Here is a 57,194-nt window from a genome sequence, read left to right on the forward strand (position 1 = left end):
GATACTTTTTCGGGTACTGTAAACCTCATAGATATTAATGGCTGTATTATCACCATCCGATTGGTTATCCAGATCGTAAATAAAGTTATCACGGATCGTAAATAAATTTTTAGAGTTGATCTGCCAATCGATCCGGGCGAAACCCGCATGGGTGTTTTTAAATTTATCAAACTGGCCAAACTGCGGGGAATTAGCAACACCATATTTGCTCCTTGCTATGGATGAAAAGTTATCCAACGTGGCCTGGGTTACATTGTTTCGTTTTTCATCGTCTGCAGATTGTATGTTGGCAATGTACAATGGCCGGGAATCGGCCTGGTGATCCCAGGCAATAAAGAACTGTGCTTTATCCTTAACGATAGGGCCGCCAAGCGAAAATCCATATTGATAAGTAGAAAAGGCCTGGTTCCGTTTTATCCCGTTTAATCCGTAAGGGCTTGAAAGCCAGTTTGCACGGGCATAAGTGAACGCGCTTCCAGAAAGTACGTTGGTTCCTGATTTTGTTACCGTACTGATGGTTCCCCCGCCAGCGTTACCATAGGTTACATCGTAGGCATTGGTAACCACCTGGAATTCCCGCACGGCTTCCAGCGATATAGAATAGGCACCGGTTGGCTGGCCGCCTGAAATAGTTCCGCGCGCGGCCATCCCATCAATGGTATAATTGGTTGCTGATCCCAGCTGACCATTCAGACTGCTGCCAGAACTAAGTGGTGACAAGTCTGCCAGTGTTGTAAAATTACGTCCGTTCACCGGTAGCTTTGCAATATCCTTAGCGGTAACGGCTGTGGAAGAGCCTATATTTTCAATCTTGTTGCGTGATGTAGCCGATTTAATTTCAACTACATTTAGCTCCTGAACTTTGTCTTCCATCACAAACGAAACCTGGAGCAAATCGCCCTGGTTAAGTGAAAAGCCAGTTTGTTGTTGTGTAGCCATACCTACAACTGCTACGGTAATGCTGTAGGGTGTACCCAATGGAAGTTCTTTTAAAAGAAACGTCCCTTTTGAAGTTGATTTGGCTTTAATGGTAAAGCCTGTTGATTCATTTTTTACGGTTATGGTTGCATCGGGTAAGGGGGTACCGCCAGGACCGGATATCTTACCGGAAATACCGGCCAAATTAGTTTGTGCCATACCTGCCGTGACAAACAGGAAACAGGCTATGCCCAGAAGGCATATTTTTTTCAGAATACTTTTGTATAAGATTAACATTTCATGAGTTTTAGTTAATCGCAAAAGTGTTTGTATTATATTAACAAGGTGTTTGAGGAATATTAACCTTATAACATTTTTGTTACATAGTTGCCAAATCGTTACTATAGTCCGGTGGCAACATTAAAAATCTTAAAATTTAGCTGTCATTATTAACTATTTCGCATCGAAAGCATCACCCTTTAATTTATACAAGCTTTGATTGTACAGGATGGCATGAGCTACTTCAGGTTACTTGTTTTAGGGGGCAAGGAGTTCGTGTTTTGGAATGCAGTATCTCAAAAAAAATCAGGCTTTTAGAACTTAATCTAAAAGCCTGATTATCAAGTGGAGAATATCGGAGTCGAACCGATGACCTTCCCGAATATCATTCGGGACGCTCTATCCAGCAATTAATATTTCAATATATTTTCTGCTTTTCTTTCTCTTGATCTCCGTTTCCCGGCCTATTGCTGCGGCACGGGTAGGATAGGTTTCCTGATGCTTCAATACCCAATCGCTGGCTTTCTTGGTTGATTTTGAGCCAGAATTATTATGTCTGAAGAGCCTGTTTTGTAAATCTCCTGTGTGACCAACATAATATTGATCTAAAGCTGACGAATAAAGAATATAGACATAGAATTCCATAAAAAAAAGCCCACTTTGGAGTGGGCCTGTGTGGTGGAGAATATCGGAGTCGAACCGATGACCTCTTGCATGCCATGCAAGCGCTCTAGCCAGCTGAGCTAATCCCCCGGATTGGGCTGCAAATATATTATATTAAGTAATAAAATGAAACCTAAAATGATTATTTTATTTTATGGTCAAAGTCACTTTAATTCGGGAAGGTGTATCACTTTGGTTAAATCTCAACAGAACCTCTTAAAATAAGTAAAGCCCCTGATGGGCAGGGGCCTTTACTAACCAATTATAAACCTAAATTATGAGAAGACTTTTTTATCGTTTTTGTTATGGTGTAAAAGTAACACTATGTTTTCAGATTCACCAATTTTATTTTGTAATTTTTTTGTAACATTTATCAAATACTCATCTATTTCGTATTTGATTATCAAAAATACTAATAAAACTTTAATAATGTGATAAATTTTTAATTTTTTTATAACTGTTTGTATTAGTAGCAAGTTGACAGGTAAATTATTTAATAAACTAATTGAGTTTTATATAAAAAATTAAATTTTAGTAGATTTTTTTGTTAAAAAAATGTTAAAAATCATAGTTAATAGAAAATATGTTCGTTTTTAACAGAATTTTTCATTAAAAAATCAATAAATTATTAAAAAATTCATTTTAATAAGCCTGTTTTTCAAAAAAGTAATTATAAATCCATTCTTTTTATCAAAATATAAAACTCCATAAATTCCATCTTATTGTTTATTGTGAAAGAAAAATTACTTTAAACAGGCATCATTTTAAAAATGCTTTGTCACTTTTGCAGCGGATTTTATATTTTATTGATAATGACAGCTACTGAGGCACCTAAAGAACATCCGCATTTAACACCGCTTACTTTATGGATCATGACCATAGCTACCGGGTTGGTGGTAGCCAATATCTATTATAATCAACCTTTGCTTGTCGATATTGCGCACACTTTTGGTATAACGGATAAAAAGGCCCAGCAATTATCCCTGTTTACTCAAATTGGCTATGCCTGCGGCTTATTATTTATTGTACCCCTGGCTGATATGGTAAAACGTAAGCAATTGATATTATTAGATTTTATCCTGATTATTTTCGCTTTACTGGTTAGCGCACGTGCTTCATCTATATTGATATTAACTATAGCTGGTTTTCTGCTGGGCCTGTCGTCTATAATACCGCAGCTATTAATTCCAATGGCCGCTCACCTGGCCAAACCGCATGAACGGGGAAAAAAACTGGGAGTTGTGATGAGCGGGTTGTTGATCGGCATATTGCTTTCGCGTTGGCTAAGCGGCGTTATTGGTCAGCATTTTGGCTGGCGGAGCATGTATTATATAGCTACCGGTTTAATGGCAGCTATGTGGCTGATGATATTTTTCTTTTTACCCGAGGTGGAGCCTGATTATAAAGGCAGCTATAAAAAGCTGATGACCTCGCTCATCCATTTAATAAAAACACAACCTAAATTGCGTATGGCTTCTTTCAGAGGGGCCTTGTGCTTTGCCGGTTTTAGCGCTTTTTGGACTACCCTGGTGTTTTTATTAAAACAGCCCCAGTTTAACGAAGGGAGCGCGGCAGCAGGAGCCTTCGGGCTTGTGGGAGCCTTTGGAGCATTGGCAGCAGGATTGATGGGGCGACTGAGCGATAAAATGAATCCTTATAAATTATCGGGCTATACTTTATTGCTGGTTCTGATATCTTATATCATTTTTTACTTTTCAAGCAGCAGTATTGCCGGGCTCATTATCGGCGTAATTGTTTTGGATATGGGGGTGCAAGCCACGCATATCTCCAACCAGTCTATCATTTTTGCATTGATCCCTGAGGCCCGTAACCGGCTCAATACGGTATACATGGTGTCTTATTTCGTGGGCGGTGCGTCTGGGACGTTCCTGGCCAGCTTGCTCTGGAACAACTATGGATGGGCAGGGGTATGTGCTATTGGCGGTGGCTTAGCGCTTATCGCGTTAATAGCGCACTTCGTTAACTATAAGGAAAACGTCCGGAATTAGTATTACTGTACGTATTTGTTCGGTTAGCGTACGCTTTTTAAGGTGTGTACCAGGCAGCTGTACTAAAAAAAACAGAAATTTTTAAAGATATGAAAGTGGCTTAAATACAGCTGTTTACACAGTATTGTAAATTTTTTTAGAGATTCTGATGACTTTTTTGAGCTGCGATCAAGTTTTTGGCACTGATTTGGAATACTAGTTATTAAACGTAACTGTTATGAAAGCTATAAAGAAAACCATTAAGGAAGAAGAGAAAGAATGGGAGAATCCGGTAGAGCCTACAAAAACATCAGATGAACGTGATGAAGAACAGATACTAAGGCAATACAAGGAAGCTAAACGCCGGAAAGATAATCTGACCGAAGATGACGATACAAAGAAAAACTAAAGATATTTAAAACACGAAAAACTAAAACTATGAAGACCACTAAAAAACCGTCAATCAGTAAGTTAATAACCAATTTTGATAATCAGTTGAAAAGGATCATCATGAACGATCTGAAAGCTATTAAAGCTAAAACACCGTTATTGCCAACTGCTGCTTAATTGCGCACAAACTAATACTAACCTACAACACCAACACATCTATGAAAAATCATAAAACACCATCGGCAAGTAAATTAATTGCACGCTTTGAGAATCAGTTGTTAGATATTTTATTAGAGGATTTTAGAAATTTCAGAGCGAAAAATAGCTTCAAACAAAGCAATCAACAGACAGCCACACAACAAAGATTGTCAGCTGCCTGATCCATATATACATATACCTATGAAAAGATAGAGCCCTGCGAAAACAGGGCTTTATTTGTTTTGAGCATATTTGATGATCAGCGCTGCCGTTTTTTCCGATGCGCCAGGTTGGCCCATCCGCTTATCCAGTTCGTCATAATCAGTCAATACTGTTTGCCTATGGTCTTTATTATTGACCAGCAGGTCAACCTCTGCGCTGATCTTTGCTGGGGTACAATCTTCCTGGATCAATTCCTTTACCACGCCTTTATTCATAATGAGATTAACCAGCGATATAAATTCTAATTTAACTAGCATGCGTGCTACGGCAATGGTGAGTGCATTGCCTTTGTAAACAACCACCTGCGGTACATGAAACAAAGCTGTTTCCAGTGTGGCTGTGCCCGATGCTACAACGGCCGCATGTGCGTGGCTCAGTAAGTTATAGGTGGCATCAAATAATACCGGTATATTTTTCCCATTTAAAAACTGATCATAATAATCCTGTTTAAATGATGGGGCGCCGGCTATTACAAATTGATGATCCGGAAAGCGTTCCACAACACCCAACATTTCGGGAAGCAGGTTGCTGATCTCCTGTTTACGGCTGCCGGGTAACAGGGCAATAATTTTTTTACCGGCAAGCTGGTGCTGTTGCAAAAAATCAGGATCGGCTTTAAAAGCTACTTTGGCATCCAGCAGCGGGTTACCTACGTAGTCCACATCCATACCCCAGCTTTTGTAAAAATCCACTTCAAAAGGCAGGATGCAGAAGAGATGATTCACCACCTTTTTGATCTTTAATACCCGTTTCTGGTTCCATGCCCAAACCTTGGGCGAGATATAGTAATTTACTTTTAAACCGATAGTTTGTGCGTAGGCGGCAATCTTGAGGTTAAAGCCGGGTATATCAATGAGGATAAGCACATCGGGTTGCCATTCATGAATATCCTGCTTGCACTGTTTGATGTTTTTGAGGATAGCCCTTAAATTCACGATCACTTCCACAAAGCCCATGTAGGCCATTTCGCGGTAATGTTTTACCTGGGTACCACCTTCGGCCAGCATCAGATCGCCGCCAAAAAAACGGAACTCCGCATCCGGGTCGAGCGCTTTTAAGGCCTTCATTAAATTGGCCCCATGCATATCGCCCGAGGCTTCGCCGGCTACCAGGTAATATTTCATCGTATGGGCTGTAATTTAAATACAAATATCGCGAGCATAAATATAAAGGTGACCGCGGCTATACCGATCACCGTTTTATCCAGCTTTTTTTTAGCGTACCACCTGATGATTAAAAGATTCAAACCAATAGCCACCAGGTAGGGTGTACCTGGTTTATTAAACAATAAAAAATTGCCTTTTAACAGGAACAGAAAAATGAACAGACTTATGGCAGGTAATATAGCCCCGTAAATTGTACCTGCTGTTACCGTATTGTGCTTAAACATTGAACTTCCAGTTATTTAAATAAGGGATGGCATGGTGTGCGGTCATATCAAATTGAACGGGCACTACTGATACATAATTATGCTCCAGCGCCCAAACATCGGTATCCTCGCCGCCATCATTTAATTGAAAAACACCGGTTAACCAATAATATGGCCGTTTATGTGGATCAACTCTTTCGTCAAATTCCTCCGCCCATTTGGCAGCTGCCTGGCGGCATACTTTGATGCCCTTTAAATGCGGGGTATTCGGGAAATTCACATTCAGCAGTGTGGCCTGTGGTAAACCATGAGCCAAAACCTGTAAAGCTAGTTCCTTAACATATTTGATGCAGTGGCTAAAATCGGCTTGCAGCGTATAATCATCTAAAGAAAAACCGATGGAGGGGATACCCTCAATGGCTCCTTCAACAGCGGCCGACATGGTACCGGAGTATAATACATTGATAGAGTTATTTAAACCATGATTGATGCCGGATACGCACAGATCGGGCTTTTGGCCTTTAAATATTTTATTTACAGCCAGCTTTACGCAATCAACCGGGGTGCCCGAGCATCGGTACATTTCAATACCTTCGTAAAGGTCAACCTTATCTAAACGTAAGGGTTTACCTATGGTAATGGCATGACCCATGCCTGATTGCGGACTATCCGGCGCAACCACAACTACCCGTCCGATGTCGCCCATGGCTTCCATCAGCACTTTTATACCGGGAGCGGTAATGCCGTCATCGTTTACAACAAGTATGGTTGGTTTCGCTTTATTCATGCTGCGAAATTACTGATATTTTGGGGGATGTGGGGGAAGAAAAGAATTGGATTCTGGAAGAGAATTACCCATCACGTCATTGCGAGGTACGAAGCAATCTCTACATAGGCAGGTCAACAACGCATGCTTTCTCTGTACAGTATAGAGATTGCTTCGTACCTCGCAATGACGCTTTTTTTAATATTTAATAATGGACTTACTCCTCTGTCAGAATAGTAAACACAAAATCAAGCGGTTCAAAATGACGGATGAGTTCATCAACAAATGTTTGTCCCCATTTTACATACATCAAACCAAAATTCTCGGTGCGTTCCTGCAGGCTGTCTTTTGGGAAAAGCTCGGCTTTCACTGTCGATAGCTGTTCCAACCTTACATCGTAGTTGCGTTTTTCGGCACGGATCAGTTTCTTTTCGAGGTTATCAACTGCGTGTTTCAAGCGGGCCTGTACAGCAGCGGCTGAGGACGACAGTGTTGGATCGATCTTATAGGAGCGCAGTTTTATCTTTTCAAAAACGGCGGTAAGTTCGCGCCATTCTCCTTCAAGGGAAAGGTTATGGTCGCTGTGTTTTTTTATCCATTCGGTTTGCAGGGCATCTGTTTGCTTAAACAGGGCAGCCACATTCAGATCCATGCGCTCAATTTTGGCGGCTTGTTCTTTACGAACCACTAATGCCGAATTGCGTAAAATCAGGATAGGAAAATCGACTTTATAAAAATCAAAATTTGATTTAAGCTCCAGCCAGTATACTACTTCGGCGCCGCCGCCTATGTAGGCGATGTTGGGCAAAATGCACTCCTGATAAAGCGGGCGCATCACCACATTTGGACTAAAACGCTCCGGCGATGTGGCAATTTCCTGCTTTAGCTCAGCCTCGGTAAAGCGGATCTCGGTATTCATCACCTGGTAGCTGTCCTGCTCAAAAACGATACGTTCGCGCAGCTGGTCTTTCAGGTAGAAAAAGTTGATCTCGCGTGGATTAACCTGTATGTGCACACCCAATTTTTGCAATTGCTCGTTGGTGGCAGTTATATTTTTAAAGCTGTTTTGATTGATGATATCCTGCTCCATGATGGGAGCAAACTGCTGCTTAAACTCGTGATCGTCGGCATCAATGATCACCAGGCCGTACTGACCAAACAGCGCGTTTACCAGGTAGCGGGTAGCATCGGCCAGTTTATCAAAACGGGTATAGGCTGTTTCTACAATTTCGGCCAGCTCCTTGGAATGACCTTCCATGCCCAAAACGCCCTTGTATTGGTTAAGCGCCTGACGCATGGTATCCGGGTTAATGCGCCCGGTAGCGCCCGAAGCTTCATACCACCAGTGTACCTTTTTGCCGCCAATGTTGGTGTAGTTGATCTCGGCAAAGTCATGATCTTCACTGGCCATCCAGTAAACAGGTACAAAGTTTTTATCGGGGTGGGCCGCTTTTAGCTGTTGGGCTAATTTTATCGCGGTAGCAATTTTATAAAGGAAATATAGGGGCCCCGCAAAAATATTAAGCTGGTGACCGGTTGTTATGGTATAGGTACTATCCTCTTTCAGCAGATCGAGGTTGTGTTTTACGATAGAAGGATAAGGCTCGTTATGATTGTATTGCTTTGACAGTACACGGTGCAAAATCTCACGATCGGCAACAACTTTTTTATTTTTCAACAGCTCGGCAAAGCCGGCCATATCCGGGCGGTAACTGTAAAAAGGTTTCAGATCTGCCCGGTTCTCGAGGTAATCAATAACCGTAGGCGAAAAAAATCCGGTGTTTTTATAACTTGTACAGGAGGCTTCCATCTTTGATTTTGGAGTTCGGATGTTCAATTTCGGATTTAAAATTGAAATACGAAACATCAGCAAACAATTTAATGCTGGTGCCGAATTTAGATTTTAAATCTTAAAATCCTTCAATAAAGGAATATCCAGTAGCATTATTTTACAATTTGTCCATAAAGGTCAAAGTCTTCGGCACTGTTAACCTTCACATTTACAAAGCTTCCAACGGTAGCGTAGTCAATGCTGGCATCAATCAATACTTCGTTATCTACCTCGGGCGAATCAAATTCGGTACGACCAACAAAGTAATCACCATCTTTTTTATCGATCAATACTTTAAAGGTATGGCCAACTTTTTCCTGGTTCTTATCAAACGAGATACCCTGTTGAATTTCCATAATGGCATCGGCACGATCCTGTTTTACTTCGGCAGGAACATCATCCACTAAAGAGAAGGCATGCGTTTTTTCTTCGTGCGAGTAGGTGAAACAGCCTAAGCGGTCAAATTTTGTTTCTTCAACCCATTGCATCATTTCTTCAAAATCGCGCTCGGTTTCGCCAGGATAGCCGGTTATTAACGTGGTACGCATCGCAATGCCGGGTACCTTGTCGCGGATCTCGTTGACTACGTCGATTGTTTTTTGTTTGGTAAGTCCGCGGCGCATCGATTTCAGCATATTATCGCTGATGTGCTGCAGTGGCATATCCATGTATTTACAAATATTGTCGCGCTCGTTCATCACATCCAGTATCTCCATCGGGAAACCGGAAGGATAAGCATATTGCAGCCTGATCCATTCTACACCATTCACATCGCTCAAGCGGCGCAATAACTCATCCAGGTTCCGTTTGCCGTATAGATCAAGACCGTAATAGGTAAGGTCCTGGGCTATCAGTATCAATTCCTTAGTGCCATTTTTAACCAGGGCCTGGGCGTCTTTAACCAATTGGTCGATAGGTGTGCTCAGGTGTTTACCACGCATCAGCGGGATAGCGCAGAATGAGCAGGGGCGGTTACAGCCTTCGGCAATTTTAAAATAAGCAAAATGTGATGGAGTGGTTAACAAACGCTCGCCTATCAGTTCGTGTTTATAATCAGCACCAACAGAATGTAACAAGTTTTGCAGATCGTTGGTGCCAAAATAAGCATCAACATTAGTGATCTCGGCTTCCAGTTCGGGTTTGTACCGCTCGCTCAGGCAGCCTGTCACAATTACTTTCCCTACTTTGCCTTGTTCTTTCAGCTCGCTGTATTGCAAAATGGTATCGATAGATTCCTGCTTGGCATTATCAATAAAGCCGCAGGTATTGATCACCACGATATCGTTTTTACCAACCTTATCGGCCTCATGAACTACATCAAACTGATTGCCTTTAAGCTGGCCCATCAATATCTCCGAGTCGTATATGTTTTTGGAGCAGCCCAAAGTAACCACGTTTACACGTTGTTTAACAGGTTTAGCTACTGGCTTTGAAATTTCTTTTGTTTTCATAACACACAAATCATTGCAATAACCATAATGTCATTGCTAGGAACGAAGCAATCGCGAACCATGTATAAAGAATGCAAGGGAAGAGATTGCTTCGTCGTTCCTCCTCGCAATGACATATTTTATATTATTGTTTGAATAAGGAATCGACGAACGCCTGCCTGTCAAACAGCTGTAAGTGTTCTATACCTTCACCCACACCTATATATTTTACCGGGATCTTGAACTGATCTGATATCCCGATCACCACACCGCCTTTTGCTGTACCATCAAGCTTGGTTAAGGCCAGGGCATTAACCGCAGTAGCTTCGGTAAATTGTTTGCATTGCTCTATGGCATTTTGCCCGGTTGAGGCATCCAGCACCAATAATATCTCATGTGGGGCACCTGGAATTACCTTTTGCATCACATTTTTGATCTTGGTCAACTCGTTCATTAAGCCTACTTTATTATGCAAACGACCGGCGGTATCAATAATAGCTACGTCATCGCCATTGGCAACGGCGGATGTCAAGGTATCATATGCCACAGAAGCGGGATCAGAACCCATGGGTTGAGCCACTACTTTAACGCCAACGCGTTCGCCCCAAAGTTTGATCTGGTCGACAGCGGCTGCACGGAAGGTATCGGCAGCGCCTAAAACAACCTGGTTACCCGCTTGCTTTAATTTATGGGCCAGCTTGCCGATGGTTGTTGTCTTACCCACACCGTTTACACCAACCACCATAATTACATAAGGCTTGTGGTTGCCGTACTCCAGGTTGCGGAAATCGTTGCTGTTATTTTCGGCTAGCAGTTGCTGTATCTCATCTTTCAGCAGGGTGTTCAGTTCGCTGGTGCCTACATATTTATCACGGGCCACGCGGGCCTGTATACGTTCAATTATTTTAAGGGTGGTGCTTACACCCACGTCTGATGTTACCAGTACTTCTTCCAGCTCATCCAAAACGTCATCATCAACGGTTGATTTACCGGCAATTACCTTGGTGATCTTTGAAAAAAAGTTATCCTTGGTTTTTTCTAAACTGGTATCAAGCGCCTGCTGCTCCTGCTGCGTATTTTCCTTTTTCTTAAAAAAATCAAATAATCCCATAGTTTTCTTTGATGTGCAGATTTTAGATGTGCAGGTATGCAGATTTCAAATATGCAGATTACGAATGTGCAAATTTCAGATTTCAGATGTGCAGATTAAAATTATCGAATTAATTTCTCATCATTTGCACATCTGCACATTTGAAATCTGCACATCAACAAAAAAAGCCCTCTCGTAAAAACAAGACGGCTTCTATATTTTGATCGGCAGTTATTACAGTGTTTTACCTGCAATTGCATCCTTAACAAAATCGTTAGGGACAATTTGTGTTTTAAATGAATAAGCACCAGTTTTTGGTGATTTATTCATGGTGATCACTTTTGAATATTCTTTGCCTTTACCTGCTACTTTCAGTGTTGCAACTACTTTCTTTGCCATGTTGTTTAATTATTGAGTTAGTGAATTATTGAATTGCTGATTTCAGTTTAAAACTTAATCAACCATCAATTGAATCAACTAATTATTTAATCTCTTTGTGAACGGTTACTTTACGTAAAACCGGGTTGAATTTTTTCAATTCTAACCTTTCAGTTGTATTTTTTTTGTTTTTAGTGGTAATATAGCGAGACATGCCTGGCATACCGCTTGTTTTGTGTTCAGTACACTCTAAAATTACCTGAACCCTGTTGCCTTTTTTTGCCATTTTCTTTTTATGTTGTACGTGTCACCTCACGGCTTACGCAATTTTTCAAATTATATTCTGCACGCTTTCCATTTCACGCATAGCGTAAAACCTCAAACGTACGCCCTACTAAATGTATCCTTTTTTTACAAATTTATTGATACAAGCAGTTATACCATTTTTAGTGATGGTTTTAACAGCTGATGTAGATACCTTTAAGGTAATCCATTTATCTTCTTCAGGGATATAAAACTTTTTAAGTTTTAAGTTAGGATGAAACCTGCGTTTTGTTTTAACGTTTGAGTTAGAAACGTTATTACCTACAATAGATCCTTTTCCTGTTAGATCACAAATTCTTGACATGACAAATATTTTTAATTATCAACCCTTTATTCAAAAAGAGTTTGCAAATATCAGACTTTTAAATCAAATATTCAAGGGTGTTTTTAAAATATTTCAAATTCTTTTTAAAAGCGGTCATTCGCTTTGATGTCAGATCGTTACCAACTATGAAATTACTTCTTAAATTTTTTTAATAAGTGGCATTTTTTAATTTACACTTAACACATAAATTACTAATTTACGCCCTCCATTAAACCATTATGAAGATTACATCATTTGACGAGTATAAGCAGGTTTATCAGCAAAGTGTTGAGCAGCCTGAGCAGTTCTGGGCCGGTATTGCCGATAATTTTTACTGGCACAAGAAGTGGGATAAGGTGCTGGACTGGAACTTTAAAGAACCAAACGTAAAATGGTTCCAGGGTGCTAAACTCAACATTACCGAAAACTGCCTTGACCGCCACCTGGAAACCCTGGGCGATAAACCCGCTATTATATGGGAACCAAATGATCCGCAGGAAGATCATCGTATATTAACTTATCGCCAGCTGCACGATAAGGTTTGCCAGTTTGCCAATGTGCTAAAAAACAATGGCGCAAAAAAAGGCGACCGTATTTGTATTTATATGCCGATGGTGCCCGAGCTGGCCATCGCCGTTTTAGCTTGCGCCCGTATCGGCGCTATTCACTCTGTGGTATTTGGTGGCTTTTCGGCCCAATCTATAGCCGACAGGATCAATGATGCCGAATGTAATATTGTGATAACCGCCGATGGTGGTTTCCGTGGTAATAAAGATATCCCCTTAAAAAATGTGATAGATGATGCCCTGGTACAGTGCAAATCGGTTAAAAAAGTAATCGTATTAACCCGCAGTCGTACACCCGTGTCGATGATCAAAGGCCGCGACGTTTGGTGGGAAGATGAGGTGAAAAAAGTAGAAACCCAGGGTAACCCGCAATGCCCGGTTGAAATAATGGATGCCGAGGATATGTTGTTTATCCTGTATACTTCGGGCTCAACCGGTAAACCTAAGGGTGTAGTACATACCTGCGGTGGTTATATGGTGTATGCCGGTTATACTTTTGCCAATGTGTTCCAGTATAATCAAGGTGAGGTATATTTTTGTACTGCCGATATCGGCTGGATCACCGGGCACTCTTATATCGCTTATGGTCCGCTATCGCAAGGCGCTACCACATTAATGTTCGAGGGGGTACCTACCTACCCGGATGCCGGTAGGTTCTGGGAAATAGTTGATAAGTATAAAGTAAACATATTATATACCGCGCCAACAGCCATCCGCTCGTTGATGAGCTTTGGCGAAGAGCCGTTGAAAGGTAAAGATCTGAGCTCATTAACCAAACTGGGATCGGTAGGTGAGCCGATCAATGAAGAAGCCTGGCATTGGTTTGATGAAAAGATTGGTCATGGTAACTGTCCTATAGCTGATACCTGGTGGCAAACCGAAACAGGTGGTTTAATGATATCGCCTATCTGTAATGTAACGCCAACCAAACCGGGTTATGCTACTTTACCGCTGCCTGGCATACAACCTGTTTTAGTTGACGAGAATGGTAAAGAGATAGAAGGTAACGGCGTAAGCGGTAACCTGTGTATCAAATTCCCATGGCCTGGCATGTTGCGCACTACTTATGGCGATCATGAGCGTTGCCGCACCACTTATTTTGCTACTTACGAAAACCTGTATTTTACCGGCGACGGCTGTCTGCGCGATGATGATGGTTACTACCGTATAACCGGTCGTGTGGATGACGTATTGAACGTATCCGGTCACCGTATTGGTACTGCCGAGGTGGAGAATGCCATCAACATGCACAGCAGTGTGGTGGAATCGGCAGTGGTGGGTTATCCGCATGATATTAAAGGACAGGGAGTTTATGCCTTTGTGGTGTGCCCAGATCAGCATGGTGACGAAGAACTTAACCGCAAGGATATCATCATGACCGTAGCGCGTATCATCGGCGCCATTGCCAAACCCGATAAGATCCAGTTTGTAACCGGGCTGCCTAAAACCCGCTCAGGCAAGATCATGCGCCGTATTTTGCGCAAGATAGCCGAAGGCGATACTTCTAATTTAGGCGATACCTCTACCTTGCTTGATCCGGCTGTGGTTGATGAGATAAAAGCAGGAGCATTGTAGGTTAAGAAGCAAGAAATAAGAATCAGGAATCAAGAAAAAACAAATGCAAATGATAAGAAGATGGGAAATAAGGAAGATAAGTTCCCAATCCTTTTTTCTTATCGTTTGCATTTTTATCCTTCTATCTGTAGCTGGTTTAGCATTTACAGCAAAACCTTCCGGGAAATACCGGCTCGATTTTTTTACCAAACATAACCAGTTTTATCTTTGCGATTCGGCTTATAAAAGTAATACGGGCTCCGATACTTTCTGGACACCGGAAGCTTACCGCGACAGATTAGGAGTTGATTACGATATCCTGGGTATCGGGATAGAAAGCTACGGCCATGTAAAAGCCGATCTGGAAATATTGGATAGCGCCGATCCTCAAACGAATTTTAGCCAGTATGATCATGTGGTTGAAGCCGGCATCACCATTCAATCGGGTTTGTTGCAGGTGCTTAATTTCCCGGATTATAAATCGTACCTCAAACTCATCATCAAACCTGGCAAATATCGCGTAAGGGTTTATTCGTCTGGTTTAAACAATGTGGATCCCGAGGCCGACGAAGGGCAGGATCATTATAAAATAACGATGTGGCCTGATAGTCGTATGGAACGCAAAGTATTAAAGCAGTTTGTGAAAAAGTAACTACAACAAACAGCTCCAGTAAACCCAGGCTATAAACAAAAGCTGCAAGGGTATCCGAAATCGTAAATACGCTGGCCCGGGGCCATCAAACGTGGCTTTTTCCATATTGAGATGTTTTATGGCGGCATTGATATTAGCCGGGGTAAGCACAATAAAAAACAGGATAAGGCACCAGGCCGTCAATGTACGGGTAGCCGGAATAAGCAAACCTGCAGCTGCTGCTATTTCTATAACACCGGTAATATATACTACTTGTTTTTTATAGGGGATAAATGAAGGTAACATCATGGTCATACCCTGCGTAAATTTAAAATGCCCGAGAGCGGTAAAGGCCATCATCACCGCCATAGCTATCTGGGCGGATAGTTTTATATTAAAATCACCGGATAATTTAGTAATTACGAGGCCTATGCCAAAGGTGCCGAGCAATATGATCAATACTTTCATGTGCGTGTTTTATTTGATACAAATGTGGAGATACCCCGGGCAACAAACAATGAACCTAAGTTAAGTAATGCGCCTGCGGATCCTGCTTAATCCCTGTGGTGTAACGCCGATGTAGGAGGCAATATATTTTAAGGGGATCTGCCTGATGAGCTGCGGTTGCTCGATAAATAAATTCCGGTAACGTTGTTCGGCACTGTCATTTAATAAGGATAGCTCGCGTTTGGATTTGCTCAGGAAGATGGCTTCGCTGGCATGGCGACCTATGGTTTGGCCAACTTCCGTCTCCCTGTAAATATCCTGCAGATCATCATAAGTTAATCGCCATAACGTGGTATCAGTCAATGTCTGGATCTGATAGTGCGATGGCTGCCGGGTTAAAAAGGAGTCATAAGCGCTGATAAAGCTATCGGCAAAAGCAAAGGTAAAGGTTACATCATTCTCGTCTTTAGGGATATAATAACGCACCATACCCGTTTCCATAAACGACAGATAATTTTCTGTTTGTCCTGTTTTTAAAAGCACCGCTTTCTTCGGAAATGCATGCCTGGTCAATTTCGACGAAAACAGCTGCCAATCCCTGTCGCTCAGGGGAACAATACGCTCCAGGTATTCCCGTATTTTTTCCATAAAGGTGAAGATAGGCAGTATGGCCAATATTTTATCGTTTTAATCATGGTCCAGACAAATATGTCATTGCGAGCGTAGCGTGGCAATCGCGAACTTTACAGATCCTCTGTACAGTATGCGATTGCTTCGTCGTTCCTCCTCGCAATGACATGAGGGAGACAGGTCATGCTCCGTCGAAGCATGGTGGGCAGGCCTCTGCGCTCTACCCTTCGACGGCGCTCAGGGTGACACCCCGTCCCCTCAGGGTCTCTCGAAGAGGACCCTGAGGCTAAGTCAGGCATCCACAGGCTCCATAATACTTTTCATGTTCCGGGCTATCTCTATATCCGGGCTCCTGTATTTATACTCCGGAATGCTGGCCAGTGAGGAGTCATGTACTTGTTCACCCAGACCATAAAACTGCTGAAAACTCATGATGAGTGGTCGCCATTTGTCGGGGTCAACACGGTTAGGGTCGTCATTCATGATGATGGATTCTTCCAGGTAAACCTGTACAATTTTTAACTCCATAGTTACGATGCGGCCGCGTTGCTGGTCGTTGTCTTCGCCAATGGGGTGGATCTCGGCTACATGGGCTTCCATTTGTACCGGGCATTCCATGGCTCGTGGTGCGGCCACTTTTTGCGATGGTACGGGTGTTAGTCCCGCAACGCCAAACTTATCGGGCTCATAATAATAACCACGACCTTGTTTGGCCTCTGGTACCGGGTTCATGCCGGTTTTTAGGGCCAGGTTATTCACCGCCTGTACCTCATTTACCGATGGTAGGTTTAAAACGCACTGCCCGGTACGCCTCAGGTTTTGCACCGTTTTGGAGGTGGTAGCCATACCGATGATACAACGCCAGCCCAGCCAGAAAACCGATGATATGGGCGCTAAATTATATGATCCATCCTCGTTCAGGGTACTGATGAGTACTACCGGGGTGCCGAAGTACAGGATGGCGGGTTCGCTTATTTTATGCATGATGATATCGTTTTGATAATTGTTGAATATGCTTATTTGCTTATTCAAAATTGCCAAATGATATGCCCCTATGAAACCCGGAACTTGCGGTGTTTGGTCAGCTTTGCGTCATCCTGATTTATAAAATTTGGTGAAAATCTGAAAGGGAAATGACATGTTGTAAAGGAAAACTCAGTTATTTATAGAATATGTCATTGCGAGCGCAGCGTGGCAACCTCATCCTAAGTAGAGGCGCGTGAGGAGATTGCTTCGTCGTACCTCCTCGCAATGACATAAAGGAGGGGTGTCATGGTGAGCCCGTCGAACCATGGTGGGTAGGCCTCTGCGCGTGTTCTTCGACAAGCTCAGACTGACAGGCCTTTTTCGTTATCCATGATGGGCCTGCTTGCTGTCTTGAGGCGCCTCTTTCCTGTCAAACATGCCGTAATCACGCACCACATGCGCTATGCGTAAATGATAATCTTTAAACACATAGTCGCGGCCTTTGGCCTGGGCGTCCCGGTGCAGCTCCACATTACGCCATTGCTTAACAGCTTCCTCATCGCGCCAAAAGGATAAGGATAATATTTTATCCGGATCGGTCAGGCTTTGAAACCGTTCTATCGAAATAAAACCATCAATAGTTACCAGCGTTGGTTTCAGATCGGCGGCTATGTCCAGGTATTCCTGCTTTTTACCCTCCGCGGGCATCACTTCAAAAATTACGGCTACCATTTTATTTGTTTTTGATGATATAACAGATCAAAGGTAGGGTAATTTGGGGAGGGATATTTCGGGTTGGGATGAAGTGTTCAATAGCCGACTCACCCGGTCATCGCTTCGCTTGACCACCCTCTCTCCGCCTGCGGCGGAAAGAGGGGTTTTTGAAGGATATCAAAAAGTAACGTCATTGCGAGGTACGAAGCAATCTCTATGCTATACAGAGTGGCTCTACAAATCGGGGATTATTAATATTGTGTTGGTTTTTGTTGGTATTAATGAGCTCCCTCCGGTCGGTTGTCTTCGTACCTCGCAATGACGTGTGGGTAAGTAACCCTCTTTGCGGCGAAGCCGAAGAGAGGGCCGTCCAGCGCAGACGGGGTGAGTCTTCGCCGCCAGGACAAATTTCCCTGTTTTAGCACGATAACTTAGTGTATCAATTTTGCCCATATTTCCCCTATTTGTTAAAAAGTGTTAAAATGGTCCATTTTTGAACGTTTTACATCAAAAAGCGATCTTTTTGATCGCTTAAATTGTTAAAATATGTCAAGTTTACTTAGTGTACGAAAATTTTGCACATAACTTAAAGTAATCTAAACACCATCCCATCCATTTCCTCACTCAGGTGGATCTGGCAGGCCAGGCGGCTGTCCGGACCGGCATTGGGCAGGGTGTCGAGCATGTCGAGCTCATTATCAGTAGGGGTAAAATATTGTTCGGGACCTTCCACTACCTGTACATGGCAGGTGGCGCACAGGGCCATGCCACCACAGGTAGCCAGTATCTCGTATTCCGACGCTTTGAGCACTTCCATCAAACTCAGGTTGATGCCCTCTGGAATCTCGACCGGGGCGCGATGACCTTCACGGTCTTCAATTATTAAGTTGATCATGGCTAAAACTCGGTTACGCCGTAAACGGTGGTGTATTTGAAACTTAGTTTTTGTTCGGGGTAAACGTATTTAAAGGCGCTTTGAGCCATCAATGCCGCCTCATGGAAGCCGCAAAGTATCAGCTTTAATTTACCGGGATAGGTATTGATATCGCCAATGGCATAAATCCGTTCTACGCTGGTGCTGTAATCGCGGGTGTTCACCACGATGGCCGAAAAATCGATGTTGAGACCCCAGTTGGCAATTGGTCCCAATTTAGGGCTGAGGCCAAACAGCGGGATCAGGTGATCAGCAGCAATATGGCTTACTTCGTTATTACGATCCAATAAAGTAACCTCCTGCAGATGCCCTTCGCCGGTTAAAGCTACTACGTTTGATTTCAGGATCAGGCCGATCTTGCCTTGTTTGGCCAGTTCAAAAACTTTTTCGGCAGCATCCGGTGTACCGCGGAAAGTATCGCCCCGGTGCACCAGCGTAACCCGTTCGGCCACATCGGCCAAAAATATGGCCCAGTCCAACGCCGAATCACCACCACCGGCAATCACCACTTTGCGACCACGCAAGGCTTCGGGATTTTTAACCATATAGGCCACGCCCTTGCCTTCAAATTCCAACAGGCGGTCAATTTCCGGTTTGCGGGGCTCAAAACAGCCCAGGCCACCAGCTATTACTACCACCTGGCAATGTACGGTAGTGCCGTCGTTGGTTTTTATAAAGTAAGAGCCATCGTCGTTTTTAGTTAATGTTTCAACCCGTTCGCCCAAACTAAAAGTAGGGTGGAAGGGCGCTCCCTGCTCAATAAGCCTGTCAACCAGCTGCTGGGCGGTAATATCCGGGTAACCGGGAATATCGTAAATAGGTTTGTGAGGATATATTTCAGAAAGCTGACCGCCAACCTGCGGCAGCACGTCAATTAAATGGCAGCGCATTTTGAGTAAACCCGCTTCAAAAACAGCAAATAAACCAACAGGGCCCGCGCCTATAATGCAAATATCGGTATTGATGTGTTCCATAAAAGTGCTTTTTATTAAGCACTCAAATGTGGTAATAGGTCATTCAGAAATCAAATGATATTTAGTAATGCGCAATTACTTCAGGTTATAGTTAGCGAGGCAAAAACGCTTAAAAAGATCGATCAGTTTGCTGTTTTTGCCATGCAGCTGGATGAACTGAAAAGTGCGGAAAATTTCCATTCCTTTTATTTCAATAATGCTCAACTCATTGTATTTCAGCTCACTTAATACCGATTGGATAGATAGGAAGGTAGCGGTATCTGAGTATAACAGGTATTGCTTGATAGCGATGCTGCTTTCCAGCTGTATCTCGATGTTCAGGTCCTTGGGGTTGATCTGTACATTGGCCAGGGCATTAAAGATCACGTCGAGCGTGCCCGAACCAGCTTCGCGCAGCACCAGTGGTATATCCAGTAATTGTTTGGGACTGATCTCCTGCTTTTTGGATAACTTATTGTTGGCCCGGGTCACCAGAACGATCTCGTCCTTGGCAAAAGGGGAGTAGGCCAGCTGGGGCGAATGGGCGGCACCTTCTACAATAGCCACATCAATTTTTTCGTCGAGGATCAGCTGCGAAATATAGTCGGTATTACCCTGTATAAAGTTGAAGGTAACATCGGGATATGTTTTTTTGAACAGCGCCAATATCTTGGGTAAAATAGTTTGGGCCACGGTAGTGCTGGCGCCAATGTGCAGCGTACCGGCCTCCATATTGTTGAGCTGGGCCAGTTCGGTTTCGAGTTCGGTATAAGTTTGGAAGATCTTTTCGGCGTATTGAACCAGTACTTTACCCGCTACGGTAAGCGCTATATTGTTGCCATTGCGCTTAAACAGCTGTATGTTCAACTGCTGCTCCAGCTCTTTAATATGTTTGGTAACCGCCGGTTGGGTAATGTACAGCTCATGGGCAGCTTTGGTAAAACTGAGCCTTTGTGCAACTGTATAAAAAACCTTTAACCTGAAATCAAAAATCATTGGGTTAAAATTAGTGGTTTTATGGCAGAAAACAGGATGGAACTATTGCTCCCGCGAACATTTCATAAGGTTGGCAAAAGGAGCCGAAGTAAAGGCAATTACAGCCAGACAACATACCGAGATAATTCTTGTACTGAGGTAGATGAATGTTTCCATACCTATGAGATTTATTTTGGGGGGAAATGTTACAGGGGAAAATAAGATTGGCGATTGCGTTTATTTTATTGTAGCAAAGTAAATATTAGGTTTAATTTCTACAAAATCCATATTAACTATTTCTAAGTCAGGAGAGCCTTCTATGTCGTAAACTCTGTATAATTTATATTTACTTTTATTGTTCTTATAATATTCATATTCATTTACAGATATAAAAAATTTATTTGAATCAGGGTCGTTCTTCAATCTCGTTGTTGTTTTAACCTCAATAAAAATTTCATTTCCAATATTCTCACAAGACAAAATATCATAACCATAGTCCATAGATTTAAGAGCAACGTGCTCTGGATAGCGTCGATCAGTGATATTATTATTAATTAATCTGTTTTTTTCATGCTCGAGCGCGTGTAATTCTCCTTTAGTTCCAATTAGTGTTCTTCTCTCAGCTTGCTTTGCTCTTTGTTCTGGGGTAAGAGGCTTGTATGGTTTTTTCTTTTGGATGTGATTGTCTCCTTCCTGTAAAGGAATCGGGTTCATTAAACTGATAATTAAAGAGACAAATAAATCAATCACACTTAATTCTATGAGGCCGTCGGCTGATGGATAAATACTATATGTAATCTCAGAGTTTTCAGGATTAGTTTTTATTTTTTCTAGCCATTGGGCTGGAGATAGCCTAGAATTGTTATTAAAGGCTTTATAGCCATAATCAAACAAATTATTATAAATGGACCCTAGTTGGGTGTCATTAGAAATTTCAGATGAAAGGGTGTTGGAAATATTTAATAGCTGATTGTAATACTTTGATCTTAACTCAGTAGGTAAGTCTCTAGCCGAAACTCTTCCAAAATAGAAACCAACATCAAGACAAGAGCTCTTTGGATTTATTACAAAACTAATTTGAGCTGCATATTGTTTATTAGTATTACCCTTGTAAATTCCAGACCAAGGCCTTCTTAATTTACTTTGCATATTTAATTGATTCCCACTAGATATAGCGATATTAAATGGTCCATAATAATCATTGTATTTATCGTGAAAATGTTGTGCAATATCCTTTAATTTCTTTTTAACTAAATTGTATCTTTCTTTTTCTTGTAATGTGGCTGCAGTTTCTAAAGATTTATTCAAATAGATTCTATTATCTAAATCTGCTACAAACTCCAAATCTTTTTTCGTGATGATTAGGCTCATTTTATATTGCTAGAATTGTTAAAAGAAGTAATTATAAGAAGATTAACTGATGTTAAATATACTTATGAAATGGTAATTAATTGAGCTATTGTAAAGCCTCCTCCCAAAATTCCTTAATTTCCCCTCCAAATCATCACCCTATGCAAGACAACCTGCAGCAAAGCTTCGGCAATATTGATATCTATTTGTTTGATCAGTTATTGAAAGGGCGCTTTGACCATTGCGAAACCGTACTGGATGCCGGTTGCGGCGGCGGACGCAACCTGGTATATTTTATGCAGAATGGCTTTGATGTGTATGGCATCGATCAAAGTGTAGAAGCCGTGGAGGCGGTAAGGCAGCTCTCGGCAAAACTTTCATCCACACATGCGCTCAACAAATTCCGGGTATCGGGAGTGGAGGATATGCCCTGGGCCGGTGATTTTTTCGACCTGGTGATCTGCAGCGCCGTATTACATTTTGCCAAAAACGAACAGCATTTTGATCGCATGGTGCGCTCCCTGTGGCGGGTGCTGAAACCCGGCGGTTATCTGTTTGCGCGCCTGGCATCGGATATTGGTATCGAAGAACTGGTAGTAAGCAGAGGTAATGGTCGCTACCTGCTGCCCGATGGTTCTGAGCGTTTTTTGGTGAACGAGCAAACGCTGCTCCGCTACACCGCCGAATTAGGCGGCTCCCTTTATGAACCTATCAAAACCACCAATGTGCAAAACCTGCGTTGCATGACCACCTGGTGTGTGCAAAAGCAGTAAAGTTTAATTCAAACTAATAACAAATAGTTATTTATACCGATTACTAAGCTTAATGCAGGTACATTTATCATTATGCATCACGAACATCATTTACAAAGCTCAGACACCATCAGGGATATTGTTATTGGCATGTCTGATGGCTTAACGGTACCTTTTGCGCTGGCCGCGGGTTTAAGCGGGGCGGTAAATTCATCGGGTATTGTAATCACAGCCGGCATAGCCGAAATTGTGGCGGGTTCCATCGCTATGGGCCTGGGTGGCTTTTTAGCCGGTCGCACCGAAGTTGATCATTATGCCTCTGAACTGAAACGGGAGTATGAGGAGGTTGAAAAAGTGCCCGAGCAGGAAAAAGCGGAAGTAAAAGAAGTATTCGCGGCTTTCGGTCTGTCCGAAAAACTACAGAATGAGGTTGCCGAAGAAATGGCCAAAGACAAAGATAAATGGGTTGATTTTATGATGCGCTATGAACTGGGACTGGAAGAGCCCAAAGCCAATCGTGCTACACAAAGCGCCATCACCATAGGTTTATCTTATATTGTTGGAGGCATTATCCCGCTCTCTCCCTATTTTTTTATCGCCGATTCTACCCAGGCTTTGTATTACTCCTGTGGTATTACCATGATCTGCCTGTTTGTTTTCGGCTATTTCAAAAGCAAGGTAACCGGGCAGCCCGCCATCAAGGGGGCGCTGAAAGTATTACTAATCGGTGCACTGGCCGCGGCAGCCGCATTTGGCATGGCTAAACTGATCAACGGGGCGCATTAAAACTTAATAAACTTATCTATTTGCTCGTCGGTAAACTTTAAAGTATCGGCATTTAAAAGGTTACCTTCTTTATCCATTTCTTTATTGATGGAGGAGATGTGGATTTTTAAGGACATGATGTTAAGGTGCATGTAATGGCAAACCCCGGTAAAATGATCAATACCCCTGATATTGCCATATTTGCCCGATGACAAGCCAACCAGCGCGGCTTTTTTATCATAAAAGCTGGCCGGAAAATCGCAGGCATCCATCAATACTTTCAGTACACCCGGGAAACTGCCATTGTATTCGGGAATAATAAATATGAATTTATCGGTGCGACTGATCAGGTCTTGTATAGGCCCGAACTCCGGGCTGCGTTTCCCGTAAAGATCAGTTTGTATTACGTTTGCGGGCAGATCGGCCAATGAAAATATACCCGCCTCAAGGCCTTTCTCACTCAATTTTTGCTGATAATATTTAGCAAGTTTAAGCGTATGGCTCCCGGGGCGGTTAGTTGATGATATAATAGTGATCATTTACTTTATTTAGTGAATTATTGAATTAGTGATTTAGTGAATTATTTTAATCGTTGAATTGATGATTTTTTAATTAATAATAAATTTGATGCCTTTGGTGTTAATAATCAGTACTTACGGCACTCACTAACTCGCTAAATCACTAATTCACTAATTGAAATTTGTTTGTAAATTGCCAAAACCTGTGGATTTCGGAATAGTTTTAAATCCGTATCTTTAGCACCGGACAAAAACTTTTACGAAAGTAGAAATTTCCGGTTCTATTTTTCGTTGTTATAAATCATTGTAATATAAATTTTGTAAGGATATAGAATGAGTAAAATAATTGCTTTAGCCAACCAGAAAGGTGGCGTAGGAAAAACTACATCATCTATAAATCTGGCCGCAAGTTTGGCCGTATTAGATTTTAAAACCTTGTTGGTTGATGCGGATCCGCAGGCTAATTCAACATCGGGTATCGGTTTCGATCCCCGTAACATCAAGAATAGTATTTACGAGTGCATCATTAACCAGGTTGACCCACATGAGGCTATCCAGAAAACGGATACCCCTAATCTCGACCTGCTGCCGGCTCATATCGACCTGGTAGGTGCCGAGATAGAGATGATCAATCTGAGCGGACGCGAGTATAAAATGAAACAGGTATTTGAAGCCATACAAAACGAGTATGACTTTATTATTATCGACTGCTCGCCATCATTAGGTTTGATCACTATTAACGCCTTAACCGCTGCCAACTCGGTAATCATCCCCGTACAGTGCGAGTATTTCGCCTTGGAGGGTTTGGGTAAATTGCTTAACACCATCAAAATTGTACAGTCGCGCCTGAACCCGCAGCTGGAAATTGAAGGTATATTGCTCACCATGTATGATGTGCGTTTACGTCTGAGTAATCAGGTGGTTGATGAGGTAAAAACGCATTTTGAGGATATGGTTTTTGATACCATCATTCAGCGTAACACCCGTTTAAGCGAGGCGCCAAGCTTTGGTGTATCGGTAATTATGCACGATGCTACCTGTAAAGGCGCCATCAATTATTTAAACCTGGCCCGCGAAATTATTGAAAAGAACGGCCTGACCAAGAACGAGACGAAAGCCGCAACAGCAACCGTGTAACCAATGAGTAGTGAAAGAAGAAATGCCCTGGGCAAAGGATTAAGTGCGCTGTTGAATGATTCTGTAAACGTACAACCTTATAATAAAACTAAGGACAAAGATAAAGAAGCCTCCACATCAGCTGTGGAGGTTAACAGCCTGGGCTCGGTAAATGAGATACAGCTGGCTGAAATTGAGGTAAACCCTTTTCAGCCCCGTACCGATTTTGACGAACAGGCACTGGCCGAACTGGCCGACTCCATCAAATTACAGGGCCTAATACAACCCATTACGGTAAGGCGCATCAACGCGCATAAATACCAACTCATATCGGGCGAGCGCCGTTTCCGTGCTTCAAAAATAGCCGGCTTAACGCAGATCCCCGCCTATGTGCGTACGGCCAACGACCAGCAAATGCTGGAAATGGCCCTGATCGAGAACATTCAGCGCGAAAACCTGAATGCCATTGAAGTGGCCCTCAGCTTTCAGCGGATGATCGAGGAGTGTAACCTGAAACAGGAAGAACTGGGCGACAGGGTGAGTAAAAATCGCTCAACCGTAACCAATTACTTACGTCTGTTAAAGTTGCCTCCAAGCATACAGGCATCCATCCGCGATGGTGGGCTTACTATGGGCCATGCCAAGGCTTTGATCACTATTGACGATCCCGCCAAACAATTATATTTACATCAACATATCATTCAGCAAGGTTTATCCGTTCGTAAAGCTGAAGAACTGGCTCGTGAAATGCAGAAGTCGCCGGCAAAGAAGGAAGGTAAACAACCCGAACCGGTATCATACCAGCTGCAAAAAATACAGGACGATCTGGCTTCAAAGTTTAGTACAAGGGTAAAACTCAAGGTAGGCAACAAAGGAAGCGGTGTTATTGAAATACCTTTTCTTTCAGAAGATGATCTGGGCCGGATCCTCGAGATGCTGGATTGGTGATTTAGTATCAAGTAGTTAGTATCAAGTATCAAGATTTTTAAAAGCTATTATTGTCGCTTTTTTGAAGCGGTCTTGATACTTGATACTAACTACTTGATACGTATAAATATTAATTAAAAGATGTATAAATTCCTGCTTGTTATTGGTTTGGTTTCGGTATTTGCCTTAACGGCGAAAGCACAGGGGCTTGGACCGGATACCGCGAAGTCTGGTAAAAGCGATACTTTAAAAAAAGCATCGAATACAGCCCCCGGCTCCTTTGCGCCACCCATCAGAAAAGAAAAAGCCTATCACCCCGATAGCTTGCATAGTCCGCACAAAGCTGTCATGCACTCCTTAATGGTGCCGGGATGGGGCCAGCTATACAATCATCGCTGGTGGAAAGTGCCTATCGTTTATGGCGGTATAGGGCTTTTGGTTTCGGCGGTTATATTTAACCAAAAATATTATAACCAGGATCTGGCGATATACAATTACCGAAAGCAGGGTATAGCCCCCACGCCCGGTCAAAAGTATTATGCCGAATACCAGCTATATGCTCAATATAATGTACCCGATGCCAGCATCATCAGCGAGCTTGATGGCTACAGACGTAACCGCGATTTGAGCATCCTGGGTATTTTAGCTTTCTGGGGTATCCAAACCATTGATGCCTATATCGATGCTAAATTCATACATTCCTATACGGTTGATAATAACCTGGGCATGAATATGAAAGTTACCCCTGGTTTAATGAACCAGCCACTTTTTGCACAAAGTGCTAATCCTTCTTATATTCCGTCGATAAAAATTACCTTTACGTTTTAGGATAGTATCGAATTTTAGTATCAGGTAGTTAGTATCAAGTATCAAGATTTTTAAAATCTAACTATGCCAGATACAGGGGTCTTGATACTAGCTACTTGATACCAATATAAAAATTATGAAAATTGCATTACTGGGTTATGGAAAAATGGGCAAGATCATCGAGAAGATCGCCATTAGCCGCAAACATGAAATTGTATTAACGATAGATCACGACACCCTGGATGATCTGACGGTTGAAAACTTACAAAAAGCCGATGTGGCTATTGAATTTACCATGCCGGCATCAGTATTAGGTAACATTAAGCAATGCTTTAGCGCGGGCGTACCCATTGTAGTTGGTACAACCGGCTGGTACGATCAGATCCCCGAAATAAAACAGCTTTGTCAGGAAAACAACAGCACCTTGTTGTACGGCTCAAACTTTAGCGTCGGCGTAAATATATTTTTTCATGTTAACCGACTGTTGGCCAAGGTGATGAATAACTATCCTTATTATGATGTGCAGGTAGAAGAAATTCATCATACCCAAAAGCTCGACTCGCCCAGTGGTACAGCCATCACCATAGCCGAAGGTATCCTGGAAAACCTGGAGACCAAATCTGAATGGGTTAACGTTTTAACTACCGATGATAAGAGTGACGACGACGCGGTTTCCAATAACCAGTTGCTCATCGAGTCTTTACGTATCGACAGCGTTCCGGGTACGCATACCGTTATTTACGACTCCGAAGTAGATACCATCGAATTTAAACATACCGCCCATAACCGTAACGGTTTTGCCCTGGGCGCGGTTCTGGCTGCCGAGTGGCTGCACAATAAAAAAGGTTTCTATTCTGTTGATGCTATGTTTGATTTTAAATAGCACCGCTATTTTTAAATGGATATAGCAACTTATACCGCCTTTTGCTTAACTGCCGGGCCGATAATGATTTTAATTACTATCGGCTTATGGAAACTATTTGAAAAAGCCGGTCGTCCGGGTTGGGAATCGCTCATTCCGGTTTACAGTATCTATATCATGCTCAAACTTAGTGGCAGGCCCTGGTGGCTATTGTTGCTGTTGCTTATACCCGGCATCAACATTATTGTTGGTGTAGGCATAGCGGTTGATTTTATCAAATCATACGGCAAATTTAAAATAAGCCAGAACGCGGCGGTTACCCTTGTACCTTTTATTTGTTTGCCCAAATGGGGTTTTGATAAAAGTACACGCTACCTGGGTCCATCGGCAAGTGTCGATTTTCATGAAGAACACTACAAGGATCTTCATAAATCCACCACCCGCGAATGGGCCGAAGCGGTTATCTTCGCGGTAGTTGCCGCCACGCTTATCCGTTCGCTTTTTATCGAAGCCTATACCATCCCCACGCCATCCATGGAAAGCTCCCTGCTCGTGGGCGATTTTTTGTTTGTGAGCAAAATAAATTATGGTGCGCGCCTGCCCATGACACCAGTTGCCTTCCCCTTTGCACACCATACCATGCCGCTTACCGGTGGCAAGGCTTATTGGGACGGCATCAAGCTACCGTATTTCCGCTTGCCCGGTTTTGGCGATATAAAAAAGGGCGATGTGGTGGTATTTAACTACCCCATGGATGCCGATTCGCCCTATTACCGCCCGGTTGATAAACGCGAAAACTATATAAAACGCTGCCAGGGAACCCCCGGCGATACCCTGAGCCTGCTTAACGCGCAAGTGTATGTAAATGGCAAAGCCGCAATTACACCACCCCGTGGCGAAATGGAATACATGGTACGTAACAATGGCAGTAGCTTTAACCGGCAGCTGGCTTACGATCTGCACCTGTCAGATATTCAGCAGTTTACCAATCAGGATTTTATGATGAACATGACCGCGCGAGCGGCCACATTGTTAAAGCAACAATCCGATATCAGGTCGGTTAGGCCAAACATCCGGTTCAGAGGGGTGTATGATCCCGAGATATTTCCGCATGACCCTAAATTCAGGTGGAATGTAGACAATTTTGGTCCCATCATTATCCCCAAAAAAGGCTGGACGGTAAAGCTCGACAGCCTTACACTGCCCATCTATCGCCGGGCCATTGAAGTTTATGAACAGAATAAACTGCAGGTAAATGGTGGTAATATCAGTATCAATGGTAAACCGGCCAGCACGTATACCTTTAAGCTCAACTATTACTGGATGATGGGCGATAACCGCCATAACTCAGAAGATTCGCGCTTTTGGGGCTTTGTTCCCGAAGATCATATTGTTGGCAAGGCCCTGTTTGTATGGATGAGCTGGGACGCCACATCGCCGTCGCTTAACAAGATCAGGTGGAGCAGGGTAATGAGGATCATAAAATAGATGTGCAAATGTGCAGATTTCAGATGTGCAGATGATAAAATAGATATGCTGATTCAAATGTGCAAATGCTTGGTAACATATAGCTTACATAGTAGTCATAGGGAATAAAAAATAAATACATACTTTTAAAAAAATCTGCACGTTTGCACATCTATCATTTGCACATCTGCATATTTGAAATCTGCACATTTGAAATATGAATTGGAAATTCTGGAAAAAAGATAAAAGCAAGCCTAAAAAGAAAAAGAGCGCCCTGCGTGAATGGGGTGACGCTATAATTTTCGCGGTGATTGCGGCCACGTTGATACGTACCCTTTTTATTGAGGCTTATGTTATCCCCAGCGGATCGATGGAAAGCTCCCTGCTCATCGGCGATTATTTATTTGTAAGCAAGGTTAATTATGGCGCCCGCATGCCTATAACGCCGGTAGCCATACCTTTTATGCATCACACCATACCTTATACAACCAATACTAAAGCTTACTGGGATGGTATCCAGTTGCCGTATTACCGCCTGCCGGGTTTCAGCGATATTAAAAAAGGCGATATTGTGGTTTTTAATAAACCTACCGAAGCCGATCCGCCATATAATCGTCCTGTTGATAAACGCGAAAATCTGATCAAGCGCTGTCAGGCTACTCCCGGTGATACTTTAAGTTTGGTAAATGCACAGGTGTATATTAATGGCAAACCTGAGACTACGCCCATACACGGCGGAATGACATATGTGGTACGTACAGATGGCAGCCAGATAAACCCCCAGCTAATTGATGAACTTCATTTAACGGATATAGCTTATTTTAATGATAATAGCGGTTTCAAAACCAATACTACAGTGGCTTCTGCCAATAAATTAAAAGCTTATTCAAATATTAAATCGGTTACTCCTGATATTATACTAAAAAACATGGTTGATGAACATGGCCCTGTTTTTCCGGCAGACTATCCTCAATATAAAATAACATCCAATTTTCCTGCTTTTAAGTGGAACCTTGATAACTACGGACCCATCATTATCCCTAAAAAAGGCTGGACAGTAAAGCTGGATAGTTTAACCTTCCCGGTTTATGGCAGGGCTATTGAAATTTATGAGCATAATAAAGTAAAAGTTGTGGGCCGGGATATTTATATAAACGATAAAAAAGCCGATACTTACACTTTTAAACTCAACTACTACTGGATGATGGGCGATAACCGCCATAACTCCGAAGATTCGCGTTATTGGGGATTTTTACCCGAAGATCACGTAGTAGGCAAGGCCTTATTTACCTGGATGAGTGTTGACAGTACCGCATCATTTGTAAATAAGATACGCTGGAGCAGGTTGTTTAGAGGGATACATTAATTAGTACTTAAAAAAATAGAATAGTGAACGTTGTAGAATTTGTAATTGCATTTATAATACTGATCATATTGCCTTATATAGGCTTATGGAAATTGTTTGAAAAGGGCGGCAGGCCCGGCTGGGAAGCTGTTATTCCTTTCTATAACTTTTACGCCATGATCAAATTAAGCGGCCGTCCATTATGGTGGATGGTGCTGTTATTTATACCCGGCGTGAATTTTTTGGTGGCGATAGGCATCATGGTAGATTTTTTAAAATCATATGGTAAGTTTTCTTTACGAGAGCATTTTGCCGGTATAGCGTTGGAATTTATATATCTGCCCAAATGGGGTTTTGACAAGGATACCAAATATCTGGGACCCTCTGCCAGTCCGGAGTTTAAGGAAAAATACAAGTTAGCTTTAAAAAAGAGCTCAGCCCGCGAATGGGCCGATGCTATTATTTTTGCGGTGATAGCCGCCACGCTGATCCGTACCTTGTTTATTGAAGCCTACGTGATCCCCAGCGCATCTATGGAAAGCTCGCTGTTAATTGGCGATTACCTGTTTGTAAGCAAAGTGAATTATGGCGCCCGCCTGCCCATGACACCCGTCGCTTTCCCCTTTGCGCATCATACCATGCCGCTCATCAATACCAAAGCGTATTGGGATGGCATCGAACTGCCTTATTACCGCTTACCCGGCTTGAGCGATGTGAAAAAAGGGGATGTAGTGGTATTTAACTATCCGATGGATGCCGACTCGCCATTGTACCGCCCGGTTGATAAGCGCGAAAACTACATTAAACGCTGCCAGGGCACTCCCGGCGATACGCTGAGCGTAGTAAACGCACAGGTGGTGATTAACGGCAAACCCGCCATTACACCGCCGCATGGTGAAATGAATTACGTGGTAAAATCAGACGGCAGCGAAATTAATCCGCAGCTGATTAATGAGCTTCACCTGGAAGATATTGCACCCGGGGCGGATAATACCTTTACCACCAATACAACCCTGGCATCGGCCAATACTTTAAAGGGGTATTCGAACATTAAATCGGTTACACCCAATATATCACCTGCCGGGCTGCCGGATCAGTTGAATGGCGATGTTTACCCGGTAAAATTCCCGAATTATAAGATCACACCTAACTTCCCGAATTTTAAATGGAACGTAGATAATTACGGTCCGATCATCGTACCTAAAAAAGGCTGGACAGTAAAACTGGATAGTTTAACCTTCCCGGTTTATGGTCGCGCTATTGAGATATATGAGGGTAACAAAGTACAGGTGGTAGGCAAGGATATCCTGATCAACGGGAAAAAAGCCGATACCTACACCTTTAAACTGAACTATTACTTTATGATGGGCGATAACCGCCATAACTCCGAAGATTCACGTTTCTGGGGATTTGTACCCGAAGACCATATTGTGGGCAAGGCCCTGTTCATCTGGATGAGTATCGACGATAACGCCAGCTTCCTGAGCAAGATCAGGTGGAGCAGGTTGTTTAACATTATCCACTAAGTCCCCTAAGCTCCTGAGTAGGGAATAAGAGATTTGCATAGCCTGCCTGGTTTACCGGGTGGGCTTTTTTGTGGATATATATTACTAAACAAGCGTCATTGCGAGGTACGAAGCAATCTCTATGCTGTACAGGGCGGCTCTGCCAGTCGGGGATTGCCACACTACGTTCGCAATGACGCGTTTAGTCTTATACTAGAAAAGATAAGTCATCCTGAACTTGTTTCAGGATCTCACAGGACAAGTCGGTTATCATGTTGTACACCTTGCCAATGGGATGCCGAAACAAGTTCGGCATGACTGGATTTTATAGATTAACAGAAAAGAAAAGTCATCCTGAATTTGTTTCAAGATCCTACAGGACGCGTTAGTCATCATGTAGTGCACATGTGTAGTGCCGGAATAAATTATAAACCCTGCAATGGTTCCACGCCAAAACGTTCGGCCAAAATATGGAGGTCGGCTACAACGGCATCAACCAGGGGTATACCATGGGTACCACGATGGTGTTCGGCCTTCAGTTCGGGCTCACCGGGGATAATGACCTTCCGGGTTGGGTCGACAGTTGCGGAGGTCTTAAAGCGCATTATCCAGTTATCCAGGTGGCTCTTAAATTCATCAACCGGGCGGAAACCATCTACCCGCATAGCGCCCACAAAATGACCGATACCTTGCCCCACCGGGTTAGCCGGGGGATCCAGAAAAGCCACAAAAGGAGGCACCCAGGGCCCATAATTGGCACCGGATAGCACCGCCGACAAAATATCCACCGTAGCGCTCAGTCCAAAGCCTTTATGACTGCCGTGGTCACGGTCGCCACCCAGTGGTAACAACGCCCCGCCGGTTTTAAGGGCATGCGGATCGGTAGTATAGTTGCCGCCTTTGTCCTGAATCCAGCCTTCTGGCACTTGTTTACCTAATCGCTGGGCTATTTCCAGCTTGCCATTGGCCGCTGCTGAGGTAGCCAGATCGACCACGACAGGTGGGTAATGACCAGCCGGGAAGGCATAGCACATAGGATTGGTACCCAACAGCCGCTCGCTCGAAAAAGTAGGCGCCACCAGCGGGCTGGCATTGGTCATGGCAAAACCGATCATGTCTTTTTCTACTGCCATCAGCGCGTGATAGCCCGCAATACCAAAATGGTTGGAATTGCGTACCGATACCCAGCCCGAGCCATATAATTCGGCCTTTTTGATGGCCACTTGCATAGCAAAGGGAGCAACCACCAAGCCAAGACCTGCATCGCCGTCAACGGTGGCCGTAGTGGGCGTTTCGTGTACTATGTGGATATTGGGTGTGGCATTGATGCGATTCTTCTCCCAAAGGCGCACATAGCCGCTCAAACGGGCTACCCCATGCGAGTCAATCCCCCGCAGATCAGAACGCAGTAAAACATCAGCAGCAAGGGTTGCATGCTCAACACTGCAGCCAATAGCCTTGAAAATATTTTCAGTAAAAACGCGGAGTATGGAGGGGCTTACGAGCATGGGATGAGTATTAAATAACAAAAAATGCGTCATTGCGAGGTACGAAGCAATCTCTATACTTTACAGAGCGACTCTGCTAATCGGGGATTGCTTCGTACCTCGCAATGACGTGGTTGGGTTTCGTAGGGTTAAATATATCAATTATCCAATTGTTTCAACAGCTCAAGACCCTGGGGCCATTCGCCATAACCGGATGCTAAATTAATATGGCCAGCATCGCCAATTTCTACCAATTCACTACCCCAGCTATCGGCAAATAATTTAGCCCGTTCGGCGGTTACATAATAGTCGTTGCTGCTGGCTACGGTGATGCTCTTGAAAGGTAGTTTTATCAGGGGAACAGGTGTAAAACCGGTAGTGCCTTCGGGATAAGTATCAGCCTCGGTATCACTTGGAGCAACCAACAGGACGCCTTTAATATTTACCTTGTATTGCTGTGCCCAATAGGCTATGGTGGTGCAAGCCAGGCTGTGCCCAACCAGGATCACGTTTTGGGGATCATGTTGTTGCACATAGCTGTTGAGGGTTGATATCCAGTCGTTGCAAACCGGGGTATCCCAGTCCTGTTGTTCAATACGACCAAAGTTAAATTGTTTTTCCCAAAGCGACTGCCAGTGCGCCGGACCGGAGTTTCCCAGTCCCGGGTGGATAAGAATGGTTGAGTTAAAGGTCATAGTAAATGCTTTAAATAAGAATATTGAACAACGAATCTTGAATAATGAATTTCGAAGTACTTCGGTGTTCGACATTCGAAATCCGATATTTTTACTTTAAATTATTAATTGCTCCCCTTTCAGGGGCTGGCGGGCCTCAGCTATTTCTTTGATCACCAGGTTGCGTTTTTCTAAAAGCCGGCGCATGTAGTTCTGCAAAAAAACAAGATCGAATATAGTTCCATACGGCGATTCGTACCGGAAGATGTCTTTCATCAGGGTTTCCTCTTTGATCGCAAAAAAGTAATGTTCATGCCTGAAGCTTTTGAAAGCGCCCTGCACCATTTCGTCGGTAAAAAAGTTGGGGTATTCCAACTCGGTGATTTTTGAGGTTAAGGTTTGCCAAAGGCCAAAGTGTTTAGCCCGCCAGGTAACCCATTCGCCGAGTTCAATGAGCCCGCTGGTACGGCCTGCAATGGCAGTTTCGCCGGTATGCCGGGTTGAAGCTACATGCACATCAATATTCCGGGCCAGATCGAAACATTTCGCTATGGGTGCATTAATATGGGTAGCTAATTCAATTACTGGCATATAGACTTATTAATTCATGTCATTGCGAGCGATAGCGTGGCAATCTCATCATACGCAGAGCGAAATGCACAGTTCGCGATTGCTTCGTTCCTCGCAATGACATACTTTTTATAAATCAGCGATATCAACGTAATCAATAAAAATCAACGGTTAAAACTCAGCATTTTTTGGGAACCTTGGGAAAGGGATCACATCGCGGATATTGCCCATACCGGTTACAAACAGTACCAGGCGTTCAAAACCCAGGCCGAAACCAGCGTGCGGACAAGAGCCAAAACGACGGGTATCCAGGTACCACCAAAGCTCGTCTTTAGGGATATCCATTTCGTCCATACGTTGTTCCAGCTTATCCAAACGTTCTTCACGGGCTGATCCGCCTATAATTTCGCCAATACCCGGGAATAGGATATCCATAGCGCCAACAGTTTTGCCGTCGTCGTTCTGGCGCATGTAAAATGCCTTGATCTCCTTTGGATAATCGGTTAGGATCACCGGTTTTTTGAAGTGTTTCTCCACCAGGTAACGCTCGTGTTCGCTTTGCAGATCGGTTCCCCAGCCCTCAATAGGGTATTGGAACTTTTTCTTTTTGTTCGGGGTCGATTCCTTCAGGATGTCGATAGCCTCGGTATAAGTAAGGCGTTCAAAGTCGTGATTTAAACAAAACTGTAGTTTTTCAAGCAGACTCATTTCTGAGCGTTCGTTCTGTGGTTTTTGTTTTTCCTCTTCCTCCAGGCGCTGGGTTAAAAACTCGATATCATCGGCATTTTTGTCCAGGGCGTATTTGATCACATATTTCAGCATCTCTTCGGCCAGATCCATGTTATCGTCCAGGCTGTTGAAGGCAACTTCAGGTTCGATCATCCAAAACTCGGCCAGGTGGCGGGTAGTGTTGGAGTTTTCGGCACGGAAAGTTGGGCCAAAAGTATATACATCGCTAAGGGCCATAGCGCCAAGCTCACCTTCCAGTTGCCCGGATACCGTAAGATTGGTTGGGCGGCCAAAAAAGTCCTGTTTAAAATCGATCTCGCCGGTATCTGTTTTCGGGATGTTATCCAGATCGAAATTGGTCACGTGGAAAGTTTCGCCAGCACCTTCCGCGTCAGATGCGGTGATCACAGGTGTATGCAGGTAAATAAAACCACGCTCCTGAAAAAACTGGTGTACCGCGAATGCCAGGCTGTTGCGCACCCGGAATATCGCCCCAAAAGTACTGGTGCGGAAACGCAGGTGGGCGTTCTCCCTCAAAAACTCCAGACTGTGTTTTTTTGGCTGGATAGGGTATTTTTCAGGATCGCTGTCGCCCAGTATTTCAATATCGGTGGCTATAACTTCAACAGTTTGACCTTTACCCTGCGAAGCAACTAATTTACCGGCAACGCTTAAAGCAGCACCCACAGTAATGCGTTTCAGCAGGGCAGGGTCTGTATTTTCGAAATCAACTACAATTTGGATGTTATTATTTGTTGAGCCATCATTTAAAGCAATGAAACGATTGGAACGGAATGCACGCACCCATCCTTTTACAGTTACATCAATGTCGGTTTGCTGACTTTGCAGCAATGCTTTAATCTTTACTCGCTGACTCATATAATATATTTTTTAGAGCCGCAAAAATACAATTAATTATGTAACCAAGCAGAGCGGTTTGAGCTATTTTGAAGACCAGGTTGCCCGGTAATAACCGTTCTTAAAACTCATTGTATCAGGGTAGGCAGTGACCGGACTGCCATAAGTACGGCTGAAATACAAGGTAAAGTTGCCTTCTGTTATTTTTCCATCGCCAAATATAGTAGAGGTAAACGTATTGCTTTTGGATTTATCCAGACTATAGCTGCTCACTATGACATCCTGCCCAACGGTAGTAAAGTAGGTTGCATTAACCAGGGTATAATGGCTTGCATCTGTTTTTTTTAGTATAAAATTGATATTCTCTTCGCCCACATGCCCGCTTAAACTAACGGTATCTGTATTGTTGGGATTGGTATAACTTATTTGTGATGGCGCTTTCCAGTTTATGCCGGCTTTTGATGCTAAAATAGCTTCAGGAGGCTTGGGCAGCACGCAGCAATTGCGGCGTTTGTTACAGGACGTAATAACCAGGGCAAGTAATATTAGTAAGGTAAATAAGGTTTTTTTCATGGTTGGTGGTTTGGTTTAATAAAATTACGCAGACAGATGTTGTTTTGATACAGGAAGGATGATTTTTAATAACCTATTTCCTTAAATTTGCCGCTCACCTGTCGCCCCTATGAATCCCAAGATCAGTCTTTTTATTGGTATTTTATGTATAGCTTTTTCGCCCATATTTGTAAAGCTTTGTGGGGCTCCGCCAATTACTGCGGCATTTTACAGGGTATTTTTGGCCTGGCTGGTATTGGCTCCATGGTGCTTCTGGAAGGTTAATCTTAAAATAGCCACTAAAGATCTGTTAACCGCTTTCCTGGGCGGCCTCATCTTTGCCTCAGACATCGCCGTTTGGAATATTTCGTTGGGGCATATCAGCGCCACCGTATCAACCCTGTTGGCTAACCTGGCGCCGGTTTGGGTTGGGCTCATCAGCTTTTTCATCTTGCGTAAAAAATCGGGGATGTTGTTTTGGGCAGGTACGGGTATTGCCATATTAGGGATGATCATTTTAGTGGGTTACCAGAATATACTCAATCTTCAGTTTAATATCGGTATTGTACTGGCACTCCTGGCCAGTATGTTTTATTCCGTTTACATTGTGATAACCAATAATATTTTACAGCGGATAGGTACCCTGTCGTTTATGTTTTATAATATGCTGGCGGCGAGTTTATTTCTGCTGATCATCGGCTGTTGGCAGGGCAATAACCTGGTTAACTTTTCTTTAAACAGCTGGCTTTGTTTTTTGGGGATGAGCCTGCTTTGCCAGTTAACCGGCTGGATAACCATTAACTATTCACTGCGGTTTTTGGAGAGTACAAAGGTAGCCATAGCGCTTTTGGGACAAACGGTAATTGCCGGTATTATAGCGGTAATTTTACTACATGAAAGTTTACAGCTGAAAGAAATAATTGGCAGCGTGATTGTGCTTGCCGGGATAGCGGTAACATTTTTAAAAGGAAAGCAATCGGTTAGTATCAAGTAGTTAGTATCAAGTATCAAGACAAACGAAATTCTTTTTATAAAAGAACCCATGATACTTGGTACTAACTACTTGATACTTGATACCCGATACTCTACCTTTGCATTTTAGCGCATGATCATAAAATCCACTATCGACCGTATTATGGAAGCCACCGACATTGTGGAGGTGATAGGGGAATTTGTGCAGTTAAAAAAGCGCGGTGCCAACTACGTGGGCTTGTCGCCTTTTGCCAATGAGCGTACCCCATCGTTCACGGTATCACCGGCGAAAGGTATTTTTAAGGATTTCTCGACGGGGAAAGGTGGCTCAGCGGTTACTTTTTTGATGGAGCTGGAGAAATTCAGTTATCCCGAAGCTTTAAAATGGCTGGCCAAAAAGTACGGTATCGAGGTTGAAGAAACCGTTGATCATCCCGAAAATAAAGAAGAAGATCTGCGCCGTGAAAGCCTTATGATCGTGACGGCTTTTGCCGCCAAATTTTTTCATGAAAGTTTGCTGGATAGCGAAGAAGGCAGGAATATCGGCCTGAGCTATTTTAAAGAACGCGGTTTCAGTACCGAAACCATCAAAAAGTTCGAATTGGGTTACTCGCCCGATCAGTGGGAGGCTTTTACTGGTACCGCCATCAACCAGGGCTATCAGCAGCAATTTTTAGAGGAAAGCGGCTTATCGGTTAAACGCGACAATGGTACGTTGTACGACAGATACCGGGGCCGTGTGATGTTCCCGATACATAGTTTTACCGGGCGTGTCATCGCTTTTGGTGGTCGTACGCTTAAAAAAGACAAGAACGTACCCAAATATGTAAACTCGCCCGAGAGTGAGATCTACCATAAATCAAACGTACTTTATGGTTTATACTTTGCCAAAAAAGCTATCCGCGATGAGGATAACTGTTACCTGGTAGAAGGTTATGCCGATGTGCTGTCGGTTCACCAGGCGGGTATCGAAAATGTGGTGGCATCATCAGGTACCTCGCTAACTTCGGAACAGATCAGACTGATAGGTCGTTTTACCCAGAATATCACCATTTTGTATGATGGCGACGCGGCTGGTATCAAAGCATCTTTGCGTGGACTGGATATGATATTGGAAGCGGGACTTAATGTAAAAGTGGTCTCTTTCCCGGATGGACATGACCCCGACTCTTATGTGCGATTGGTAGGTACCAACGCTTTCAAAAAGCATATTGAGGAAAATAAAAAGGATTTTATCCTTTATAAAGCCAACCTGCTTTTAAAAGATGCCGGTAACGATCCAATAAAAAAAGCCGAAATTATCCGCGAGATCGTAGAGAGTATTGCCAAGATCCCGGACTCGATCAAGGCTTCGGTTTTCATTAAGGAATGTAGTTATCTGTTACAGATAGATGAGCGTTCGCTGCTGTCTGAATTGAATAAAATGCGGCAGGCCAAAGCCAAAAAGGATGGTCAGCAACAGCAAAATACCAGGTATTCACCAGCTCCTCCGGATGAGCCCAACTTTTTTGATGAACCCGAGGTTCAGGAAGCAAAAGACGAAAGTACGCAGGAAAAAGAGATCATCCGGCTATTGCTCTTGTACGGAAATAGAATGATCGACTGGGACGGCATCGCCAATACCTATATCGGTCCGTTTATGATAGCTGAGCTCGGCGACGTTACCTTTGAACACCCGGTGTGCAAGATGTTTACAGACCTGTACCGGCAGGAAGTGGAGAACGGTGTACTGCCCGATGATACCTATTTTATTCATCATCAGGATAAAGGAATTGTTGACCTCACCGTAACCATGCTGGCTACCAAGTATACGCTGAGCGAAAACTGGTACGAGATGCACAGGATCATGATACATGATGAGCAGGACAACATGAAGGCTGCCATCCTGGGTGCCATATTCCACCTCAAAAAACATAAAGTGGGTAAAATGCTGGAGAACCTGCGCAACGAACTGCAAAAGGCCGAGACCGAAGCCGACCAGGAAATATTACTGAACCAGTATATCCGCATGAAGAAGGTCGAAAAAATGATCTCCGATTTTTTAGGCTCGGTAATTATCAAATAATGGAAAACTGGAATCAAGATATTAGAGTCAGGAATCAAGATAGGAACAAAAAAACCAGTCCGGATATGATTTTTAGTACAGCGGTAAATCCACTTAACTGCCATCTTGCCATTGTCTTTTTTTACTATTGTCTTAATTCTTGGTTCTTGACTCTTGATTCTTTTAAATAATGGCCAAACACCTCGACTTGGGTCGCACCGGCGAAGCTTTAGCCAAAACACACCTGGAAAATACCGGTTATGAAATACTGGACGAGAACTGGACCCACGGAAAAGCCGAGATAGATCTGATTGCTTATAAAGACAAGGTTATTATATTTACCGAAGTAAAAACCCGCACTGGCAATGGTTTTGGTGAACCGGAGGATTTTGTGGATGCCCGTAAACAAAAATTACTGGCTGATGCCGCAGATGAATATATTTACCTCATGAACCACCAGGGCGATGTGCGGTTTGATATTATCGCTATTTTGTTTGACCGGGATAAAAATTATAAACTAAACCATATTGAAGATGCGTTTTGGCCTTCGACCAGTTGATTTATTAATGAATAATAAAATAAAAATACTTTTTGCCGCCTGTGCCTTATTCACGTTTGGCTGTAGCTGTAATAATAAACCAAAAGATAACAGTGCTGATTATACCATCAGTCCCGAGGCCGGTACCTCCTACAAATCCGGCGATGAAGTAAAAGTTAAAGTAAGTCTGCCTGCCGATAGTAAACCAGATTCCATCGTGTACCTCATGGATGCCCTGAAAGTGGGTGTGGCTAAAGATTCAGCTAGTATCAGCATCAAAACAGATACTATTCCGCTGGGTATAAAAGTGATTACCGCCAAAGTGTATGCCGGTGGTAAAGATCAGGAAGTAACCACGAATATTATTTTACTGGCTGCTAAAGCACCGGAATTGCTGACCTATAAAGTTGAAAAAGTGTTTCCGCATGATACCAGTGCCTACACTGAAGGGCTGCAGTATGCGGATGGTGTTCTGTATGAAAGCACCGGCGAACCGGGACATTCCACTATAAGAAAAGTGGATCTGGAGACAGGAAAGATATTGAAACTTACCAAACTTGGATCGCAATATTTTGGAGAAGGGTTATCTGTAATAGGCGATAAGGTTATCCAGCTTACCTACAGGGAAAAGGTTGGTTTTGTGTATGATAAAAACTCATTAAAGCCATTAAGCACATTTACCAATAATGTGGGTGTAGAAGGCTGGGGTATGTGCTTTGACGGCAAAAAATTATATATGGATGATAGTACCAACCGTATCTGGTTTCTGGATAAGGATACCTATCAGCAAAAAGGGTACATTGATGTTTGTGATGATAAAGCAAAGGTTGATTCAGTAAACGAGTTGGAATACATTGATGGCAAGCTGTATGCTAATGTTTACCAAAAAGATGATATACTGGTCATTAATCCCAAAACGGGAGCCGTACTACAGAAGGTGGATCTGAAAGATATTTACCCCATGGCCAGCCGTCCGCAGGACAGGGATTGGGGTAATAATGTACTCAATGGTATAGCCTATGATGCCGCTACCAAACGCCTGTTTGTGACTGGCAAAAAATGGCCGCATTTGTACCAGATAAAGCTGAGCAAATAGCCATCCTTATCCCAATGTTATTAAATTAAGGAATTCTGCAAACCCCATCGGGGTTAAAGCTTTGTCGAAAAAAGTCAGCACCCAGGTCGCATACCTACAGCATGCTAAATATTTATTCTTTGCTTACTGACTGATGCCGCAGATGAATATATTTACCTCATGAACCACCAGGGCGATGTGCGGTTTGATATTATCGCTATTTTGTTTGACAGGGATAAAAATTATATACTAAACCATATTGAAGATGCGTTTTGGCCTTCGACCAGCTGATATATTGATGAATAATAAAATAAAAGTACTTTTTGCCGCCTGCGCCTTATTGGCATTTGGCTGTAGCTGCAATAATAAACCAAAAGAAAGCGGCGCTGACTATACCCTCAGCCCCGAAGCTGGTACCTCCTACAAGTCAGGTGATGAGGTAAAGATCAAGGTGAGCCTTCCTGCGGATGCAAAACCGGATTCTATAGTGTACCTGCTGGACGCCTTAAAATTGGGTGTGGGTAAAGATTCGGCAGGGATCAGCCTTAAAACAGATACCATCCCTTTGGGTATTAAAGTGATTACCGCGAAAGTATACGCCGGGGGTAAAGATCAGGAAGTAACCACCAATATTATTTTGACAGCTGCTAAAGCGCCTGAGATGCTGACCTATAAGGTTGAAAAAGTATTTCCGCATGATACCAGCTGCTATACCGAAGGTTTGCTTTACCAGGATGGCGCGCTTTATGAAAGCGGGGGCGGTTATCTTGACCCTCCGCCGGGACAATCAAAAGATGTGCAGTCAAGATTAAGAAAAGTTGACCTGACTACCGGCAAATCGATCAAACAAATTATGCTTGATCCAAAAGTTTTTGGCGAAGGTATCTCTATTGTAGGCAACAAGATCATCCAGTTAACCTACCTGGAAAAGATAGGTTATGTTTATGATAAAGACAGCTTTAAATTACTAAGCACATTTGCCAATAATGTAGGCGTTGAGGGATGGGGTATGTGTTTCGATGGCAAAAAACTATACATGGATGATAAAACCAACCGGATCTTTTTTCTGGATAAAGACACTTATAAGCAAATTGGTTTTATTGATGTATATGATGATAAAGGACAGGTAGAGGAAGTTAACGAACTGGAATATATCGATGGCAAGATATACGCCAATGTATATCATACCAATAACATATTAGTAATAGACCCTAAAACAGGTGTAGTATTACAAAAAGTCGACTTAAGCAACTTATATCCGGAAGCATCCAGAAATCCCAATGCCGATGTAATGAATGGCATAGCCTGGGATGCACAAGGTAAGCGCTTGTTTGTAACCGGCAAAAAGTGGCCGCATTTGTACCAGATAAAGATTAACCCCCCAACCCCCTAAAGGGGGAGCATTAAGATGTGTAGATGTGCAAATTTCAAATGTGCAGATGCTTTTAAAATCTGTTTAATACGGATCATTTGCACATCTGCACATTTAAAATTTGCACATCTTAATGCTCCCCCTTTAGGGGGCTGGGGGGCTAAATCCAGGGTGTGTGATGTGGGTTGGCTTTTTCCCATTTATCGAGCTTATCGTTTACAAAATATAGCCAGTAGCTTTCAATAACGGGCCGGTTGGTATCGCCATTCAGATAGTATTGCTGGCTATATTGTACAACCTCAATAAATGTTTTAGTATCAGGATAGTTTTTTGCGGCTACGGTATTATCTGGTTTTTTGTTTAAATACTTCTGCGCTTCATCTTTGCTCATTCCTAATTTTAGTACGCTCAGATTTACGGGTCTTCCCGCATCTATGTTTTCACGGATTACGCCACATGATGTAATCATAACAGTCAACAGTACTATTATGAACGGTTTAAAAGGTTTGGTCATATTAATTGTTCTTGAAATTATATGGATATAGAGACTGTTTTAACGCTAAAGTTTAAGCGTAGAAAAAATAAAAAGCATAAAAAAAGCAAGAGCCGATTAAATCAACTCTTGCTTTTTGATGTGCAGATGTGCAAATTAACTCCGTTGAGGGCTTCGCCGTTTCAGATGTGCAGATGCTTTTAAAATCTGTTTAATACGGATCATTTGCATAGCTGCACATCTGAAATCTGCACATCTGGCATCTTGATGCCCCCCCCTTCAGGAGGCTGGAGGGCTACCTCCAGACCTTATACTGATTGATCAAACCATTGGTCGACGAATCGTGGCTGCTGATCTCACTGTTATCTTTCAATTCAGGAAGGATCTTGCCGGCCAGTTGTTTGCCCAGCTCAACACCCCATTGGTCAAAGCTATAGATGTTCCAGATAATGCCCTGTACAAATATTTTGTGCTCGTACATGGCTATTAACGAACCTAAACTATGAGGAGTGATCTTTTTAAGCAGGAATGAGTTGGTAGGACGGTTACCTTCAAACACTTTGAAAGGCGCTATTTCAGCTATCTCTGCTTCTGATTTACCGGCCGCTTTTAACTCGTCGATCACTACTTCTTCGGTTTTACCGTTCATTAAAGCTTCGGTTTGCGCAAAGAAGTTTGACAGTAACATGTTATGATGTTCGCCAAGCGGATTGTGTGATTGTGCAGGCGCTATAAAATCGGCAGGGATCAGTTTGGTGCCCTGGTGTATCAGCTGATAAAAAGCGTGCTGACCATTGGTGCCTGGTTCGCCCCAGATGATCGGGCCGGTAGAGTAATCAACCTCTTTGCCATTGCGATCCACATGTTTACCATTGCTTTCCATATCGCCCTGTTGAAAGTAAGCGGCAAAACGATGCATGTACTGGTCGTATGGTAATATCACGTTGGTTTCTGATTCAAAGAAGTTATTATACCAGATACCGATCAAAGCCTGTATAACCGGGATGTTCTGGTCGAACTCGGTAGTGCGGAAATGCTCGTCTGTAGCATGAGCACCTTCCAGCAGTTTCACAAAATTATCAAAGCCAATGCTTAAAGAGATAGACAGGCCAATAGCGCTCCATAAAGAGTAACGACCGCCAACCCAATCCCAAAATTCAAACATGTTTTTGGTGTCGATACCGAATTTTCCAACAGCAGCGGCATTGGTTGACAGGGCGGCGAAATGCTTGGCCACATCAGCCTCTTTTGCTCCGGCAGCCAGGAACCAGTCGCGGGCGCTATGCGCATTCGCCATAGTTTCCTGCGTGGTGAATGTTTTGGAAGCGATGAGGAATAAAGTAGTTTCCGGATCAACCACTTTTAAAGTTTCGGCAATGTGCGTGCCGTCTACGTTAGATACAAAGTGTAGGGTCAAATGGTTCTTGTAAGCCTTTAACGCTTCGGTAACCATTACCGGACCCAGGTCTGAACCGCCAATACCAATATTCACCACATCGGTGATCGGTTTGCCGGTATAGCCTTTCCAGTCGCCGGATATAATGGCGTGACTGAAATCTTTCATGTGATCAAGCACTTTATTTACATCGGGCATCACATCTTTGCCGTCAACATAAATCGGTTTGTTGCTACGGTTACGCAGGGCAATATGCAGCACCGGGCGGTCTTCAGTAACGTTAATTCTTTCGCCCGAGAACATGGCCTCAATTGCCTTATTTACTGAACATTCCTTAGCTAACTGTATCAATAAAGCGATAGTTTGCTCGTCGATCCGGTTTTTGGAATAGTCAAACAAAATGTCTTCAAACTGGATATGGAATTTTGTAAAACGCTCTTTATCAGTATCAAATAGCTCTTTCAGGCTTTTTGATACGATATCGATGTAGTGGTCTGTTAAATATTTATAACTCTGGGTGGTGGTAAAATCGATATTTGGCAGCATAATTGAAGTGTTTTTTAACAAAAGTAACAAGTTAATTGTTAGGTGGATATTAAATATGAAACTAACAATTCTTAGTGTTATTTTAACACTGCTTACATAGTGTTTGTTTTACACCTAAAAATTACGAAAATTTTAAAAATATTTGACAATTGTTTGGATATTTCAAATAGTTATTTGATATATTTGTCTTGTTGGTAATCAAATGGACGATTTATCATCAATTTGTAAATTTAAAAGTAAAAATAAAAAAGGTCATGTTTGAAAAACTTTTTTTGCTTGTAAAAAATAACGCCGGGACGGCTGTTGTTAACAACCCTGTGATACCTGCTAAGCACCGCGAGGCAGTGATGATTGAAGCCTCAAGTTCAATTATTGAGGTTTTAAAAGGCCATATGGAAAATGGCAAATTGAAAGAACTTGTCAAGTACTTTCAATCGTCGGGTATTTACAATCATTCTTTAGTATCAAGCATGGTTAACCGCTTTGCCAACCGTTTGAATACTTTTTATCATATCGACCCGGTACAATCACTGGCTGCTGCAAATGCGCTGATACCACAGGTAATGCAGGAATTGGTAAGAGAGTCAAAAAGCGAACAGATCAAAGAATTTGGTTTAACTAACATGCTTACCAAACTAAATGGTAACAAAGCCGACCTGAGCTTATTGGTTAATAAACTGATGGTGGCTTAATAAAATATAACTGACATTATAAGGCCCGCAATTTTGCGGGCCTTTTTTGTTGGGGTAAACGCCTGGGTTTACTTTGACCAATTCCTTCCGGAATTTATTCAGATGGCAATACGGCGGAAAATTATGGTTTACAGTGTAAACCCACTTATGATAAGAAAATTAATGTAATTATCTTATTTTCAAATATATACAAAAGTGTAAACCATAAAAAGTGTAAACCATGTAAACCCACTTTTTAGCAAAATAGCCTCTGTTTAAAGTAATAGCACACGGTTAGACAGAACAAATAAATAATATCCAAAAGGGGCTGTCACCCTGAGCTCCGTCGAAGGGTAGAGCGCAGAGGCCTACCCACCATACTTCGACGGAGCTCAGCATGACACCCTTTTTTGAAATGTTTAACCATAGGCTATTACTTTGTTTAAGGATCATGCTTCCCTCCCTCTATTAAGCATAGCTTAATAGAATATCACCCGCTGCTTTACGGAACTTTTTTATTTATGCCGATTATCAAATTGTATATATTTGCCAAATGACTAAAGAACAGATTCAGGATTTAAGGGATAGATTAGTTTCCCTGAGGAGGCATCTTTGACATCGACAAGAAGCTTGACCAATTAAAAATAGAACAGGAAATAACTGTTGGCCCTCATTTTTGGGATCAGCCCAAAGAAGCCGAAAAAGTACTGGCATCCATCAAAACCAAAAAAGTATGGACAGATGAGTTTCAGAAAGTATCATCCGTAATTGATGATGCCGGCGTGCTTTTTGAATTTTACCAGGGCGGCGATGCTACCGAAGCAGAAATGCAGGAGCAATACAATCAAGCCATCAAAGTAGTCGAAGAGCTGGAATTCAAAAATATGCTTTCGGCCGAGGAAGACCAGTTTAACGCCGTTTTACAAATTACAGCCGGTGCCGGTGGTACCGAAAGCTGCGACTGGGCGGGCATGCTCATGCGTATGTATATTATGTGGGGCGAAAAAAATGGCTACAAAGTTACCGAGCAGGATTATCAGCCGGGTGATGTGGCCGGTGTAAAAACCGTAACCCTGCAACTGGAAGGTGATTTTGCCTATGGTTATTTAAAAGGCGAGAATGGTGTTCACCGCCTGGTACGGGTATCGCCGTTTGATGCCAATGCCAAGCGCCATACTTCATTTGCCTCGGTATATGTTTATCCCCTGGTTGATGATACCATCGAGATCGATATTAACCCTGCTGATATTGAGTTTGAAACCTTCCGCTCTGGTGGTGCCGGTGGACAGAACGTGAACAAGGTGGAAACCGCGGTACGTTTATATCACAAGCCATCGGGCATCATTATCAAAAACCAGGAATCGCGTTCGCAGCTGCAAAATAAGGATAACGCTATCCGCTTGCTCAAATCGCAATTGTATGAAATTGAGATGCGCAAACGTATGGAGATCTCCAATGCCATTGAAGGTAACAAAAAGAAAATTGAGTGGGGCTCACAGATCCGTAACTACGTGCTTCATCCATACAAACTGGTGAAAGACCTGCGTACCGATCATGAAACCTCTAATGCCGCCGCGGTATTGGATGGTGAGCTTAACGAATTCCTAAAAGCTTACCTGATGGAATTTGGCGGGCCAAAAAGCTAAATAAAATACAAGCAAGTCATCCCGAATTTATTTCGGGATCCCATATACTCGGTGTACTATGCAATTCTACCTTGCATATGAGATGCTGAAACAAGTTCAGCATGACATTTCTTATTAAAATTCAACGGTGCTTTCATAATTGAAAGCACCGTTTTTTGTTTTAGACAGAAATTGTAACTTGCTAACCCATTTACAAATCTTTTTATGAGAACCATTTTATCAGCTTTTATTTTAATGATAGTAACAACGGCGGCGTATAGCCAGGAGAAGGCAATCCCATTATATCCCAAAGGTGTACCCAATTCCAAACCTACCCCTGCTGCATATGTTGAGAAAACTGATCAGCGATCCTGGATAGACCACGTTAGTCAGCCAACACTTACACCCTATTTTTTGCCAAAAGATAAGGCTAATAATGCTGCTGTAATAGTTATTCCAGGTGGTGGTTATTCCGGGTTGGCTTCGGCACATGAGGGTATGGCCATTGCGCAGGAGTTTAATAAAATTGGTGTTACCGCTTTTGTTTTAAAATACCGCTTACCCAGTGATGAGATCATGCAGGATAAATCCATTGGTCCGCTGCAGGATGCACAAACTGCCATTATGATCGTCCGCAAACGGGCCGCCGAATGGGGTATCGATCCCAACAAGATCGGTATTATCGGTTTTTCGGCAGGCGGGCATCTGGCCTCTACAGCTGGTACTCATTTTGATAAACCTGTAATTGAAAACAACGGCATCAGCGTACGTCCCGATTTTATGATGCTGATTTACCCGGTGATCACTTTTGGCGAGCAGGCCCATGTGGGTTCGCGCGAAAACCTGATCGGTAAAACACCATCTGCGGCACAGGTCGATCTGTATTCCAATGAGAAACAAATTACCGCCAATACCCCGCCAACGTTTTTAGTACATGCTGAGGATGATAAAACTGTACCTGTACAAAACAGTCTGCTGTTTTATGATGCCCTGCTTAAAAACGGCGTAAAGGCCGAAATGCACCTGTTTCAGGAAGGCGGTCACGGCTTTGGCTTAAACAATTCCAAGAACAAAGGCAAATGGTTTGACTGGGCTACAAGCTGGTTAGATGAGAATGGGTTTTTGAAGGGAAAGTAGGATGGGTAAATACAATGCTCATAAAAAGAAGGAATGAAAAGTGACCTGGCCTTAAACTTAGTTGTTTTAGTGGTAATGGCTCCCTATTTGTTGCTTTTTTATAAAAAGGAAAATATCAGGATAAGGTTGTTGTTTGTTTCCATGATAGAAATATCCTTTTTGTGCGTTTTAATAACCATTGATTTTTTAAGTCACGGAGTTTTAACAAGCACTATCTTTTTTTATAATTCTTATGTTTGGATAAGCGTCCTTTTGAATTTGATATTGATTTTTTTTAGTTGGATATTCAAAAATACTTTTAAATCAAAAACCTAAAGTATTGGAGTTGCGTTCGGCCTAATTATGAGGTAATATGCAGAAAGATATACTCCATACCATCCACCTCATCCATGGCCTCGCCGATTTTTGTAAAACCTAAACGGGTTACTAATTGAAGTGAGGGGTTATTTTCCGGCGATACAGAAGCAGCAAATTTAGTAACACCAAATTCGGTTTCTGCCCAGGCTATCATCGCTTTGATGGCTTCAGTTGCATAATTAAGTCTCCTGTATCCTTTGAATATTCGGTAGCCTAATTCAACGGCGTCCCGAACATAAGCATGCAGATATTCCGGATCCGGGCGGCTATGGAAACGGATCAGGCCGATCATTACCTGTTCCTCGGGTAAGATAACGGCCCGAGCCGACCAGGGGAAATAATCAGGATCATTGTTGAGCTGCCGCTGACCATATTCAAAACTGCTGGTATGTTCCAATAATTCTTTTGGAATGCTGGCTCCAAGCAATCGCCCGGCGCTTCGTAAATTACCGGCTAAACACGCTTCGATAACATCATGGCTCATGAGGCGAAGTATCAATCGCGGAGTAATGATATCATCCAATGGTGTATGCATAAATGGGGGGGAGTGGATTTGATTATTCCAATATTGCCAACAACTCGTTCATCTCATCAACCTTTTCTGCTGAGCCCAGATTCTCATAGGCGCTGATCAGGTTACGGATCACCCGGCGAATGATATCGGTATTGGAGCAGGGTTCATAAAACTGCTTATCGGCTTTCAGGTTCAGCTGCTTCAGGAACATATCTACATCCCGACGACCAAATATAAAGCCCTTATTAAAGGCGTTGATGTAAAACAGGATGCCGCTTTCAAATTCGCTTTGTTGGCTCTCATCCAGGTAAGCTAAAATAAAATGCTGTGGCAGGTTTACGCCGTATACCGGTATATCCAGCTTTTGGGCAACTATCGAATAAATGATAGCCAGCGATATCTGGTTACCTTTTTTGATGTCCAGCACCTGGCTCAGGTAGCTATTTTGCGGATCGAGGTGATTAGAGGTATTGCCGCTGAAGCCGTATATATTATAAAACACATGATTGATCAACTTGATCTGCTCCTTGGGACTGGCTTCATGCATCATCTGTATCCAGATGTCGCGTTTGATGCCTTCTATCTGGTTAATGATCTTTTGTTCGTCCAGATCGGGGTATTGGTAGCGGTTAATGATGAGGATACCCTGTAACAGGTCAAATGCCCCGCTCTGATGCCAGAGTTTCAGGTCGTTTTTAAGGGTGATGAACTGAATTTCATGAACCAGGTTGGCTATACGTTCTTGCTGTACGGCATCAAAAGCCTGCTCAAAAGCGCTTTCCAGGAAAGCGATGGCTTCCACACCATATGCCAATAGTTTGTCATGCACATGCTCATATATCTCACTATCAGGGTCGTCAAGCAAGCGAATCAGGGAATTTACTTCAGTTGGATTAATCATACGCTGTAATGCTAAAATACTAAACCTTTATTTATTTTTACAGCGATGTTAAATTTTAGGTTTGTTAAGGATTACCTGTTGCACCGCATCCGGGCAAAAAACAGGCACGGCTTACACTCTCCGTTTGTTTATCAGCTGGTTGATTCAGTTATTTACGATCATGCCGCCCAAAAAACATACCACGAGATTGAAAATATCCGCAAAAAATTACTTGTTGACAATCGTGTGATCACCGTGACCGATCTGGGCGCAGGATCACATTTGAATAATAACCGACAAAAAAGAATAGGCGACATTGCCGCCAATGCTTTAAAGCAACCCAAACTGGCGCAATTGCTTTACCGGCTGGCCGCCCGCTTTAAACCACGCAATATTATTGAACTGGGTACCTGTCTGGGTATCACCACGCTTTACCTGCAGGAAGGCGCTCCAAATGCGCACATTTATACCATGGAAGGCTGTCCGCAAACAGCCGGGGTGGCCAAAGAAACATTTGCGCAGGCAGGCTTTAAAGAGATTGAATTGATAACCGGCAACTTTGATGATAACCTGCCGGGCGTTATCCGCAAACTCGATCAGCTCGACTTTGTATTTGTGGATGGCAACCATCAGAAAGATGCCACTTTGAAATATTTTGAATGGTGCCTGCCAAAAGTGCATGAAGATACCCTGCTGATATTTGATGATATTTACTGGAGCGAAGGTATGAAGGAAGCCTGGGCGCAGATCAAAGCGCATCCGCAGGTTACGGTAACGGTCGATCTGTTTTGGATAGGACTGGTATTCTTCAAATCAGGACGGGCCGAGCAGGAGCATTTTAAGATTAGATATTAATTACAATATGCGCATTGCTGTAAAGATCATAACAGGATTAATTGTATTTGGCTTTATTGGCGGATGTATATATTTTGTAGGTGGTGTTAGCGCTACATATCCACCAATAAGAAAATACGAATGCAACGGAAGCATTGAACAATTCGGAAACGCGATCCGCAGGCTTGCTTTTGCCGATTCAGATATAATAAATTTAAAAATCTCAAGGCGGGATAGTAGTCGTGATGACGACGGCAGCAGAGATATGGTTATCAAAATTAAGAAAGATACCGTTAAGATTCTTTATGACTTAGTCTGTGATGAAGCAACAGGTAAAGCAGAAATCCGACTTGTTGGGGCGCATAACTATAATCAAACAATTGGGGGGTATAGAAAGGAAGATGCTGGGGTAAAAGAGCTTCTGCGTTATTTTGAAACAGATTTTTTAGATAAATTAAACAAACAACAAGGCATAATCCTAAATCCGGATAAATCCTTTTGGGGAAATTTCTCTTTGTATTAAAAATATAGTCGAGAGCTTAAAACGCTTGTCCTAATCCCACATAAAAGCCGCTTTGCCTGGCTTCGCCGGCAATTTTTTGGCCAATGCCATAGTCGGCACGTATGCTCAGTCCTTTTTCTATGTCGAAAAAGTAACGGAGACCGCCGCCATAATTTGGTTTCAGGTCGCTAAAGCTGAAGTCTTTATTAAACACTTCGCCTGTGCCTATAAAGCCTACTACGCCAATCCGCTCAGTGAGGCGATAGCGTAACTCAGTCTGACCAACAGTAAGGTTACGGTCACGATAACGGCCGTTGTAATATCCTCGCATAATTTCGTCGTTACCCAGGGTGGGCATCATGAAAAATGGCGATTGGCCACCTATCAGGCTCTGGTCCTGTATATCAATACCCAATACCAATTTCTTGCTCAGCGAGAAGAACTGGCTGTACTCAATGTTAAAAAAGCCCCCTTTGTAATCAAACCCAGATAAACCTTTGATTAACTGCAGCGAACTGCTGATCAACGCGCCGCGGGTAGTGTAGGTGTTGTTGTTGCGGCTATCGAAAATAAGGCTTGGGCCTACATAAACACTTGTGCCGCCACTTCTGAACTGCACGCGAGGGTCGGTATAAAAAATACTGTTGGGTTGGCCATCGCTAAAACTGTAATGATCGCCCCCGGCAACCAAACCCACATAAAAATTATCGGCTACCTTTTTTTCAGCTGCAAAATTGACTTTAAGCCTTTTCTGGCCAATGCGATCGGTATTGGCTTTGAGGGTGTTATTGCCAATGCCATAAAAATCAAAAGGAAAGTTGATATAGCCAATGCCCGCTGTAAAATGATATTTGTTTTGCGGTGTCCAGTAACTGGTGCTCAGGCTTAGCCTGCTTTGCCCTTTGGTAGTTAGGGTGGCATAACCAAAAATGTTGGATACCCGGGTATTGCGGCTTGCAGTATCGGTGTAAAAAGAATATAAACCTGCACCGCCGGCCTCTAACCCAGTTTCGGGGGCCGAGCTTAGTACGGGTAAAATAACAAAGCTGCTTTTTTTAGTAGTGTCTTTATCAAAATACATTTTCCTGATAAATTTGGGCAGGAGATGTGTTTGCGAAAATGCGGATGGAACGCTGATAAATATAAAGAGAACGGTAATAACTTTTTTCATATATAGTGTGCCGCAAATATAGAGATTATAGATATGCAAATTATAGATGTGCCGATTTCATATCTGCATGTTCGTACAACAATATTTCATCAACACATTGTTAACTCATCTGCACATTTGAAATCTACTTATCTGCACATTATAAAAATGTCTACTTTTGTGCCGAAATTTTATTGATATACTATGAGCATCACAAGAGGACCTATTTCGCAGTTTATTGAAAAGAACTATCTGCATTTTAATGCGGCAGCATTAATGGACGCGGCAAAAGGATATGAAACACACCTTGACGAAGGCGGCAAAATGATGGTTACCCTTGCCGGTGCCATGAGTACCGCTGAGCTGGGTATTTCGCTGGCCGAAATGATCCGCCAGGATAAAATTGCCATTATTTCCTGTACCGGCGCCAACCTGGAAGAGGATATCATGAACCTGGTAGCACACTCACACTATAAAAGAGTGCCTAACTATCGCGACCTGAGCCCGCAGGAAGAGTGGGACCTGCTCGAGAATCATTATAACCGTGTTACTGATACTTGTATCCCGGAAGAAGAAGCTTTCCGCCGTTTGCAAAAGCATATCCACAAAATATGGAAAGATGCTGATGATAGCGGTGAGCGTTATTTTCCGCATGAATATATGTACAAGATATTATTAAGCGGAGAATTAGAACAATACTATGAAATAGATCCAAAAAATTCCTGGATGCTGGCCGCTGCCGAAAAAAACCTGCCTATTGTTGTACCAGGATGGGAAGACAGTACTATGGGTAACATCTTTGCATCGTACATTATCAAAGGTGAGCTAAAAGCATCAACGATGAAGAGTGGTATTGAATATATGGCATGGCTTGCCGACTGGTATACTAAAAATTCATCGGGCAAAGGAATAGGGTTTTTCCAGATAGGCGGCGGTATTGCCGGTGACTTCCCGATATGTGTAGTACCTATGCTTTATCAGGATATGGAGATGCACGACGTTCCGTTCTGGAGCTACTTTTGCCAGATATCAGATTCAACTACCTCGTACGGCTCCTACTCAGGCGCGGTACCCAACGAAAAAATAACCTGGGGCAAGCTGGATATACATACACCTAAGTTTATTGTAGAAAGCGACGCGACTATTGTTGCACCATTGATATTTGCCTGGATATTAAAACAATAATTTAAATTTCAAATATGCCGACAATGCAATTTGTGATTTAAAAAATTGCATTGCCGGCCAAAAAGCCTCCCTGCGTTGTTTAAAAGGCTTTTTGTAATTATTTAGAACGATTATAAATTATAGGTTACTGTCATTTATGTGTCAGCGATACTGTAATAAATTTTACTTTTGTGCCTGAAATAATGAGATGGAGCGTACATCTTTACAGCGGTTTCAAACATTAATATAAAATTATTTAGCATAAATACACTTTATGAGAAATTTCTCATTGATTTTTAAACAATTCTCAAGGTCGGTTCTCTTAATTGCCGGGTTTGCTTTTTGGGGTTTTTCAAATGCTTACGCTCAGGCCGACGCGGCTAAAGGCGAAGCCATCTTTAAATCCAAATGTACTGCCTGTCATAAGATCGATCAGCAATTAATTGGCCCGGCTTTGGGTCCGCAGCTTACCGAAGAAACGGACGACAAATATCTGATCAAATGGATTCAGAACAACCAGGCCCTGATCGCTGCCAAGAATCCTAAGGCATTGGCGATCTATAACAAGTTCAACCAGGCTGGAATGACGGTATTTACCGAGCTTTCTGACGCTGATGTAACTAATGTTATAGCTTATGCACGTGCCGAATGGAAAACCATACAGGCTGCTCCTAAAGCAGGTGCCGGCGATGGTAAAACTGCCGCTGCTGAAACTGGTCCAAGCAGTATGGTTATCTGGGGTTTAGTTGCTGTTATCATTATTGCATTCATTGTAATACTGGTATTAAACAGGGTAGTAGCCACTTTAGAGCGTCTGCTGTTAAAGGGTAAAGGCCTTGTAATTGATGAAGAGGTTGAGCCAACTGCTGAAGAGGTAGCTGAGGCTAAGAAAAAAGATCTGATCAAAAGGATCCTGAAAAATAAGAAACTGGTATTCTTTATCATTATCTGCGGTACGCTTGCTATGGGCAGCTGGGGATGGGTTACCTTGTGGAACACTAACGTGCACACAGGCTACCAACCGGTACAGCCTATCAAATACTCACACGAGCTACACGCAGGTACCATGAAAATTGATTGTCAGTATTGCCACACCGGCGCTTACAAATCAAAGAACGCTTCTATTCCTTCGCTTAACGTTTGTATGAACTGCCACAAGGTTGTTAAAACTGAGTCGCCGGAGATACATAAAATATATGATGCTTTGGGTTACGATCCTAAAACTCAAAAGTATGACAGTACCGCAGCCAAACCTATCCAATGGATACGTGTTCACAACCTGCCAGATCTGGCTTACTTTAACCACTCACAGCACGTAAAAGTTGGCGGCATCAAATGCCAAACCTGCCATGGTCCGGTTCAGACTATGAAAGAGGTTTACCAGTACTCACCATTAACTATGAAATGGTGTATCCAGTGCCACAAACGTACCGAAGTTAACGGTAAAGGAAACGCTTACTACGATAGCATACTTGCTGCTCACGATAAGATCAAGAAGGGCGAGAAAGTTACAGCCGCGGTGTTAGGCGGTATCGAGTGCGGCAAGTGCCACTATTAATAAATAAGAATTTTAGCATTACAGTTTATATAACTTAAATGGACAGCAATAAAAAATACTGGAAAGGTTTAGAAGAACTAAACAGAACACCAGAATTTGTTGAGAAAAATAAAAACGAATTTGCCGAGCCAATTCCAATTGAGGATGTGCTTAGCGGAGATGGTTTATCTGCTAAAACCCCACGTCGTGACTTTTTGAAAGCGCTTGGGTTTGGTGTAGGCGCGGTTACCCTGGCAGCTTGTCAGCGTGTACCTGTACATAAATCAATTCCTTACCTTATAAAACCTGAAGAGGTTACACCTGGTGTGGCCAACTATTATTCTTCAACTTATGAAGGGCAGGCTATATTAGTTAAAACACGTGAAGGTCGCCCTATTAAGGTTGAGGGTAACCCTAATGATATTTTTTCAAAAGGCGGCTTAAGCGCGCAGGCCCAGGCATCTGTTCTGGATCTGTATGATGTAAACCGTTTAAAAGATCCAAAACTGAATGGCAGCGAAGCCGGATGGTCTGAGATCGATGCTTTTGTGATCAAAGAACTGGCCGCTATTAAAGCAGCTGGTAAAAACATCCGCTTAGTAACATCAAGCATCAACAGCCCTTCTACTTTAGCTGTAATTGCCGATTTTATTAAGCAATACCCAACAGCTAAACATGTTACTTATGATGCCGTATCTTATACCGGTATTATACAAGCTAACCAAAACAGCTTTGGTAAAGCTGTAATACCGCACTATAACTTTGATAAGGCTGATATAATTGTAAGCTTTGGCGCTGATTTCCTGGGAACCTGGATCTCTGGCGAAGAGTTTACCCGTCAGTACGTATCAAACCGTAACAACAAGTCGCTTGAAAGCAAAAAGATGTCACGTCACATCCAGTTTGAAAGCGGCATGAGCATTACCGGTACCAATGCTGATAACCGTTTAGCGATTAAACCATCAGAAGAAGGTATCGCTATTATCAACTTATATAATGCTATTTCTGGTACTACTTTACCAGGTTCAAAAAAATTAAGCAGCAAAGCAGCAGAAAACGCTGTCACTATTGCCGCTAAAGAATTGGTTGCTGCTAAAGGAAAAGCTTTGGTAGTAGCAGGTTCAAATGACGTAGCTACACAGGTTTTAGTAAACGCCATCAACTCCCTGCTGGGCAGCTACGGTACTACTATCGATCTGGATAACCCATCAAAACAATACACTGGTAATGATGCTGAGTTTGTTGAGTTTGTAAATGAATTAGGTCGCGGTGAAGTTGCAGGTGTATTATTCCTGAATGTTAACCCTGCTTACGATTACTTTAAAGCAAAAGAATTTAAAGACGCGCTGGCTAAAGCACGTCTGAGAGTATCCTTCGCAGATCATGATGATGAAACAGCTTTAGTATCAAATGTAATTGCGCCAAACCACCATTACCTGGAGTCATGGGGCGATGCTAATGCTACTGAAGGTTACTACACCGTTATACAGCCAACTATCAATCCGGTATATAACACCCGCCAGGCCGAGCACAGCTTACTGGTATGGGCACAAAACCCGGTTAAAGATTATTATACCTTCGTT

At 42.8% G+C, this 57,194-nt stretch carries 58 protein-coding genes and 1 tRNA gene (2 of these 59 running past the window's edge); 28 read left to right on the forward strand and 31 right to left on the reverse strand.

What is annotated here, in order from left to right:
• The 3 genes from AC57BQ_RS26585 to AC57BQ_RS26595 all read right to left on the reverse strand — a co-directional run.
• Positions 1–1,215: the beginning of a TonB-dependent receptor gene (locus AC57BQ_RS26585; protein ID WP_496409124.1), read on the reverse strand. 1,959 nt of this gene lie to the left of the window's left edge; only the first 1,215 of its 3,174 coding nucleotides appear in the window; its start codon is at positions 1,213–1,215; its stop codon lies off the left edge, out of view.
• 381 nt (positions 1,216–1,596) lie between these two features.
• On the reverse strand, positions 1,597–1,842 hold the full coding sequence (locus tag AC57BQ_RS26590; RefSeq protein WP_496409125.1) for a GIY-YIG nuclease family protein: 246 nt from the start codon (positions 1,840–1,842) through the stop codon (positions 1,597–1,599).
• A 31-nt stretch (positions 1,843–1,873) separates the two neighbouring features.
• A tRNA-Ala gene (locus AC57BQ_RS26595) sits at positions 1,874–1,950 on the reverse strand.
• A 722-nt stretch (positions 1,951–2,672) separates the two neighbouring features.
• Here AC57BQ_RS26595 and AC57BQ_RS26600 point away from each other — a divergent pair.
• The 4 genes from AC57BQ_RS26600 to AC57BQ_RS26615 all read left to right on the forward strand — a co-directional run bounded on the left by AC57BQ_RS26600 (position 2,673) and on the right by AC57BQ_RS26615 (position 4,618).
• Entirely contained in the window at positions 2,673–3,869 is a 1,197-nt protein-coding gene (locus tag AC57BQ_RS26600; protein WP_496409126.1) for an MFS transporter, read from the forward strand.
• A gap of 217 nt (positions 3,870–4,086) precedes the next feature.
• Positions 4,087–4,257: a hypothetical protein gene (locus tag AC57BQ_RS26605; RefSeq protein WP_176852174.1), complete on the forward strand. Its 171-nt coding sequence runs from the start codon at positions 4,087–4,089 to the stop codon at positions 4,255–4,257.
• 29 nt (positions 4,258–4,286) lie between these two features.
• A complete protein-coding gene (locus tag AC57BQ_RS26610) occupies positions 4,287–4,415 on the forward strand; it encodes a hypothetical protein (RefSeq protein ID WP_255367059.1) in 129 nt (42 codons plus the stop codon).
• 41 nt (positions 4,416–4,456) lie between these two features.
• Entirely contained in the window at positions 4,457–4,618 is a 162-nt protein-coding gene (locus AC57BQ_RS26615; protein WP_496409127.1) for a hypothetical protein, read from the forward strand.
• Between the two features lie 51 nt (positions 4,619–4,669).
• Here the strand turns inward: AC57BQ_RS26615 and lpxB are convergent, their stop codons facing one another.
• From lpxB to rpmB, 9 genes are all read right to left on the reverse strand, one after another.
• Positions 4,670–5,782 (reverse strand): lipid-A-disaccharide synthase, encoded by a 1,113-nt coding sequence (lpxB, locus tag AC57BQ_RS26620; protein ID WP_496409128.1) that lies wholly within the window; start codon positions 5,780–5,782, stop codon positions 4,670–4,672.
• On the reverse strand, positions 5,779–6,048 hold the full coding sequence (locus AC57BQ_RS26625) for a hypothetical protein (protein WP_496409129.1): 270 nt from the start codon (positions 6,046–6,048) through the stop codon (positions 5,779–5,781). The genes lpxB and AC57BQ_RS26625 overlap by 4 nt, the downstream gene beginning before the upstream one ends.
• Positions 6,041–6,814 carry a 5'/3'-nucleotidase SurE gene (surE, locus tag AC57BQ_RS26630; protein ID WP_496409130.1) on the reverse strand — a complete coding sequence of 258 codons (774 nt, stop codon included), beginning with the start codon at positions 6,812–6,814 and terminating at the stop codon, positions 6,041–6,043. The genes AC57BQ_RS26625 and surE overlap by 8 nt, the downstream gene beginning before the upstream one ends.
• A gap of 196 nt (positions 6,815–7,010) precedes the next feature.
• Positions 7,011–8,603 carry a bacillithiol biosynthesis cysteine-adding enzyme BshC gene (bshC, locus tag AC57BQ_RS26635; protein ID WP_496409131.1) on the reverse strand — a complete coding sequence of 531 codons (1,593 nt, stop codon included), beginning with the start codon at positions 8,601–8,603 and terminating at the stop codon, positions 7,011–7,013.
• A gap of 134 nt (positions 8,604–8,737) precedes the next feature.
• Positions 8,738–10,075: a 30S ribosomal protein S12 methylthiotransferase RimO gene (rimO, locus tag AC57BQ_RS26640; protein WP_496409132.1), complete on the reverse strand. Its 1,338-nt coding sequence runs from the start codon at positions 10,073–10,075 to the stop codon at positions 8,738–8,740.
• Positions 10,076–10,199: 124 nt separating this feature from the next.
• Positions 10,200–11,165, reverse strand: a complete 966-nt coding sequence (gene ftsY / locus AC57BQ_RS26645; RefSeq protein WP_496409133.1) for a signal recognition particle-docking protein FtsY — start codon at positions 11,163–11,165, stop codon at positions 10,200–10,202.
• 213 nt (positions 11,166–11,378) lie between these two features.
• Entirely contained in the window at positions 11,379–11,543 is a 165-nt protein-coding gene (locus AC57BQ_RS26650) for a DUF4295 domain-containing protein (protein WP_076376000.1), read from the reverse strand.
• Between the two features lie 82 nt (positions 11,544–11,625).
• Positions 11,626–11,808 (reverse strand): 50S ribosomal protein L33, encoded by a 183-nt coding sequence (gene rpmG, locus AC57BQ_RS26655; protein ID WP_022830075.1) that lies wholly within the window; start codon positions 11,806–11,808, stop codon positions 11,626–11,628.
• A gap of 108 nt (positions 11,809–11,916) precedes the next feature.
• The gene (rpmB, locus tag AC57BQ_RS26660; protein ID WP_090473485.1) at positions 11,917–12,150 is read right to left on the reverse strand and encodes a 50S ribosomal protein L28; all 234 of its coding nucleotides are present in this window, start codon (positions 12,148–12,150) and stop codon (positions 11,917–11,919) included.
• 239 nt (positions 12,151–12,389) lie between these two features.
• Between rpmB and acs the strand changes: the two genes are divergently transcribed.
• Together acs and AC57BQ_RS26670 are read left to right on the forward strand one after the other, a co-directional pair.
• Positions 12,390–14,291: an acetate--CoA ligase gene (acs, locus tag AC57BQ_RS26665; RefSeq protein ID WP_496409134.1), complete on the forward strand. Its 1,902-nt coding sequence runs from the start codon at positions 12,390–12,392 to the stop codon at positions 14,289–14,291.
• Between the two features lie 49 nt (positions 14,292–14,340).
• Complete coding sequence (locus tag AC57BQ_RS26670; protein WP_496409135.1) at positions 14,341–14,922, forward strand: hypothetical protein; 582 nt, start codon at positions 14,341–14,343, stop codon at positions 14,920–14,922.
• On the opposite strand, the gene AC57BQ_RS26675 is transcribed toward AC57BQ_RS26670, so the two are convergent.
• The 8 genes from AC57BQ_RS26675 to AC57BQ_RS26710 all read right to left on the reverse strand — a co-directional run bounded on the left by AC57BQ_RS26675 (position 14,923) and on the right by AC57BQ_RS26710 (position 21,891).
• The gene (locus AC57BQ_RS26675) at positions 14,923–15,369 is read right to left on the reverse strand and encodes a DoxX family protein (RefSeq protein WP_496409136.1); all 447 of its coding nucleotides are present in this window, start codon (positions 15,367–15,369) and stop codon (positions 14,923–14,925) included.
• Positions 15,370–15,429: 60 nt separating this feature from the next.
• Positions 15,430–15,996 (reverse strand): Crp/Fnr family transcriptional regulator, encoded by a 567-nt coding sequence (locus AC57BQ_RS26680; protein WP_496409137.1) that lies wholly within the window; start codon positions 15,994–15,996, stop codon positions 15,430–15,432.
• 273 nt (positions 15,997–16,269) lie between these two features.
• Entirely contained in the window at positions 16,270–16,962 is a 693-nt protein-coding gene (locus AC57BQ_RS26685) for a flavin reductase family protein (RefSeq protein ID WP_496409138.1), read from the reverse strand.
• A 366-nt stretch (positions 16,963–17,328) separates the two neighbouring features.
• Positions 17,329–17,676: an antibiotic biosynthesis monooxygenase family protein gene (locus AC57BQ_RS26690; RefSeq protein WP_496409139.1), complete on the reverse strand. Its 348-nt coding sequence runs from the start codon at positions 17,674–17,676 to the stop codon at positions 17,329–17,331.
• Between the two features lie 568 nt (positions 17,677–18,244).
• The gene (locus AC57BQ_RS26695; RefSeq protein WP_076376012.1) at positions 18,245–18,553 is read right to left on the reverse strand and encodes a 2Fe-2S iron-sulfur cluster-binding protein; all 309 of its coding nucleotides are present in this window, start codon (positions 18,551–18,553) and stop codon (positions 18,245–18,247) included.
• Between the two features lie 2 nt (positions 18,554–18,555).
• Positions 18,556–19,566 (reverse strand): NAD(P)/FAD-dependent oxidoreductase, encoded by a 1,011-nt coding sequence (locus AC57BQ_RS26700; RefSeq protein ID WP_496409140.1) that lies wholly within the window; start codon positions 19,564–19,566, stop codon positions 18,556–18,558.
• Between the two features lie 75 nt (positions 19,567–19,641).
• Positions 19,642–20,541: a LysR substrate-binding domain-containing protein gene (locus AC57BQ_RS26705; protein WP_496409141.1), complete on the reverse strand. Its 900-nt coding sequence runs from the start codon at positions 20,539–20,541 to the stop codon at positions 19,642–19,644.
• A gap of 216 nt (positions 20,542–20,757) precedes the next feature.
• Positions 20,758–21,891, reverse strand: a complete 1,134-nt coding sequence (locus tag AC57BQ_RS26710; protein WP_496409142.1) for a protein NO VEIN domain-containing protein — start codon at positions 21,889–21,891, stop codon at positions 20,758–20,760.
• A 140-nt stretch (positions 21,892–22,031) separates the two neighbouring features.
• Here AC57BQ_RS26710 and AC57BQ_RS26715 point away from each other — a divergent pair, with 140 nt between their 5' ends.
• Entirely contained in the window at positions 22,032–22,643 is a 612-nt protein-coding gene (locus tag AC57BQ_RS26715; protein ID WP_496409143.1) for a class I SAM-dependent methyltransferase, read from the forward strand.
• A 72-nt stretch (positions 22,644–22,715) separates the two neighbouring features.
• Positions 22,716–23,408, forward strand: coding sequence for a VIT1/CCC1 transporter family protein (locus AC57BQ_RS26720; protein ID WP_496409144.1), 693 nt, complete (start codon positions 22,716–22,718; stop codon positions 23,406–23,408).
• Here the strand turns inward: AC57BQ_RS26720 and AC57BQ_RS26725 are convergent.
• Entirely contained in the window at positions 23,405–23,926 is a 522-nt protein-coding gene (locus AC57BQ_RS26725) for an NADPH-dependent FMN reductase (RefSeq protein ID WP_496409145.1), read from the reverse strand. The genes AC57BQ_RS26720 and AC57BQ_RS26725 overlap by 4 nt on opposite strands.
• 312 nt (positions 23,927–24,238) lie before the next feature.
• Between AC57BQ_RS26725 and AC57BQ_RS26730 the strand changes: the two genes are divergently transcribed.
• From AC57BQ_RS26730 to lepB (AC57BQ_RS26760), 7 genes are all read left to right on the forward strand, one after another.
• Positions 24,239–25,042: a ParA family protein gene (locus tag AC57BQ_RS26730; protein ID WP_496409146.1), complete on the forward strand. Its 804-nt coding sequence runs from the start codon at positions 24,239–24,241 to the stop codon at positions 25,040–25,042.
• Between the two features lie 3 nt (positions 25,043–25,045).
• Positions 25,046–25,969, forward strand: a complete 924-nt coding sequence (locus AC57BQ_RS26735; protein ID WP_496409147.1) for a ParB/RepB/Spo0J family partition protein — start codon at positions 25,046–25,048, stop codon at positions 25,967–25,969.
• Positions 25,970–26,089: 120 nt separating this feature from the next.
• Positions 26,090–26,776 carry a DUF5683 domain-containing protein gene (locus AC57BQ_RS26740; protein WP_496409148.1) on the forward strand — a complete coding sequence of 229 codons (687 nt, stop codon included), beginning with the start codon at positions 26,090–26,092 and terminating at the stop codon, positions 26,774–26,776.
• A 115-nt stretch (positions 26,777–26,891) separates the two neighbouring features.
• Positions 26,892–27,638, forward strand: coding sequence for a 4-hydroxy-tetrahydrodipicolinate reductase (gene dapB, locus AC57BQ_RS26745; RefSeq protein ID WP_090471101.1), 747 nt, complete (start codon positions 26,892–26,894; stop codon positions 27,636–27,638).
• 15 nt (positions 27,639–27,653) lie between these two features.
• Positions 27,654–29,105, forward strand: coding sequence for a signal peptidase I (gene lepB, locus AC57BQ_RS26750; protein ID WP_496409149.1), 1,452 nt, complete (start codon positions 27,654–27,656; stop codon positions 29,103–29,105).
• 196 nt (positions 29,106–29,301) lie between these two features.
• Positions 29,302–30,450, forward strand: coding sequence for a signal peptidase I (gene lepB / locus AC57BQ_RS26755; RefSeq protein WP_496409150.1), 1,149 nt, complete (start codon positions 29,302–29,304; stop codon positions 30,448–30,450).
• A gap of 23 nt (positions 30,451–30,473) precedes the next feature.
• Positions 30,474–31,955: a signal peptidase I gene (gene lepB, locus AC57BQ_RS26760; protein WP_496409151.1), complete on the forward strand. Its 1,482-nt coding sequence runs from the start codon at positions 30,474–30,476 to the stop codon at positions 31,953–31,955.
• 404 nt (positions 31,956–32,359) lie between these two features.
• Here lepB (AC57BQ_RS26760) and AC57BQ_RS26765 read toward each other — a convergent pair whose 3' ends face one another.
• From AC57BQ_RS26765 to AC57BQ_RS26785, 5 genes are all read right to left on the reverse strand, one after another.
• Positions 32,360–33,442 (reverse strand): Ldh family oxidoreductase, encoded by a 1,083-nt coding sequence (locus tag AC57BQ_RS26765; RefSeq protein WP_496409152.1) that lies wholly within the window; start codon positions 33,440–33,442, stop codon positions 32,360–32,362.
• A gap of 137 nt (positions 33,443–33,579) precedes the next feature.
• Positions 33,580–34,116 carry an RBBP9/YdeN family alpha/beta hydrolase gene (locus AC57BQ_RS26770; RefSeq protein WP_496409153.1) on the reverse strand — a complete coding sequence of 179 codons (537 nt, stop codon included), beginning with the start codon at positions 34,114–34,116 and terminating at the stop codon, positions 33,580–33,582.
• Positions 34,117–34,212: 96 nt separating this feature from the next.
• Positions 34,213–34,686, reverse strand: a complete 474-nt coding sequence (locus AC57BQ_RS26775; RefSeq protein WP_496409154.1) for an SRPBCC family protein — start codon at positions 34,684–34,686, stop codon at positions 34,213–34,215.
• 150 nt (positions 34,687–34,836) lie between these two features.
• Positions 34,837–36,273, reverse strand: a complete 1,437-nt coding sequence (gene asnS, locus AC57BQ_RS26780; protein ID WP_496409155.1) for an asparagine--tRNA ligase — start codon at positions 36,271–36,273, stop codon at positions 34,837–34,839.
• A gap of 63 nt (positions 36,274–36,336) precedes the next feature.
• Positions 36,337–36,825 (reverse strand): hypothetical protein, encoded by a 489-nt coding sequence (locus AC57BQ_RS26785; RefSeq protein ID WP_496409156.1) that lies wholly within the window; start codon positions 36,823–36,825, stop codon positions 36,337–36,339.
• A gap of 109 nt (positions 36,826–36,934) precedes the next feature.
• On the opposite strand from AC57BQ_RS26785, the gene AC57BQ_RS26790 reads away from it, so the two are divergent.
• The 5 genes from AC57BQ_RS26790 (at position 36,935) to AC57BQ_RS26810 (ending at position 42,826) form a co-directional block, all read left to right on the forward strand.
• On the forward strand, positions 36,935–37,798 hold the full coding sequence (locus AC57BQ_RS26790; protein ID WP_496409157.1) for a DMT family transporter: 864 nt from the start codon (positions 36,935–36,937) through the stop codon (positions 37,796–37,798).
• 111 nt (positions 37,799–37,909) lie between these two features.
• Complete coding sequence (dnaG, locus tag AC57BQ_RS26795) at positions 37,910–39,841, forward strand: DNA primase (RefSeq protein WP_496409158.1); 1,932 nt, start codon at positions 37,910–37,912, stop codon at positions 39,839–39,841.
• Positions 39,842–40,010: 169 nt separating this feature from the next.
• On the forward strand, positions 40,011–40,379 hold the full coding sequence (locus AC57BQ_RS26800) for a YraN family protein (RefSeq protein ID WP_496409159.1): 369 nt from the start codon (positions 40,011–40,013) through the stop codon (positions 40,377–40,379).
• 7 nt (positions 40,380–40,386) lie between these two features.
• Complete coding sequence (locus tag AC57BQ_RS26805) at positions 40,387–41,454, forward strand: glutaminyl-peptide cyclotransferase (protein WP_496409160.1); 1,068 nt, start codon at positions 40,387–40,389, stop codon at positions 41,452–41,454.
• A 277-nt stretch (positions 41,455–41,731) separates the two neighbouring features.
• Positions 41,732–42,826 carry a glutaminyl-peptide cyclotransferase gene (locus AC57BQ_RS26810; RefSeq protein ID WP_496409161.1) on the forward strand — a complete coding sequence of 365 codons (1,095 nt, stop codon included), beginning with the start codon at positions 41,732–41,734 and terminating at the stop codon, positions 42,824–42,826.
• Between the two features lie 139 nt (positions 42,827–42,965).
• Here AC57BQ_RS26810 and AC57BQ_RS26815 read toward each other — a convergent pair whose 3' ends face one another.
• Positions 42,966–43,196 carry a hypothetical protein gene (locus tag AC57BQ_RS26815; protein ID WP_496409162.1) on the reverse strand — a complete coding sequence of 77 codons (231 nt, stop codon included), beginning with the start codon at positions 43,194–43,196 and terminating at the stop codon, positions 42,966–42,968.
• A 397-nt stretch (positions 43,197–43,593) separates the two neighbouring features.
• Complete coding sequence (pgi, locus tag AC57BQ_RS26820) at positions 43,594–45,240, reverse strand: glucose-6-phosphate isomerase (RefSeq protein WP_496409163.1); 1,647 nt, start codon at positions 45,238–45,240, stop codon at positions 43,594–43,596.
• A gap of 254 nt (positions 45,241–45,494) precedes the next feature.
• Here pgi and AC57BQ_RS26825 point away from each other — a divergent pair, with 254 nt between their 5' ends.
• From AC57BQ_RS26825 to AC57BQ_RS26835, 3 genes are all read left to right on the forward strand, one after another.
• Complete coding sequence (locus tag AC57BQ_RS26825; protein WP_496409164.1) at positions 45,495–45,932, forward strand: hypothetical protein; 438 nt, start codon at positions 45,495–45,497, stop codon at positions 45,930–45,932.
• Between the two features lie 532 nt (positions 45,933–46,464).
• A protein-coding gene (prfB, locus tag AC57BQ_RS26830) for a peptide chain release factor 2 (RefSeq protein ID WP_496409165.1) occupies positions 46,465–47,557 on the forward strand; the annotation gives its coding sequence in 2 pieces (ribosomal slippage) (positions 46,465–46,524 and positions 46,526–47,557; 1,092 coding nt in all).
• A 204-nt stretch (positions 47,558–47,761) separates the two neighbouring features.
• The gene (locus tag AC57BQ_RS26835; RefSeq protein ID WP_496409166.1) at positions 47,762–48,673 is read left to right on the forward strand and encodes an alpha/beta hydrolase; all 912 of its coding nucleotides are present in this window, start codon (positions 47,762–47,764) and stop codon (positions 48,671–48,673) included.
• Between the two features lie 340 nt (positions 48,674–49,013).
• Here AC57BQ_RS26835 and AC57BQ_RS26840 read toward each other — a convergent pair whose 3' ends face one another.
• Together AC57BQ_RS26840 and AC57BQ_RS26845 are read right to left on the reverse strand one after the other, a co-directional pair.
• Entirely contained in the window at positions 49,014–49,565 is a 552-nt protein-coding gene (locus AC57BQ_RS26840) for a GNAT family N-acetyltransferase (protein WP_496409167.1), read from the reverse strand.
• A 22-nt stretch (positions 49,566–49,587) separates the two neighbouring features.
• Positions 49,588–50,445, reverse strand: a complete 858-nt coding sequence (locus AC57BQ_RS26845) for a transglutaminase-like domain-containing protein (protein WP_496409168.1) — start codon at positions 50,443–50,445, stop codon at positions 49,588–49,590.
• 45 nt (positions 50,446–50,490) lie between these two features.
• Between AC57BQ_RS26845 and AC57BQ_RS26850 the strand changes: the two genes are divergently transcribed.
• A complete protein-coding gene (locus AC57BQ_RS26850) occupies positions 50,491–51,279 on the forward strand; it encodes an O-methyltransferase (RefSeq protein WP_496409169.1) in 789 nt (262 codons plus the stop codon).
• 7 nt (positions 51,280–51,286) lie between these two features.
• Positions 51,287–51,781: a hypothetical protein gene (locus AC57BQ_RS26855; protein WP_496409170.1), complete on the forward strand. Its 495-nt coding sequence runs from the start codon at positions 51,287–51,289 to the stop codon at positions 51,779–51,781.
• A gap of 16 nt (positions 51,782–51,797) precedes the next feature.
• On the opposite strand, the gene AC57BQ_RS26860 is transcribed toward AC57BQ_RS26855, so the two are convergent.
• Positions 51,798–52,931, reverse strand: a complete 1,134-nt coding sequence (locus AC57BQ_RS26860; protein WP_496409171.1) for a BamA/TamA family outer membrane protein — start codon at positions 52,929–52,931, stop codon at positions 51,798–51,800.
• Positions 52,932–53,114: 183 nt separating this feature from the next.
• On the opposite strand from AC57BQ_RS26860, the gene AC57BQ_RS26865 reads away from it, so the two are divergent.
• The 3 genes from AC57BQ_RS26865 to AC57BQ_RS26875 form a co-directional block, all read left to right on the forward strand.
• Positions 53,115–54,095, forward strand: a complete 981-nt coding sequence (locus AC57BQ_RS26865; protein ID WP_076378712.1) for a deoxyhypusine synthase family protein — start codon at positions 53,115–53,117, stop codon at positions 54,093–54,095.
• Positions 54,096–54,348: 253 nt separating this feature from the next.
• Positions 54,349–55,632, forward strand: a complete 1,284-nt coding sequence (locus AC57BQ_RS26870) for a c-type cytochrome (RefSeq protein ID WP_496409172.1) — start codon at positions 54,349–54,351, stop codon at positions 55,630–55,632.
• Between the two features lie 38 nt (positions 55,633–55,670).
• On the forward strand, positions 55,671–57,194 hold the start of the coding sequence (locus AC57BQ_RS26875; protein WP_496409173.1) for a TAT-variant-translocated molybdopterin oxidoreductase. 1,539 nt of this gene lie beyond the right edge of the window; only the first 1,524 of its 3,063 coding nucleotides appear in the window; it begins with the start codon at positions 55,671–55,673; its stop codon lies off the right edge, out of view.

The organism is Mucilaginibacter sp. BGA-UO-ETr-C110 (assembly GCF_059567985.1).

What these genes read in the sequence shown, in the direction of transcription:
- AC57BQ_RS26740 (WP_496409148.1), top strand. Translation starts at nt 26,090, where the DNA reads ATGTATAAATTCCTGCTTGTTATTGGTTTGGTTTCGGTATTTGCCTTA.
- AC57BQ_RS26860 (WP_496409171.1), bottom strand. Translation starts at nt 52,931, where the DNA reads ATGAAAAAAGTTATTACCGTTCTCTTTATATTTATCAGCGTTCCATCC.
- AC57BQ_RS26730 (WP_496409146.1), top strand. Translation starts at nt 24,239, where the DNA reads ATGAGTAAAATAATTGCTTTAGCCAACCAGAAAGGTGGCGTAGGAAAA.
- ftsY (WP_496409133.1), bottom strand. Translation starts at nt 11,165, where the DNA reads ATGGGATTATTTGATTTTTTTAAGAAAAAGGAAAATACGCAGCAGGAG.
- AC57BQ_RS26600 (WP_496409126.1), top strand. Translation starts at nt 2,673, where the DNA reads ATGACAGCTACTGAGGCACCTAAAGAACATCCGCATTTAACACCGCTT.
- AC57BQ_RS26845 (WP_496409168.1), bottom strand. Translation starts at nt 50,445, where the DNA reads ATGATTAATCCAACTGAAGTAAATTCCCTGATTCGCTTGCTTGACGAC.
- AC57BQ_RS26815 (WP_496409162.1), bottom strand. Translation starts at nt 43,196, where the DNA reads ATGAGCAAAGATGAAGCGCAGAAGTATTTAAACAAAAAACCAGATAAT.
- AC57BQ_RS26810 (WP_496409161.1), top strand. Translation starts at nt 41,732, where the DNA reads ATGAATAATAAAATAAAAGTACTTTTTGCCGCCTGCGCCTTATTGGCA.
- rpmB (WP_090473485.1), bottom strand. Translation starts at nt 12,150, where the DNA reads ATGTCAAGAATTTGTGATCTAACAGGAAAAGGATCTATTGTAGGTAAT.
- AC57BQ_RS26865 (WP_076378712.1), top strand. Translation starts at nt 53,115, where the DNA reads ATGAGCATCACAAGAGGACCTATTTCGCAGTTTATTGAAAAGAACTAT.
- lepB (WP_496409149.1), top strand. Translation starts at nt 27,654, where the DNA reads ATGGATATAGCAACTTATACCGCCTTTTGCTTAACTGCCGGGCCGATA.
- AC57BQ_RS26840 (WP_496409167.1), bottom strand. Translation starts at nt 49,565, where the DNA reads ATGCATACACCATTGGATGATATCATTACTCCGCGATTGATACTTCGC.
- AC57BQ_RS26775 (WP_496409154.1), bottom strand. Translation starts at nt 34,686, where the DNA reads ATGCCAGTAATTGAATTAGCTACCCATATTAATGCACCCATAGCGAAA.
- AC57BQ_RS26715 (WP_496409143.1), top strand. Translation starts at nt 22,032, where the DNA reads ATGCAAGACAACCTGCAGCAAAGCTTCGGCAATATTGATATCTATTTG.
- AC57BQ_RS26785 (WP_496409156.1), bottom strand. Translation starts at nt 36,825, where the DNA reads ATGAAAAAAACCTTATTTACCTTACTAATATTACTTGCCCTGGTTATT.
- AC57BQ_RS26770 (WP_496409153.1), bottom strand. Translation starts at nt 34,116, where the DNA reads ATGACCTTTAACTCAACCATTCTTATCCACCCGGGACTGGGAAACTCC.
- AC57BQ_RS26650 (WP_076376000.1), bottom strand. Translation starts at nt 11,543, where the DNA reads ATGGCAAAGAAAGTAGTTGCAACACTGAAAGTAGCAGGTAAAGGCAAA.
- AC57BQ_RS26805 (WP_496409160.1), top strand. Translation starts at nt 40,387, where the DNA reads ATGAATAATAAAATAAAAATACTTTTTGCCGCCTGTGCCTTATTCACG.
- AC57BQ_RS26835 (WP_496409166.1), top strand. Translation starts at nt 47,762, where the DNA reads ATGAGAACCATTTTATCAGCTTTTATTTTAATGATAGTAACAACGGCG.
- AC57BQ_RS26735 (WP_496409147.1), top strand. Translation starts at nt 25,046, where the DNA reads ATGAGTAGTGAAAGAAGAAATGCCCTGGGCAAAGGATTAAGTGCGCTG.
- rimO (WP_496409132.1), bottom strand. Translation starts at nt 10,075, where the DNA reads ATGAAAACAAAAGAAATTTCAAAGCCAGTAGCTAAACCTGTTAAACAA.
- AC57BQ_RS26670 (WP_496409135.1), top strand. Translation starts at nt 14,341, where the DNA reads ATGATAAGAAGATGGGAAATAAGGAAGATAAGTTCCCAATCCTTTTTT.
- acs (WP_496409134.1), top strand. Translation starts at nt 12,390, where the DNA reads ATGAAGATTACATCATTTGACGAGTATAAGCAGGTTTATCAGCAAAGT.
- AC57BQ_RS26800 (WP_496409159.1), top strand. Translation starts at nt 40,011, where the DNA reads ATGGCCAAACACCTCGACTTGGGTCGCACCGGCGAAGCTTTAGCCAAA.
- asnS (WP_496409155.1), bottom strand. Translation starts at nt 36,273, where the DNA reads ATGAGTCAGCGAGTAAAGATTAAAGCATTGCTGCAAAGTCAGCAAACC.
- rpmG (WP_022830075.1), bottom strand. Translation starts at nt 11,808, where the DNA reads ATGGCAAAAAAAGGCAACAGGGTTCAGGTAATTTTAGAGTGTACTGAA.
- AC57BQ_RS26610 (WP_255367059.1), top strand. Translation starts at nt 4,287, where the DNA reads ATGAAGACCACTAAAAAACCGTCAATCAGTAAGTTAATAACCAATTTT.
- AC57BQ_RS26700 (WP_496409140.1), bottom strand. Translation starts at nt 19,566, where the DNA reads ATGGAACACATCAATACCGATATTTGCATTATAGGCGCGGGCCCTGTT.
- AC57BQ_RS26680 (WP_496409137.1), bottom strand. Translation starts at nt 15,996, where the DNA reads ATGGAAAAAATACGGGAATACCTGGAGCGTATTGTTCCCCTGAGCGAC.
- lepB (WP_496409150.1), top strand. Translation starts at nt 29,302, where the DNA reads ATGAATTGGAAATTCTGGAAAAAAGATAAAAGCAAGCCTAAAAAGAAA.
- dnaG (WP_496409158.1), top strand. Translation starts at nt 37,910, where the DNA reads ATGATCATAAAATCCACTATCGACCGTATTATGGAAGCCACCGACATT.
- AC57BQ_RS26720 (WP_496409144.1), top strand. Translation starts at nt 22,716, where the DNA reads ATGCATCACGAACATCATTTACAAAGCTCAGACACCATCAGGGATATT.
- AC57BQ_RS26855 (WP_496409170.1), top strand. Translation starts at nt 51,287, where the DNA reads ATGCGCATTGCTGTAAAGATCATAACAGGATTAATTGTATTTGGCTTT.
- AC57BQ_RS26765 (WP_496409152.1), bottom strand. Translation starts at nt 33,442, where the DNA reads ATGCTCGTAAGCCCCTCCATACTCCGCGTTTTTACTGAAAATATTTTC.
- AC57BQ_RS26690 (WP_496409139.1), bottom strand. Translation starts at nt 17,676, where the DNA reads ATGGTAGCCGTAATTTTTGAAGTGATGCCCGCGGAGGGTAAAAAGCAG.
- AC57BQ_RS26790 (WP_496409157.1), top strand. Translation starts at nt 36,935, where the DNA reads ATGAATCCCAAGATCAGTCTTTTTATTGGTATTTTATGTATAGCTTTT.
- lpxB (WP_496409128.1), bottom strand. Translation starts at nt 5,782, where the DNA reads ATGAAATATTACCTGGTAGCCGGCGAAGCCTCGGGCGATATGCATGGG.
- AC57BQ_RS26625 (WP_496409129.1), bottom strand. Translation starts at nt 6,048, where the DNA reads ATGTTTAAGCACAATACGGTAACAGCAGGTACAATTTACGGGGCTATA.
- AC57BQ_RS26685 (WP_496409138.1), bottom strand. Translation starts at nt 16,962, where the DNA reads ATGCATAAAATAAGCGAACCCGCCATCCTGTACTTCGGCACCCCGGTA.
- AC57BQ_RS26725 (WP_496409145.1), bottom strand. Translation starts at nt 23,926, where the DNA reads ATGATCACTATTATATCATCAACTAACCGCCCCGGGAGCCATACGCTT.
- AC57BQ_RS26615 (WP_496409127.1), top strand. Translation starts at nt 4,457, where the DNA reads ATGAAAAATCATAAAACACCATCGGCAAGTAAATTAATTGCACGCTTT.
- dapB (WP_090471101.1), top strand. Translation starts at nt 26,892, where the DNA reads ATGAAAATTGCATTACTGGGTTATGGAAAAATGGGCAAGATCATCGAG.
- AC57BQ_RS26590 (WP_496409125.1), bottom strand. Translation starts at nt 1,842, where the DNA reads ATGGAATTCTATGTCTATATTCTTTATTCGTCAGCTTTAGATCAATAT.
- AC57BQ_RS26825 (WP_496409164.1), top strand. Translation starts at nt 45,495, where the DNA reads ATGTTTGAAAAACTTTTTTTGCTTGTAAAAAATAACGCCGGGACGGCT.
- AC57BQ_RS26705 (WP_496409141.1), bottom strand. Translation starts at nt 20,541, where the DNA reads ATGATTTTTGATTTCAGGTTAAAGGTTTTTTATACAGTTGCACAAAGG.
- pgi (WP_496409163.1), bottom strand. Translation starts at nt 45,240, where the DNA reads ATGCTGCCAAATATCGATTTTACCACCACCCAGAGTTATAAATATTTA.
- AC57BQ_RS26695 (WP_076376012.1), bottom strand. Translation starts at nt 18,553, where the DNA reads ATGATCAACTTAATAATTGAAGACCGTGAAGGTCATCGCGCCCCGGTC.
- AC57BQ_RS26675 (WP_496409136.1), bottom strand. Translation starts at nt 15,369, where the DNA reads ATGAAAGTATTGATCATATTGCTCGGCACCTTTGGCATAGGCCTCGTA.
- AC57BQ_RS26870 (WP_496409172.1), top strand. Translation starts at nt 54,349, where the DNA reads ATGAGAAATTTCTCATTGATTTTTAAACAATTCTCAAGGTCGGTTCTC.
- surE (WP_496409130.1), bottom strand. Translation starts at nt 6,814, where the DNA reads ATGAATAAAGCGAAACCAACCATACTTGTTGTAAACGATGACGGCATT.
- AC57BQ_RS26710 (WP_496409142.1), bottom strand. Translation starts at nt 21,891, where the DNA reads ATGAGCCTAATCATCACGAAAAAAGATTTGGAGTTTGTAGCAGATTTA.
- AC57BQ_RS26605 (WP_176852174.1), top strand. Translation starts at nt 4,087, where the DNA reads ATGAAAGCTATAAAGAAAACCATTAAGGAAGAAGAGAAAGAATGGGAG.
- AC57BQ_RS26850 (WP_496409169.1), top strand. Translation starts at nt 50,491, where the DNA reads ATGTTAAATTTTAGGTTTGTTAAGGATTACCTGTTGCACCGCATCCGG.
- bshC (WP_496409131.1), bottom strand. Translation starts at nt 8,603, where the DNA reads ATGGAAGCCTCCTGTACAAGTTATAAAAACACCGGATTTTTTTCGCCT.